Source organism: Nocardia sp. BMG111209, from assembly GCF_000381925.1.
Lineage (GTDB): Bacteria > Actinomycetota > Actinomycetes > Mycobacteriales > Mycobacteriaceae > Nocardia.
In genome coordinates this window covers 173,015-229,923 of sequence record NZ_KB907307.1, presented here as the reverse complement: position 1 = coordinate 229,923, position 56,909 = coordinate 173,015, and the positions used below count along the sequence as shown (strand labels likewise).

The following is a 56,909-nucleotide window of genomic DNA, read 5'->3' as shown; positions in this document are numbered from 1 at the left end:
TGATGCGGCCCGGCACCTTTCGCGCCTTCCGTCAGGGCACCAGTGACTGGGTGCCGAGGACGGTGGCCAGGGCCAGTCGGTCCGCGTCCTCGGTACCGGGTTCGGCGGTGTAGACGGAGATGCGCAGATCGTCCAGGGCGACCAGCAGGGTGTCGCAGTCGAGGGTGATGCGGCCGACCGAGGGGTGGTCGACGGTCTTGTGGCGGGACGGATCGGCGAGTGGCGGTGGGGCCTCGGCATGCCAGAGTTCCGCGAAACGCGGACTGCCGGAGGTGAGTTCGGCGATCAGGCGGCGCAGGGTGCGGTCGGCGGGATAGCGCGAGGCCGTCACGCGCAGGTCGGCCACGAGCCGGGCCTCGTGGCCGGCCTGTTCGGCCGGGGTGTGCACGACCCGGGTGGGCAGGCCGGCGAGGTTGCGCCACACGGCATTCCGCTCCAGGCCGCGCCAGCGGGTGGTATCGCCCATCAGGGCATCGAACGGCGCGTTGGCGAGGACCAGGGTCCAGCTCGCGTCGTACACGACGACCGGGGTGTGCGACAGGCGGTCCAGCAGGCGCTGCACGCTCGCGGGCACCCGGGACGGCACGACGTCGGGGCCGGGGGTCGCATGCCCGGCGAGGCGGTACAGCTGATCGCGTTCGGCGTCGGAGACGCGCAACGCGCGGGCCAGCGACTCCACCACCTGCGCCGAGGGCGCGGTCGCGCGGCCCTGTTCGAGGCGGGTGAGGTAGTCGGCCGAGATACCGGCCAAGGCGGCCAGTTCCTCGCGGCGCAATCCGGTGGCCCGGCGCCTGCGGCCCACCGGCACACCCAGGGTCTCGGGCGGCACGCGGTCGCGCCAGCGGCGCACCGTCGGACCGAACTCCCACGATTCCATACCCCCAGTCTGCCCGGGTGCGCGCCGGGTTGTCCTGGCCCCGGCAGTCCTACGAAAACCGGACGCCTGTTCGCGACACGCCCGGCCGCGCAGGCTGGACCCATGACCGAATCCGGAACTGTTCTGATCACCGGGCCGACCCGCAATCTGGGTCGGTACGCCGCCCTGGCCATGGCCGATCGTCCTGCCGGGCAGCGGCCCGATCTCGTACTGGTCGGCCGCGCCGGGCCGGATCTGACCGCCGTGGCGGACGAGGCGCGGGCGCGGGGTGCTCGCGTCCACGAGATCGGCTGCGATCTGGCGAGTCTGGCCGAGGTCCGCGCGGCCGCGGTCGCGGTGCGCGACCTGCTCGACGCCGGGACGGTACGGCCGTTGCGCGCGCTGGTCGCCAATGCCGGTCTGTCCTCGGCGGACACCCGGCGGGCCTCGGCAGACGGCTACGAGCTGACCTTCGCCGTCAACCATCTCGCCCATGCGCAGCTGATCGGCGATCTGCTCGGCTCGTTCACCGCTCCGGCGCGGATCGTGCTGGTCGGTTCGAATACCTATCACGCCAACTTCTGGCGCAGGCTGTTGCAGGTGCCGGAGGCGCAGTGGGCCGATCCGGTCGAACTCGCCCGGCCCGCCACCGGTGCGCGGGTTCCGGGTACGACCGCCTCCGGGATCGCCTATTCGAACGCGAAGCTGGCGATTCTGTACTACGCCCACGAACTGCAGCGGCGCGCCGGTGCGGGGGTCGCCGTATCGGTGTTCGAGCCGGGCTGGATGCCCGGTACCGCGCTGGGCCGGGGTGCACCCGCGGCACTGCAGGCCGTCGGCCGGTTCCTGGGCCGGCTCCCCGGGGTGTCGACGCCGCAACGCTCGGGCCCGCTGCTGGCCGCGCTGGCCCTCGACGATCGGTGGGGGCACCTGCGCGACGGCGCGTTCGTGGTGAAGACCGCGGTGACCGAGGTGCAGCCGGTGGCCCGCGACCGCGATCGGGAGCAGCGGCTGTGGGAGGCGACCACCGAACTGCTGGACCGCGCGGCCGCGGCGCACTGACGAGAGCTGTTGGCCCGCGACCGGTTCGCGGGGATACGCGGCGAGTTTTTCATCCGGGCCGTGCGGGGCCGCGCGCGGCGTCCGGGGGTGCCGTCTCGGCGATCCGGTCGGCGAGGAAGTTCCGTTCCGGTTCGGTTCGTGCGAGTTCCAGCGCCGTGCGGTAGGCGTCGTGGGCCTCGCCGGTCCGGCCCGCGCGGCGCAGGAGTTCGGCTCGGGTGGAATGGAAATAGCGGTAGTGGGCGAGGTCGAGGCGGTCGGGGATGGCGAGACCGGCTGCGGGACCGTCGATCTCGGCGATCGCGACGGCGAGGTTCAGCTCGGCGAGCGGGGAACGGGTGAGGGCGGCGAGGGTTCGGTACAGTGCGGCGATCTGCGGCCAGTCGCGGGGTACGTGCAGGTGCAGGTCGGCGATGGCCGCCTGGATCAGGTAGGGTCCGCGGCGTCCTCGAATCATCGCTTGCCGCAACACTTCCCGGCCCTCCTCGAGCTCCCGGGTAGCCCAGAGGGTGCGATCCTGGTCGTCCAGGAGGACGATCCGGCCGTCGCGCAGCCGGGCGGCCCGGCGGGCGTCGTGCAGCAGCATCAGGGCCAGCAGACCGAGGACCTCGGGTTCGTCCGGCATCAGCTCCGCGAGCGCACGGCCCAGGCGGATCGCCTCCGCGGCGAGATCGACCCGGCCACCGCCCCAGCCCTGGGTGAAGATGAGATAGAGGACGGCCAGGACGGCCGAGAGCCGGTCCGGCAGTTGATGATCCGGCGGCACCGCGAACGGGATGCGCGCATCGCGGATCTTGCGTTTGGCCCTGGTCAGCCGTTTGCTCATGGTGTCGAAGGGGACGAGGAAGGCCGCAGCGATCTCGTCGGTGGTGAGGCCGCCGAGGGTGCGCAGGGTCAGCGCCACCTGTGTGTCGCGGGCCAGCGCCGGATGGCAGCAGGTGAAGATCAGTTCCAGCCGCTCGTCCGGGATGGTCGCGGCGTCCGGGCCGGCCGCGGCGGCACTCTGCCCGAGCTCGAGGTCGCGGGCGAGCAGGGTGGTCTTACCGGCCAGCACCTGCCGTCGGCGCAGCTGGTCGATCGCGCGGTTACGCGCGGTGGTCACGAGCCAGCCGGTCGGGTTGGCCGGTTCACCGTCGCGCGGCCAGCGTTCGGCCGCCACGGCGAACGCGTCGGCGGCCGCCTCCTCGGCGAGTTCGATATCGCCGAGGATCCCGACGAGGGTCGACAGCACACGACCCCACTGGTCGCGGAAGACGACCTCGAGCGTCAACGGAAGCGTCCCGCGAGAATCGGCCGCACCTCGATCGCGGTGCCGGGCCGGGTGTGCCGCAACAGATCCCCGGCCACGGCGAGCGCGCCGTCGAGGTCGTCGGCCTCGATCACGAACAATCCGGCCAGGTATTCCCGGGTGTCGATGAACGGGCCGTCGACCAGCAACGGCGGTTCCTCGGCCCGGACCGTCGTCGCGGTCTCGGCGGCGTGCAGGCGCGCCCAGCCGGTGATGTCCGGCCGGTCGAGCCGGTCGGCGAGCGGATCGGGGATCGGCCGGGTCGTCCGGTCGGTGTCCTCCGGCGGCGTGTAGGCCAGCAACGCGTACTGCACGAGGTCCTCCTGTAGGGGTCGAGTATCGAACGAACGGCGACGCCGCGGACGGACAACGGCCGCGGAAAAATCTTCGCGGCGCTACTGTCCGTCGACCGCCCGGCCGTTCGTCACTGCGGTGAATCCATCCGTCACCGGCCGTAAGGACCCGCCATGCCCGACATCCTGCACCGCCTCACCATCGACGCCGCGCCGCAGCGCGTCCACGAACTCGTCACCGATACCGACGGCATCGCCCGCTGGTGGACCGGACGACCGGTGACCGGCGAGCACGCCGTGGGCTCGACTTTCGGCGTGTACTTCGGCGCCGCCGAGCGGCCCGCCGCCGTCATGCGGGTGCTCACCGACACTCCCGACGAGGTGGTGTGGCTGGTCACCGACGGCCCCGGCACCTGGCTCGACACCCGGATCACGTTCACCTTCCGCCCGCACGGCGAGGACGGCACCACCCTGCTGTTCGTCCATGCCGGCTGGCGCGAGGCCTGCGAATTCATGAGCGGGTGCAGCACCAACTGGGGTTCGTACCTCACCAGCCTGAAGACCGGCGTCGAAAGCGGTGCGTTCGCAGCACATCCCGCCGGCGAGATCAGCCGCTGGAGCTGACACCGACCATGATCGAGGAGAATCCGATGACCACCGAACACCGTCCGCACACCGATGCCACGCGGCTCGAGCGCAGCTTCGACGCACCGCCGGAACTGTTGTGGGAGTTGCTGACCACGGCCGCGGGCCTCGAACAGTGGTGGGCGCCCGACGGATTCGAGACCCGGGTGCGCGCACTCGCCCTCGTGCCCGGCGGGCTGCTGGAGTACACCATGACCGCCGTCGCACCGGATCAGGTTGCGTTCCTGCGGGACATCGGGCAGCCGGTCGCGACCGACCTGCACAAGACCTTCACCGAGGTCGTGCGGCCGACCCGGCTCGCCTATCTGTCGCCGATCGATTTCGTGCCCGATCACGAGCCCTACGACCATCTCACGACCGTCGACCTCGAAGCGGCCGGGGACGGGACGCGCATGATCGTGACGCTCGATCCGCTGCACGACGCGGCCTGGACCGCACAGCATCACGCGCATCGCGGCAGCGAACTCGACACTCTCGCGGCGGTGGTCCGGCGGTGGTCCGGCGGGGCTCGCGCCGCGGGCCGGACGAACTTGGCAATCAGCTGTGAGGCAGCCGATCCGGAGTTTGCGGACCGGTGGCCCGGGAAGGCGGGCTGTGTAGGTTCGGACAATCCGGAACGGAGATCGTGAATGACAGCACAGAGCACATCCACCCGATCGGGCCAGGCGCGGACCTCGCTGGCGCGCGCGGCACTGGTCGGCGCGTTGTTGATCGCGCCCGTGGCCGCCGCCCCGGCCATCGCGAGTGCCGCACCGCAGGGACAGCCCGAGCTCGTTCAGGGCCCCGGTCCCGGTGGACCGGGTCAGTGGCCCGACGGGCCCGGCGATCGGTACCCGGGCGGGCCGGGTCAGGGCGGGCCGGGTCAGGGTGATCGGGATCGGGATCGGCACGGCTATCACGTCCCGCCGGGTTTCCGGGACGATCCGCGCGCACCGGGGTGGCCGCTGGGCGGCGAGCCGCCGTCGGTGTGGTGGTCGCTGTTACAGGCACTCGGCCTCGCCTGATCGCGGCATTCGACGGCCGCCGCCGGAACTTCCGGCGGCGGCCGTCGCCGCGTCCGGGCCCGGCCGGCGGTAGGGTCGGCGCGTGAGTGTTTCGCGGGAGCGAGCGTCCGAGGCGGCCGACGATTCCCGTCCCGACGGAATTCCGGTGCACGGCACAGGAATTCCCGATCACGCTGCAGACGTGCGGCGCGTCGTCGCCGTGGGCCTGCCCGGGTATCGGATCGAGTCGGTGACACTGCTCGGTGCGGGGCAGGACAATATCGCCTACGAGGTCAACGGCGAACTCATCGTGCGGTTCGGCCGGGAATCCGATCCGCAGGCGCGGGCCGCGCGCATCGATGGCGAGGCGCGTCTGCTGGCGGCCGTCGCCGAGATCTCGCCGATTCCGGTGCCGGAGCCGAGTTTCGTTCTCCCCGAGCCGGGTTGTCTGGCGTACCGCAAGGTCCCGGGTCTGCCGCTGCTCGACCTGCCCGCCGCACGCCGCTCGGTACACGCGCATTCGATCGCCGCGACGCTCGGGCACTTCCTCGGCGCGCTGCATGCCGTACCCGTCGAGCGATTCGCCGGTCTGGTGGAGCCGGATCACCAGCCGACGGCGTTGTGGCACAAAGAGGCCACGCAGATCTACCAGTCGATCGCCGACGAGATCCCGCGCGCGCACCGCCCGGCCGTGGAACGGTTCCTGGCCGCCCCGCCACCGGACGGCGGCCGGGTACCCGTGTTCTCCCACAACGATCTCGGCATCGAACATGTTCTGGTGGAACCGGATTCGGGCACCGTCACCGGCATCATCGACTGGAGCGACGCCGCGATCACCGACGCCGCCTACGACTTCGGCCTCATCCACCGCGATCTGGGTCCGGCCGCCCTCGACACCGCGCTGCGCCACTACGGCACCGGCGACCCGCGAACTCTGCGCACCCGCGCCGTCTTCTACGCCGGATGCACTGTCCTGGAGGACATCGCCTACGGGCTCGAAACCGGGGACCAACGATATCTCGACGCCGGCCGCGCCGCACTCACCTGGCTCCATCCGGCCACGAACGATCGCGACACCTGATTCGACTCCCGCTGTCCGTGTCCTGTTCACCCGATGTGGCAATGCCGGAACCCGGTCGGCAACCGGCGGCGCGATGGAACTCATCTCGTTCCAGCAACATCGAGGCTCAGTGTCGGATTCGGATGGCGGACAGCGTCGGAGCACCTCATAATGCTTGCGTCAGCAGGCTCCTGAAACCGAAAGTTAGAACCATGACAACTCCCCAGCCCCCCGTCAACCCGCCGCCGTCCGCCGGCTTGGACAAAAAGACCAGTGCGATCCTGTCTTACGTGTTGGGGTGGCTCACCGGAATCATCTTCCTTTTCGTGGGGAAGAACGATCCCGATGTGAAATTCCATGCCTCGCAGTCGATCATCTTCTTCGGGGCGGTATCGGTTGTCAATATCGTGCTGAGCGTCCTCGGTTCGGTGCTCGGCGTGGTGGGGATCCTCTTCAGCCTCGTCGGCCTGGCCGTGGCGATCTTCGCCGTCGTCGTCTGGGTCATGGCGATGATCCAGGCCAACAACACCGGTGGCGTCCGCGCGGAGCTGCCGATCGTCGGAAAGTGGGTCGCCCCCTACGCCGATCAGTTGGCCAATTCGGTCAACTGAGTGCGGGTTCCGGCGTTCCCGGTGCGGATCGCCGGATTTCGTGATCGATGATGCCGCCGGTCAGCGGGTCGGACTGTAGCCTTTCATCGTGCAATTCTCGCGCGTTAGTTCGTCGAACGAATGAATCTCGCGGCGCCCGTGGGTTACCGGCCGACACCTGATCGGTGGCAACCAATTCCCGTCCGGCCGGACAGCCGGACTCGCAGCGAATTCCGCGGGGGAAATCCGGCTCCCGGCAAATTCCACCGGCGATGCGGTCACCCGGTTCCGCCGGCTCCGTCCGCATCCGCGGCAACCCCCGGCGGCGGATCCCGGCCCTGCTGAACACGTTCGGTGAGATATCACATGCGGCGGCGGCGAAATGCACGCCGGCCCATGATTCCGCTGATCACCGGCCGGTCGTTTCGTGCTCCACCACAACAGATCTCGGCCGTGCGCGCGGGAATCGGCGGTACGGCCTTGCCGGGACCGGGGCAGCAGCGCATGATGGCACCCGGGCCGTAGCCGGCTCGCAATTGCCAATCGTTCAGCAAGGAATGTCACGATGTCTGCCAAAGTCGTACAAGTATCCGCCGCCGCTGCGATCGTGCTCTCACTCGGTCTGATCGCCGCTCCCGCCGCCTCGGCCGCCTCGGTTCCGGCCTCGGCCGGTACGTCCGCCACCGCCGTCGACGGTTCGGTGACGGCATGCCTCAACATCCCGGTCCCGCCGGTCAGCATCAGCATCTGCCTCTGATCCACCCGCCGTTGTTGCGGTGTGGCGGAATCGAATCCGGGTGATCGTAATCGGCGGTGACCGGCGGCTCGGCGGTTAACGTCGAGAGAATGGGAACCGGGCGACGGACGCTGAAAATCGTTGCGGGAGTCAGCGGGTCACCGAAGATCTACGGGGCCGCGATCGATCCGGAGCGGTCCACCCTGGCGGATGCGCTGGAGATCGCGAAGCTCGCCGAACAGCATCGGTTCGACGCGTTGTTCGCGGCGGACCTGCTGAGTTTCGGGGCGCAGGGTGCGATCGGCGCCCAGGAGCCGCTGATCTTCCTCGCCGCCCTGAGCGCGGTGACCAGCCGGGTCGGCCTGATCGCGACCGTCACCACCACGTTCCACCACCCGTACAACCTGGCCCGGCTGTTCGGCACCCTCGACCACGTCAGCAACGGCCGGGCAGCCTGGAATGCGGTCACCTCGTCGGTGGGTGAGGAGAACTACGGCGCAGGCGATCTGCCCAGTCCGGAGGAGCGCTACGCCCGCGCCGGCGAGGTGCTCGAGGTGACCAACGCGCTGTTCGACAGCTGGTTGCCCGGTGCTCTCACCCCCGACGGTCACGGCGACGCGGTGCTCGATCCGGAGCGGGTACGGCGGATCGACCATGCCGGAACGTATTTCACCGTGCGCGGACCGCTCAACATCCCGCCGCTGCCGCAGCGCCGGCCGGTGCAGTTCCAGGCCGGGCAGTCCGCGGGCGGTGTCGAACTCGGCGCCCGCTACGCCGAGGTGGTGTTCACCTCGCTGTCCACCCTGGAAGATGCGGTGACCTACACCAAGCGGATCCGGACCCGTGCCGCCGAACTCGGCCGCGCCGAGGGACTTCCGCTGATCTTCAGTTCGCTGCACGCCACCTACGGCTCCTCGGCGGACGAGGTGCGCCGCCTCGTGCGGGAGCGCGCGGAAGCCACCGACTTCGAGGCCGGGCGGAAAGGCCTGGCGGACATGCTCGGTGGCGAGATCGACCTGTCGGACCTGCCACTGGACCGGCCCCTGCCGGAATCGCTGCTGCCGGAACTGGAGTCGGTCAACCGCCGCCGTGGCCGGGTGGAGATCTTCAACCGCTTCGCGCGCTCGGGAAAGACGCTGCGCGAGTTGATCATCGCGGCCAAGGACACCGGGCACTGGGCCGCGGCAGGCACACCCGAGCAACTCGCCGACGCGATCGAGGAGCGATACAGCGCCGGTGTGCTCGATCTGATCGGCCTCGGCGGGCTCGGCGATCCGCGCAACCAGGATTTCCTGCTGGCAGGCCTTTTGCCGGAACTGCGCCGCCGAGGCATCGTCGGCCACGACCGGACCGGCGCCACCTTCCGCGAGAATCTGGAACTGCCGCCGCTGCCGCCGATCGGCGAGTGACCATCCGGCCACTGCTCCACCCCCGCGGCGAGCCCGGATCGTGACCGGCGGCCGGTCCCCGGGAACATCCTCGTGGCGATCGAGTCACCTTCACGTCACATCCCCCGCAGGGCAGCCCGGAGGCGTTTGCCGATGGGATGCTGTTAGCGAACTCATCGTCCGCGTGACCGGCAATCGGCAGGTGAAAGGCGGGTTATGAAGATTGTAGTCATCGGCGGTACCGGCCGGATCGGCTCGCAGGTGGTCCGGAAATTGACCGCAGCGGGCCACGAGGCCGCACCCGCCGCGCGATCCACCGGGGTGGATCTGCTCACCGGTGCGGGGCTGGACGAGGCGCTGGCGGGCGCCGACGTCGTGGTGAACGTGGCCAACTCGCCGACCTTCGACGAGGCCTCCCCGGACTTCTTCCGCACCACGATGGGCAACCTGCTGACCGCGGGTGAGCGCGCCGGTGTCCGGCACCAGGTGGTGCTGTCCATCGTCGGCGTGGACCGGGTGCCCCAACTGGCGTACTACCAGGCCAAGACGTTGCAGGAGCAGTTGCTGCGGGAGGGGCCGACGCCGTATTCGATCGTGCGGGCCACCCAGTTCTTCGAATTCGTCGACTCGATCATGTCGTGGAGCGCCGACGGCGACACCGTCCACCTGCCCGCCACCCGGCTCCAGCCGATGGCCGGCGCGGATGTCGTGGACGCGGTGACCGAGGCCTCGATCGGCGCACCGCTGCAAGGGATTCGCAATGTCGCCGGACCGGAGGTCTTCACGCTCGACGAACTCGGCCGGATCACCCTCGCGGAACGGCACGACGACCGCACCGTCGTCATCGACGACAAGGCCGGGATGTTCGCCGTCGTCACCGGCGACGAACTCATCGCCGGCGCCGATGCTCGCCTGGCGCCCACCCATTTTCGTGACTGGTTACGTCAAGAGGCCTGAACAGAATGCGCGGTGACACGGCCCCGAAACGACCACCGGGAAGCACCCGAGCTTCGCAGCATGCGGGCACTTCCCGGTGGTTTCGGTCAGTGACCGATCAGAGATCGAGGAGATCCGCCATGAGGCTGGTCAACTCGTTCTTGTAGGTCGAGACGACGCCGGCCAGCGAATCCGACTGGGATTCCTGGGTTTTCACGATGGTTTCCAGCACCGCCACCTTCCGGCGGAGCTTCGCGATGAGCTGCGCCTGATCACGGATGATCGCCGTCGCCTCGTCACCGGTGGACACATTCGCGGTCGCGAGGACGACCGAGCTCGGGTAGCTCACCAGATCCCCGGAACCGGCGGGCACGAGACCCGCTTCGATATCCGGCTCACCGGCCGAGATCTCCTCGGCCACACCCGCTTCGGCAGCGGCCGGATGCTCGTCCTCGAGGGCTTCGCCCTCGAAGATCTCCTCGCTGTCCGCGACGGGGGCATCCTCGACCTCGGTCGCTTCGGCGACCTCGAGCGCCTCCGCCACGGTCTCGTCCGACTCACTGTCGGCGACCTCCGCCTCGGCATCCTCCGCCGACGCCTCCACCTCGTCGGCAACCTCCGACTCCGCTTCGGACACTTCGCCTTCGGTGACCGCCGGATCGGCCTCGGAGACTTCGCCTTCGGCCACTACCGACTCTGCCTCGGGCACTTCGCCTTCGGCGACCGCCGACTCCTCGTCGGCGATCTCGGCCGGCTCGCCCTCATCGACCAGGGACTCCGCCACCGCGATCTCTTCGACCTCGGCCTCCGCAGCCTCCGCCGATGCCGCACCGTCGGCAGACTCCTCGGCTTCGGCGGCCTCGAGTTCGACGGCCACCAATTCGGACTCGCCATCCTCGGCGACCGCATCGCCGTCCGCCGCGACATCGTCGGCAGCGCTGGCGATTTCGGCAACCTCGTCGGACTCGGCCGATTCCTCGGCCACCTCGGCCGATTCGTCATCGACAGCTGCCGATTCCTCGGCGACCACCGATGCGGTCTCGGCGGTCTCGTCGTCCGCTACGACCGAATCGGCTTCGGCGATCGGCTCCTGCACGGCATCCGCTTCGGCGACCGGCTCGTCCGCCACAACGGAATCCGCTTCGGCAGCTTGCTCGGTATCCGCCACGAAGGACTCGGCCTCGGCGATCTCCTCGGCCTCGGCCACAACCTCACCGTCAGCCGACTCCTCGGCTTCGGCAGCCTCAACCTCGGCTACCTCATCCGACTCGACAGCCTGCACCGCGTCCTCGGCGGAAATTTCCGCGTCGGCAACAGCTTCGGGCTCGCCGTCCACAGCGGCTTCCTCGACACCGGCCACCGCGACCTCGGAATCCACAACGGACTCGGCCGCCGCTTCCTCCGCAGCAGCTTCGACATCCGCGTCGGCCGCCGGTGCCTCCACCTCGTCGGCGGCAACCTCCGACTCCGCCTCGGACACTTCGCCTTCCGCAACCGCCGACTCCTCGTCGGCGACCGACTCGGCCTCCGCGACCGGCTCAGCCTCAAGCGCGAGGGCCTCGGCCGGCTCCTCGACCTCGGCAGACTCGGCCGTCACCGTATCGTCGGCGGAAGCATCCGCGTCGGCAACAGCTTCCGGCTCGCCCTCCACTGCGGCATCCTCGACATCGGCAATCACGCCGGTCTCGGAATCCACAGCCGTTTCGGCCGTCGCTTCCGCGACAGGGGCTTCGCTCGACTCGGCCTCGGCGAGTTCGGCTTCCGCAACCGCGGACTCCTCGTCGGCCACCGACTCGGCCTCGGCGACCGGCTCGGCCTCGCCGTCCTCCACGAGTTCCTCGACAGAGATATCCGCGTCGGCGACGGCTTCGGACTCGCCCTCCGCCACCGGCTCCTCATCGGAAACACCCGACTCGGCAACAGCTTCGGACGCCACCTCCGCGTCGTCGGCAGCTCCCTCGACCTCGGTTGCCTCGGCTTCGGACGCCTCGGTGACCGCTTCCTCAACCGGTTCGCCCTCGGCGACCACGGACTCCGCATCAGCTTCGGCGACCTGCTCCGCCTCGGCTTCTTCCACGTCGGCGGCCGCGGAATCCGTCGAATCCTCGCTGTCGACAACCGCTTCCGACTCAGCAGCCTCGACTGCTACGTCCGCCGCAACACCCTCCGCCGCATCAGCCGTATCGGCTTCGGCGACCGGCTCGTCAGCAACCGCCGACTCGCCCTCCGCGGCCTGCTCACTCTCGGCAGCGGTCTCATCGACTACAGCAGACTCCGCACCTTCAGCGACCTCAGTCTCCGCAACCGCGTCCTCCGCGACCGCGTCCCCGGCAACCTCAGTCTCAGCCACCGCATCCTCGGCAACCGCGTCTTCCGCCACCGCTTCATCAGCGGCCTCACCCGAATCGACCGTCTCGGCTTCTGCCACTTCGCTTTCCGCGACGGGCTGCTCATCGAGCGCCTGCTCGGCCTCGGCCTCGGCAGCGGGCGACTCCGCAACCTCATCCGCTTCGACCTCGGTCGCCACAGACTCGACCGGCTCGTCTCCCGCGGCTTCGGCGCCTTCCGCCTCCACGTCCTCGGCGGCCGCAACAGCCTCCTCCTCGGCGACGGCCTCCGCCGATGCACCGGACTCGGACTCGACCGAATCCCCTTCGGCCGCAGGCTGCTCGTCGACTACCTGCTCAGCCTCGGCCACCTCGCCTTCAGCAGCGGGCGACTCCGCAACCTCATCCGCTTCGACCTCGGTCGTCACAGACTCGACCGGCTCGTCCGCCGCGGCTTCGGCGCCTTCCGCCTCCACGTCCTCGGCGGCCGCAACAGCCTCTTCCTCGGCGACAGCGTCGACCGACTCAGCGGACTCGACCGAATCTCCCTCAGCCGTAGGCTGCTCGTCGAGCACCTGCTCGGCCTCGGCCACCTCGCCTTCGGCTTCGGGCGACTCGGCAACCTCTGCCTCATCGGCTTCGGCCGTCTCGCTCTCGGCGGCTTCCGCGACCGCATCCTCAGCGGTATCGGCAGTTTCGACCTCGGCGGAAGGCTCGGCGATCGCCGACTCACCTTCGACCTCGTCGGCCTCACTCGACTCGGCGGTCACGCTCTCGTCGGCTTCGGCGATCTCCTCGGCCGCGACATCGGCTTCGCCTTCGGCAACCTCCGACGCGCCTTCGGTCTCGGGCTCGGCAACTTCTGTCGCCGAATCCGCCGCCGTGGCCTCGTCTTCCGTGGTCTCGACCTCGGCAGTCGCTTCGTCGGCGACGGCGTCCGCGCTCACCTCGGGCTCGGCAGCTTCGGTCTCGGCCGACTCTGCTTCTGCGACCGGCTCATCGGCTTCGAGGGTTGCTTCGCCGTCGGCGGCGTCGACCGTCTCGGCCTCGGCGGATGCCTCAGCCTCGACCGGCTCGACGGCCTCGTCAGCGGGTTCCGCCTTGGATTCGGCGCTCTCGCCGGTGGTTTCCGCCTCGGCGACGGGCTCGGACTCTTCGTCCTCCGTGGCGACCTCGGCCGCAGCGGTTTCCGCCTCGGGCTCGGCTGCGTCGGTGGCTACTTCGTCCTCGGTGACAGCCTCCTCCGACTCGGCGGCGCTCTCGACCTCGGCGGATTCGCCTTCGGTCGTCACCGCCGCGTCGGTTTCGGTGGCAGCCTCGGCAGTCGGCTCGACCGCTTCTGCCTCGGCAGACTCGTCTTCGACCGTCGAAATGCTTTCGTCCGCAACGGTTTCCGCGTCGGACGAATTCTCGGCACCGGCGTTCTCCCCCTCGGAAGCCACGTCGGTGTCGGCGGATTCCGGCGCGACGGCCGTTTCGGCATCTGCTGCGGCGGCCTCGGCGGCAACTGCCTCGGCCTCGGCGACGACCGCTTGCGCCTGTTCGTCGATGGAGACCGGCTCGGCGGGGGTGTCCGAATCGCTTTCGGTCACGGCCTCCGCGTCGGCTGCGGCCGAATCACTTTCGACGGCTTCGCTGTCCTCCGCGGTCTCGGCGACGGCTGCACCGTCGGCGGCCTCGGTTTCTGCCTCGTCGGCGGCATTCTCGGTGATGTCCGCTACCGCCGAATCGCTCTGCGACGCATCGTCTTCGCTGGTCGGAGTGGCATCGGCCGCCTCCTGCTCGGCGGTGCCCACCTCCGTTCCGGTGGTCGCGTCGATCGCGGTTTCGCCCGTGGCGACCGGGGATTCGGTCGCCTCGGTTTCGGCCGCGACCGCGTCCGCCGCTTCGCTCTCAGCAACCGTCGTATCGGCGGTGGCCGCCGGCTCGCCCTCGGCGGTCACCACATCGTCGGTCGCGACGCGCTCCTCGACAGCGGTTGCGGTGGTTGCCCCCTCGGCTACCGCCTCCTCGCTACCGGTAGCTGTCGTCTCCTCGGCGGCGGTCGCGTCGTCGGTGATCGTCGCCCGGTCGTCGGGAGTTGTCATATTTGCCTGGCCTTTCGAAAAGCTCTGATCGATCCCCGGCTCGACATCCGGGGGACTACACTTTCGCACGTTATCGGGGTTGTCGCTGTCCGAAACCTGTGGTCCCGGTGTGGAATTCGGCGGGGACGCGTCGACGTTCGTCGGTGCCCTGGCGCCCTCGTCGTCAGCTGTCGGTTCTTCCCCCTCGGGCTCCTCGGCTCGCGGCACTCCCCGGAGTCGCTGCGCCGCCCATCCTGTGAGACTCCGCAACCCGAACCCACTGCCGAGCACACGCCTGCCCGACGAAATAATCGCTGCCACACCACATCCCAAGATCTTCAACCAGCCCGAACGTCGGTACTGTAGCGCTCGCGCTCGCGGTCGGCGAGCCAAATTGCCAACCTTCAGACAGCCGTGACCTGGTCGATATCCGAAGCATCTGCGCACGCCACCAAGGCCCTGTCAAGTCCCCGACACCCCTCGCCGGCGGTGCGGTACGGCGGTAACCGACCGCGGGGTCGCCCAGCTGAGTGTGCTGAAAAGTTGCCGGGCTCGCAGCGGGTCCCCCGCGGGTGGATTCGGAGCCCCGCGATCGCCCGGCGCCCGCCGCCGCCTCGCACGGTCCCGGCCGCCCCGGGAATACGGCCCCCGCGTTCCCGGCCGCTCCGAGATCGGCAATCGGTCAGCAATCCAGATACCCGAGCAGCCGTCGAAGCGATATCGCCTGCAAAAGGTAGAACTGCGCTCCACAATGTAGAGAACACGACTACCATCCCTGACGTACCGCGGAACGTGTGGAGATTTCCGCGGCGCAGCGTTCGAAGGAGAGCGATGACGGAAACCGAGGTCGGCCTGGGACGCCGGATCCGCGAGCTGGGCGCCGGACACGCCGACGAGATCGCCTACCGGCACATCGGATCGGACGGCTCCGAACCTGCCGTCACCTGGGGCGAATTGGACGACCGGTCCACCCGCCTCGCCGGAGCCCTGGCGAAACGTGGTGTGGGACAAGACGATCTGGTCGGTATCGGACTGCGCAACGGACCGCGCTTCGTCCTGAGCACCTTCGCCGCCTGGAAACTCGGGGCGGTGCCGGTCCCGGTGCGATGGGATGTCCCGGACTGGGAACTCGAGCGGCTGCGCGAGGTGATCCGGCCCCGGATCTACCTCGGCGATCCGGACCTGACCTGGATCGACGAGGCCCGGGAACTCGAGGCGCCGACCCTGCCCGACGCCGTCGCCCCGTACTCGCACGGAATCTGCAGCAGCGGTTCGACGGGTACGCCGAAGGTGATCCTGGCGGGTACGCCGTCGGTCTACAACCCGGCGGCCGGGATCCCGATGATGAGCCGCTGGCGTCCGATCCCCACCCCGCAGACCGTGCTGGTGCTGGCGCCGATGTACCACGTGAACGCCTTCTCGGCGCTGTATCCGATGCTGGCCGGCGACCGCCTCGTGGTGATGGAGAAATTCGACGCCGCGCGCGTGGTCGACGTGATCGAGCGGTATCGGATCACGAATTTCACTGCCACACCGACGATGTTGCAACGGATCGCGGATCTGCCCGGTATCGACGAGCGCGACCTGTCGAGCATCGAATGGTTCACCCAGGGCGCCGCACCCATGCCGCCGTCATTGGTCGACCGATGGTCCGCCCTGATCGGCGCGCACCGAATCCTCATGGCGTACGGCATGACCGAGGGCCTGGGCCTGGCCGCACTCACCGGCGAGGAATGGTCCACCCGCCGCGGCAGTGTCGGACGGGGCGTGCGGGGCACGGAGATTCGGATCCTCGGCCCGTCCGGCGAGCAATTACCGCCCGGCGAGATCGGCGACATCTATCTGCGCACACCGGGTGCGCCGAGCGCCCCTTACCTCGGCGACGTACCCCAACCGGCCTCCACCGCAGACGGTTTCGTCACCGTCGGCGATCTCGGACATCTGGACGAGGAGGGTTTCCTGTATCTCGCCGATCGGCGGGTGGACGTGATCATCTCCGGCGGCGCGAATATCTTTCCCGCCGAAGTGGAAACAGCGCTGATCGATCACCCGGACGTGGCCGATGTGGTCGTGATCGGAGTACGCGATCCGGAATGGGGCCGCCGCGTCCACGCCGTGATCGAACCCGCCGATCCGGCGAATCCCCCGAGCCTCGAAGAAATCAGAGTGTTCGCGAAATCCCGCCTCGCCCCCTACAAAGTGCCCAAGAGCATCGAAACGGTCGACGCCATTCCCCGCAGCGAGGCCACCAAGGTCAACCGCGGCCGCCTCCTCGAAACGCGCGGCGGCTGAATTCCGGCAAACTCGGTGAGTCGCCGTCACCACCCCCGGTAACCCGGACCCGGCCGGGCGCGCCGCCCGGTTTCGGGCGGGGCGCCCGGCCGAAGTCGTGCCGACATCTTGTGATGACAGCCACGGTGTGGTCTCATCATGATACTGAGATACAAAGAGCGTATCTCTATATCTGTGACTCGACGAAGAGGAACAGTGGCATGGACGCAGCACCGCCCGGCGGTCCGGGTGACCGCAGGATGTCGTCGACTCAGCGACTTGTGAGCGATCACGCAGCCCTGTTCTCAGACGAGCCCCGTAGACATGGTCCGGGCGAGTCGTTTTCGGCGGGTCGTCCGGGAGAGGACGGTTCACATGAAGCAGAGCACGAGCCTGTCACGCGTTCGCCGCAGTGCGACCGGAGTCTTCGTGGCCGCGACCATCGCCGCCGGCGGGATCACGGTCGCGCTGGCGGTCGACGGCAACCACGCCGGGGCCACCGCGCAGACCGAGGTCGCACCGGCGGATTCCGCGCGCACCGCGCAGCCGGTCGACGATTCGCCCGCGCCCGGCGACACCGACGACGGCTGGTCACCGACCACACCGGTGACCACCACGCCCGCCGCGCCACACGAACACACGACCGGGTCATGACAGCGGCACCCGGCACGGCCACCGCGTCCGCCCGGTTCGCCGCGATCGGGACCACGGTCGGTGTGGTGTGCACCGAGGCGGGCGAACTCGCGAGCGCGGCCGCGGTGCTGCGTACCCGGCTCGGCGAACTCGACCGCGCCGCTTCGCGTTTCCGTGCCGACAGTGAACTCGCGGTGATCAACGCCCGCAGTACCGCACTGGCCCGCACGAAACCCGATGCGCGACTTCGGGTCACGGTCGGCCCGATGCTCGGCGCCTGCCTGCGGGCGGCACTGCGCGCCGAACGGATGACCGGCGGGCTGGTCTCGCCCGCGGTGGGCGCCGCACTGGTGGCCTGCGGGTACGACGACGACCTGGACGCGGTCCGCGAGCGGAACCGTCTGCCCGGCGGCGAGCCCACGCCGCCACGACCGGCACCGGTGGGCCGAGTGTTATTGGTGGAGAACGAGTCCCGGCGCGAACGACCCGCGGGCACCCTACTCGATCCACCCCCAGGCACCCTGCTGGATCCGCCCGCAGGCCCACTACTCGATCTACCCGCGGGCACCCTGCTCGATCTGGGCGCCTGCGCCAAGGCGTGGGCTGCGGACGCGATCGCGGCCGAACTGGCCGCGACCCATACCGGTGGCTTCCTGGTGAATCTGGGTGGCGATATCGCAGTGGCCGGAGTCCTGCCGCCGGAGGGCTGGGCGATCGGGGTCCGGAACTGGACCGGCGAAGTGGCCCAAGTGGTTCGCTCGACCGGACAGGCGTTCGCGACCTCGTCCACCCGGTTGCGGACCTGGACCGATCACGGAATCCGGCGGCACCACATCATCGATCCGCGCACCGGCGGATCCGCGCGCACCCGGTGGGCACAGGTCACCTGCGCGGGACCCGATGCGGTGCAAGCGAATACGGCGTCGACCGCGGCGATCGTGCTGGACGATCGGGCACCGCGCTGGCTGGCCGCGCGCGGCGTGCCCGCGCGGCTGACCACCGGGGACGGCGATGTCGTCACGACCCCGGGCTGGCCCGCCGCGACGGAGGGGCAACACGTGTCATGAGTACGCCCTGGTTGTGGTACATCTCGCGGGCCTCGGGAGTGGTCACCCTGGTGCTGCTGACGCTCGTGGTGCTGCTCGGCCTGCTGACCGCCGCCCACCTCCGGCCACGCGGCACGGTCCCGGTCCTGGCGGTGGGCCTGCACCGGACGCTGGCCCTCGGCACGACCGTGTTCCTGGCCGCGCACATCCTGACCGCGGTGACCGACTCCTATGTCCATCTCGGCTGGTTGTCGCCGGTCGTGCCGTTCGTCTCCGGCTACCGGCGACTGCCGGTCGGCCTGGGCGCGTGGGCCTTCGACATCTTCGTGGCGCTGATCGTGACCTCGCTGCTGCGGCACCGGCTACCGGACCGCGCGTGGCGGGTGGTGCATCGGCTCGCCTACGCGCTGGCGCCGATCGCGGAGGTACACGCACTGCTGATGGCGACCACGAGCGAACCGATCCTGTTGTCCCTCACCGTCTCCTGCGGCCTCGCGATGACCGCCGCGGCCGGATGGCGATGGTGGCATCTCGACGCCAACAGCCGCCGCCGCGCCGAGATCGCCTCCCAGGAATGGTCATGAGCACCCTGTCGGATCTGCTGCTGGCCGCGGGCCTCACCGGCCGCGGCGGCGCGGCCTTCCCAACCGGCGCGAAAGTCGCACTGGCCGAACGTCACGACGCCGACCTGATCGTCAACGCCTGCGACGGTGAACTCCACGCGCGCAAGGACGGCTGGGTCGTGGCCCACCATCTCCCCGAAATGCTCGCTGCCACCGAACATCTCACCCGGCGGCGGGTCCGGGTGGCCGCACATCGGGACTCCCCCACGCTGGCCGCGCTGCGCGCCGCCGGCGCCGACACCCTGGCGGTGCCACGGCGTTACGTCTCGTCGGAGGAGTCGGCGCTGACCCGGCTCGCGCACGGCGGTCCGGCACGGCCGGTCATGCGGTACCGGCCGATCGCGGCGGGCGGACGCGATCCGGGCGGGCGCAGGCTGCCGCCGACGCTGGTGCTCAACGCCGAAACCGTCTGGCGGATACAGCAGATCGCCGAGCACGGCGTGCGCTGGTTCCGCTCGTTCGGCACCGCCGACGAGCCCGGACCGCGCTTGGTCACCGTCGTCGACGGGGTGGCGAAGCCCGGGGTGTACGACGCCGAGGCGGGGCTGCCGCTGTCCGAGATCCTGTGCCGCGCAGGCGGTCCCATCGTACCGGTGCGCGCACTGTGGCTGAGCGGGCTCAGCGGCGGATTCCTGCGCGCGGCCGACGCGGACACCGCCTGGTCCCGAATCGGGTTGGCGCCCTTCGGTATCGCGCCCGGCGCGGGCACGGTACGCGTCCTGGACGCCCGCGCCGATCCGTGGCACGACGTCCTCGCCGCCCTGAGCTACGCCGCCGGGGAGAGCGCCGGGCAGTGCGGCCCCTGCATGTTCGGCCTGCCCGCCCTGCGCGACCGGCTCACCGAACTGGTGCGGCACCCGACTCCCGGCGCCGCCGACCGGCTCACCCGCACGCTCGGCCAGGTGCCCGGCCGGGGCGCCTGCCGCCACCCCGACGGCACGGCGCGGTTCGTCGCCTCCGCGCTCGACGTATTCGGCACGGCCCCGGCACTTCTCGACGAACCCTCGTCCGCCGGCCTCGGCCCGCAGGAGTAGCCGTGTCCCTCGTCCACCGCATCCTCGGCATCGCGCCCGCCGCGCCGGGCAGCGCGCTGGTCGTGGACCGGATCGCCTGCACCGGCCACGGCGCCTGCGCGCAGATCCTCGGCGACGCGATAATTCTCGACGACTGGGGTTACCCCATCCTGCACGAGGGCGCCCCGGACCCGGATCTCGCGGCCGAGGCGATCAAGCTCTGCCCGGCTCGCGCGCTGCGCCGGCGCGACCGGCCGCGCGGGTGAAGGCCCTCGCCCCGCCGGGCTGCAAGCGCTATTCTCATCGCCGAGAACACCATTCCACCAAAGGGGTCACTATGTCCGAGACGCGGATCGAAGCGCGGCGGGAAATCGCCGCACCGCCGGAGAAGGTGTTCGATGTCCTGCGCGATCCGCGCGGCCACGTCACGATCGACAGTTCCGGCATGCTGCAATCCGCCGAGGGCGACCCGGTCAACGGGGTCGGCGACACCTTCGTCGTCCATATGGACCGCGAGGCGCTGGGTGATATGCCGCTGGGCAAATACGACGTCACGGTGACCATCACCGAGTACGAGGCCGGCAAGCACATCGAGTGGACGGTCGCCGCTCAGATCGACCACCGGTACGGCTATGTCCTCGAGCCCACCGAGACCGGGACCGGCGTGACGTCGTACTGCGACTGGAGCCGGACCGGCGAGCGGTATCTCAACGCCGTGACCTTCCCGGTCGTCCCGCAGACGGCGTTGCGTGCCACGCTCGGAATCCTCGCGCGCACTGTGGAGTGATCTCCGCCCCGAGGTTCCGCGGGTAGGCTATCTTTCAGCAAACATACTGTTCGCGCGGCCTGCGCGCAGTGTGCCGAAAGGACACGCCGATGTTCCGGACGATCGCATTCATCGGTAGCGGATTGATCGGGAGTGCCCTGGCCCGGCTCAGCGTCGAGGCCGGGCTCGACGTGATCGTGAGCAATTCCCGGGGCCCGGACAGCCTCCGCGGACTGGTCACCGAACTCGGCCGGCACGCCTGCGCCGCCACCAGCACCGAGGCCGCGGTCACCGGCGATCTGGTGGTGGTGACGATTCCGTTCGGCGCGCACCGGGTGCTGCCCGTCGACATCCTGGCGGGCCGGATCGTCGTCGACACCATGAACTACTACCCCGAGCGGGACGAGCGGGTGCCCGAACTGGACGCCGGCGAGGTGACCTCCAGCGAGCTGCTGCAGCGGTGTCTCGTCGACGCGCACGTGGTCAAGGCGGTGAACAACGTCGACCACATCCGCGTGACCACCGCGGCCCGTCCGCCCGGCGCACCCGACCGCAGCGCGCTGCCGATCGCCGGGGACGATCCCGACGCCAAGGCGGTGGTCGCCGAATATCTGTCGGCCATCGGCTACGACGCCGTGGACATCGGTGCGCTGGTGGACAGTTGGCGCAGCGAGCCGGGCACCCCGATCTATCTCGACGCCTACCTGCCCCGGGCCCCGCACGGCATGGACGAGGACCGGGCCCGGCGCTGGTTCCGGACCGCGCCGAACGTGCCGGTCTCGGCCACGCGGGTGCGCGAACTCGTGGCCGACGCGGTCCGCGCCGGCGCCCGCCGCGGCACCTTCACCGGTCTCCCGCCGGGATTCGTCGCCACCATCGAGGGCACCGAGTTCACGGTTCTCTAGAATTCGCCGACGACCCGATCGGCTTCGGTGGAAAGGTTCCATGAATCGCACGCACCGGCGACGCTGGACCCTTCGCACTCGACTGCTGGTGACGGTGCTGGTCATCACCGCCGCCGGGTTGGTGATCTTCGGAACGCTGAGCACCGTACTGCTGGGTCGTTCCCAGCTGGCGCGCATCGACGATCAGATCGACCACGTCGCGGTCGGCCTGGCCGCCGCGGATCGGCCACCGCCGCCACCACCGAACGCCGACGACACCCTGCTGCGGCCGAGTTCGCGGCTGCTGTTCTTCGACCTCACCGGATTTCCCACCGACACCACCGGCACCTCCTTGGCGTTGCCGCCGATGGACGCGGCCGCCGTGCGCGCCCGCGGCAGCGCGCCGTTCACGGTCGGCGAGCGGGACGGGTCCGGCCGGTGGCGGGTGGCCACGGTGGTCCAGCCGCCGGACCGGTTCGAGCCCGACGGTGGCACGGCCGCCGTGGTGATGTCGCTGGACGACTACTACGCCACCATCAGCGAGTTGCGCACGATCGAACTGCTCACGGGTGCGGTCCTGCTCGGCCTGCTCGGGGTGGTGGCGGCGCTGCTGGTCCGGGCGGGGCTGTCGCCGCTCACCCGGATCGAGCGCACCGCCGCCGCGATCACCGCCGGCGATCTCGGCCGGCGCGTCGACAGCGTCGACGACCACACCGAGGTCGGGCGGCTCGGACAGGCGTTCAACGTGATGCTCAACCGGCTGTCCACGACCATGCGGCAACTGGCCGATTCGGAGGCCCGGCTGCGGACGTTCGTCGCCGATGCCTCGCACGAACTGCGGACGCCGCTGACCTCCATCCGCGGCTATGCCGAGCTGTACCGGCACGGCACCCCCGGGGCCGCCGACGTCGCCCGGATGATGCACCGGATCGAGGGCGAGGCCGTCCGGATGGCGGGCCTGGTCGACGATCTGCTGCTATTGGCCCAGCTGGACGAGGAACGCCCCCTGGACCTGACCGAGGTGGACCTGAACCTCCTGGCGGCCGACGTCGCCAACGACGCCCGCATCCGGAAGCCGGAACGCGCTGTGACACTACGGATTTCGACCGATCCACAGCGAACCCTCGGCGACGAGCACCGGCTGCGGCAGGTACTCACCAATGTGGTCGACAACGCGCTGACCCACACGCCGGCCGACGCCGTCGTCGACATCGTCGTCGAGCGGGTGACCGGCCCGCCGGCCGATTCGATCGCCACCGCCGGGGCCGCATCGGTCCCGGCCGACGGCGACGGTCTCATCGCGGTCCGGGTCCGCGACAACGGGCCCGGAATTCCGTCCGATCAGGCGGCGCACATCTTCGATCGGTTCTATCGCGCCGACCGATCCCGATCGCGCACAGGCGGTTCGGGCCTCGGGCTGGCGATCACGACCGCGATCCTCGCGGCGCACGGCGCGCGGATCGATCTGTCGGCCGCGCCCGGCGGCGGGGCGGAATTCGCGATCCTGTTCCCACCGGTGCCGCACGAACCGGACCCGGCGTAGCGGTCACGACGGCGACACCATCGCAACCCCGAGCGGAACCGGGGTCGGCCGGGAGATGCGCGCGAGCCCGTGGCGGTCGTCGAGCGCTCGGGGACGCGGCGGGGCAGGATGGACTGCCGAGCGTTCCGGGGGACGACGGAGGGTGATGATGGCACGCAAGGCTGTGATCGGAGCGGGGTCGGTCGACGAGATCACCGATGCGCTACTGGCCGCGTCCCGGCAGCTGGTGGCGGTGTCGGCCCGCTCGATCGCGCACGTCGACGAGACGATCACGATCACGCAGTTCCGGACCCTGGTGATCCTGTCCACCCGCGGCCCGTCCAAGGTGGCGGCGCTGGCGGCGGATCTGGAGGTGCAGCCGTCGACGGCGGGCCGGATGGTGGAGCGGCTCATCGCCGCGCGGCTGGTCGATCGCAATCCCAATCCGGAGTCGCGCCGGGAACTGATCATCGAGCTGACCGGACGGGGCCGCGATGTCGTGGACGCGGTGACCGCGCGGCGGCGGCAGGAGATCGCGGCGATCGTGCGGCGGATGCCGGACGGCGACCGCTCGGGGCTGGTGCGTGCGCTGAGCGCGTTCAGCGCCGCCGGATCCCCGGTGACCGGTGGCGAACCCGACGGCTACCGGTGGTGACCGGTCCGGTCGGCCGGCCGGAACCGGTACCAGGGCAGGCGAACGCCGCATCGGCATCTGGTCGGTGTGGCGGGTTCCCGCCGGAAACATCCACGGCGAGAAGGGTTCCCGGAGTTATTCGGGCCCGACCGGATCGGTGAGGATGTCGTCGATCTGCGCGCGAATCCGTTCCCGCGCCGCCGGATCGTCGTCGGCGAGGGTCACCAGCGCCTTCCACAGTGCCCAGCCGCGCGCGCGGGCCCAGGTGGCCGCGTCGGCGTCGACGATGCGGCGGAAGGCCGCTCGGCCGGGACCGGACAGCACGGTCCAGGCCGGGGTGAGATCACAGGCCGGATCGCCGACCCCGCAGATGCCGAAATCGATCACGGCAGTGAGCTTTCCGCCGTCGACGAGGAGGTTGCCCGCGGCGAGGTCGCCGTGGAACCAGACCGGCGTGCCGCGGCGGCGGGCGGCCAGGGCCGATTCCCACACGGTGGTGGCGGCGTCGACGTCGACGAGATCGGCGAATCGGGCGAGACATTCGCGGACCTGGGTGTCGTAGTGCGCCGGCGGGCCGCCGCGATGGAAACTGTGTTCCCCGGCCGCCGGTGCGCCCGCGGTATCGCAGTGTTGCAGGGCCCGGACGAATTCCGCCAGCGCACAAGCGAATTCGGTCCGGTCCGCGATCTCGGCGCGGTCCGAGGGCTCGCCCGGGATCCAGGTGCGCACCGACCAGGGATACGGGTAGCCGAATCCGGGTGTGCCGAGGGCGACGACGGTCGGGACCGGCAGCGGCAGGTCGGGGGCCAGCCAGGACAACCATCGGCCCTCCTTACGGACCGCAGGCGCGTACTCGGCCGCGGTCGGCAGCCGCACGGCCAGCTCGTCACCGAGCCGGTAGGTGCGATTGTCGTGGCCGTCGTATTCGACCGGTGTCACCGCCAGCCCGTTCCACTGCGGGAACTGCACCGAGATCAGGCGTTCCACGAGCTCCACCCGGATTCCGCCACACCCGTCCACGAACCCGCCCTGTCTCTCGTCCTCGCTCCGGTGTTCCGGACCGCTCGCCGCGTGGAGCGGCGATCGTGTCAGCGTATCCCGCACTTCGCGGCGAGGTCGCCGCCGAAACCAGCGATTAACAGATGCCGGTCCCGTGAGCGATATACCGGACAGCGGTCGCCGAGATCGCCTGCCGGAGCGAATCTCCGGCTCGAGAGTCCCGAGATGAGGAAATCATGTCGATGTTTCGCGCGACGCGCTACCTGATCGCCGCCGCCGCGGTGACCCTGCCGGTGCTGGTCGCCGGCCCGGCCCTGGCCGCCCCCGGAACCCACGAAGTGGTGTACGAGGTGTGGTCCGATACGTCGGCGCAGGCCAAGACGGTCAACTTCTACGGCGAGGAGAGCGTGCCGCAGTCGCCCGCCGATGTGCCGCTGCCCTTCAAGGTCACGGTGCACACCTCGGCCGCGACCCCGATCTACGCTCTCTCCGCGGAGAATTCGGACCTGGGCGCCATCTCCTGCCGCATCACCATCGACGGCGTCGTCCGCGACGAGCAGACCGCGAACGGCATGCACGCCGGCGTCGGTTGCACCGCGGCCAGCTGAGTGACGCCGCCCCCGGCGGCGGGGCAGTCGCCGCCGGGGGCAGCGCGCCGGAAACCGTTCCCGCGCAACGACTACGGAGTCAGCACGATCCGGCCGAACACCTCGCCGTCGTCCATCTTCCGGTGGGCCGACGCGGCGGCGGCCAGGGGCAGGACCTCGTGGATCACGGTGTGCAGTTCGCCGCGCACGGCCGCCTCGAACTGCGCGATGCGCACCGCGTCGCGCTCCGCGGGCGGGACGGTGTCGGTGCTGAATGTGGCGAACGACAACGACTTCCGGAAATCCCGCAGCAGTGCCGTGCCGAAATCGGCGGGTGGCAGGCCGCCGACCGCGCCGACGACCACCATGCGGCCGTTCGGCGCCAGCCGGTCCAGGAAGGCCGGCAGATCCGGGCCACCGATCACGTCGAGCACGATGTCGTAGGAATCCGGGCCGGCACCGGCCCCGGAGCGGTCGAGCACATGGGTGGCGCCGAGGGCACGCAGGCGGTCGCCGCGCGCGGGCGACGAGGTCGTGACCGCCACCACGGCGGCCCCGGCGCGGGCCGCGAGTTCGACCGCCGCGATGCCGATACTGCCCGCCGCACCGCGCACCAACACCGATTCACCGGGCGCGAGACTAGCGCGGGCCAGGCCGAAATGGGCCACCACACCGGAACTTCCGAGGGTGACCGCGTCGGCCCCGGACAGGTCCGCGGGCAGCGGCACGACATCCGTGACGGCGGCGACGGCCTGCTCGGCGTAGCCGCCACCCAGGCCGGTGAAGGCCCACACCCGGCGGCCGAGCCAGGCCGGATCGACGCCGTCCCCGGCCCCGGACACGAGACCCGCGACCTCACTGCCGGGGACCAGTCCCGGCTCGAAACCGTAGCCGCCGAGGGTGCCGCGCCGGATGACGGCGTCCACACCGCCGACACCGATCGCCTCGATATCGATCAGAACCTGCCCGCGCGCCGCAACCGGGGCCGGGAGGTCGACGACCGCCAGGCCGTCGGGGCTTCCGAAGGCTCGGATCGTGACTGCCTTCACCGTGACTCCTCCTCGTTCACACGTTGTCGTGGCCTGCGACGCTAACCGCCGGCACACCGCGGATGGCTAATGTGAGAGTGGTGACCGAGCGTTTGCCTCAATTCCTGCGTTCCGACGCGCAGGACAATCGCGAGCGGATCCTGGACGCGGCGCGGGAGTTGCTGGTCGCCGAGGGTCTGGACGTGCCGATGCGGGAGATCGCCCGGCACGCCGGTGTCGCCCCGGCCACGCTCTACCGCCGCTTCCCGACCAGGGAGGCGCTGATCACCGCGGCGCTCACGGACCGGATGCGGTGGTGCCGCGCGATCGCCGACGAGGGTCTCGCCGAACCCGATCCGTGGCAGGGCTTCCGCGTGGTAATCGAACGTCTGTGCGAACTACATGCCCAGCAGCAGGGCTTCACCGCCGCGTTCATGTCGGCGTTCCCGCACGCGCTGGATTTCGCCGCCGAGCGCGAGTACACGCTGAAATCGCTCGCCGAACTGACCCGCCGCGCCAAACAGGCCGGACACCTGCGCCCGGACTTCGTCCTCGAGGATCTGATCCTGGTGCTGATGGCCAATCGCGGCATCCAGGCGGCCACCCCCGCCGCGCGGACCGCGGCCTCCCGCCGCTTCGCCGCCCTGATCATCCAGGCGGCCCAGACCGATCCCGGCCGCACCCCGCTGCCGCCGGTGGCGCGGCTGCTGCCCTGACGCACGGCCACTCACCCGACGAGATCCTCGTGCGCGCGCTCCGCGTCGCGCAGCGACCAGGCCGCGTGCAACCGGGCATAGCGGCCGTCGCCCGCGGCGAGTTCGGTGTGGGTACCGTCCTCCACCACCACACCGTCGTGGAAAACCAGTATCCGGTCCGCGATCTCGGCACTGTGCAGGCGGTGCGCGATGGTGATCGTGGTGCGGCCCACGGTGATACGCAGCAGCGCGCGCTGCAGTCGCACATCGGTGGCGGCGTCCACACCGCTGGTCGCCTCGTCGAGGACCAGCAGATCCGGATCGGTCAGCGCGGTGCGGGCCAGGGCCACCAGTTGCCGCTCCCCCGCCGACAACGCCTCGCCCCGGCGGCCCACCGGGGTGTCCAGCCCGGCGGGCAATCCGTCGATCCACTCGGTGAGTTCGAGCCGGTGCAGTACCTCGCGCACCGCCTGCCGGGAGGCGCCGGCCCGGCCCAGCGCGATGTTCTCCTCGATGGTCCGGTCGAACAGGAAGGCGTCCTGTGGCACGATCGCCACCCGCCGGGCGAGCGTGTCGTCGCCGATCTCCGCCGTGCTCGCGCCCCACACCGTGACCCGGCCCCGGTCCGGAATCAGTTGCCGGGTGATCAATTTCGCGAATGTGCTCTTGCCGCAACCGGTCTCGCCGACGACGGCGACATGCTGCCCGGCCGGGATCCGCAATTCGACGGGACCGAGCACGGTACGCCCCGGCACATAGGCGAATTCCACCCCGGTCAGCGCGATCGGCGCCGGACCGGCGGGCAGCGTGACCTCCGCCGCCGGACCCGATCCGACCGGGAGGTCGAGAACCGCTGCGACGCGGCGCAATCCGGCCTCCGCGTTGCGGGCGTCGGCGAGGCTGGTCACGGCGAACTGCATCGGGCGGACGAAAAAGGTGACCAGGAACAGGAATGCGACGATATCGCCCGCGCTGGCGTGCAACGGGCCGATCCCCGCGGCGGTCCCCGCGACCACCACGGCGGTGGTGATCAGGCCGCTGGCCACCTCGCCGACCGAGACGTTGAAACCGACCGCCCACAGGGTGCCGCGCTGTGCGGCGAGCACCTCCTCGATGCGGTCTCCGGTGCCGGCGCGCATCCGTTCCTCGACACCGTAGCCGCGGATGGTGTCGATCCCGGTCAGCACCTCCAGCAGGCTGGTGTACAGCCGGCCGTTGCGATGGCGGACGACGTCGTAGCGGCCCGCGACGACGCGCTGCAACCGGCGACCGGCGACCGGGACGCCGGTGCCGACGATCAGCACGAGCAGCGCCAGCGGCCAGGAGTAGACCGTCATGACGGCCAGCGCCAGCATCATCTGGCAGATGTTCTGGATCAGGGTGACACCGCCGGACTGCGTGTACCGGGTGACCATGTCCAGGTCGTTGGTGACGCGCGCGACGAGGTCGCCGCCGGGCGCGATCGGCGGATCGGCGGGGCTGCGGCGCAGGATCCGGGTGAACGCGGCCACCCGCAGATGCCACACCGTCCGCTCGACGATGCCGATGACCAGGCGGTTCATGATCGAGGAACTCAGCATCGCCGCCGATACGGCGATCGTCCCCACGACGACCGCGCCGATCGCGATGCGCGCCCGCTCATCCGAGGTCACCGAGGCCGACAGCGCGTGATCCAGCGCGTACTGGATGGTGACGGGGATGACGATGCGCCCGCCGCCGGCGATCACGACCAGCGCCAGAGCCGACACCACGGCACGACGGGAGATCGGTGCGTGGCCGGAGATCCGCCGCAGCAACGCCGGCGTCCCGTACCGCACGGGCGCGGTGCTCATCGGGCGGATTCCGCGGTGTCGTACGCCCCCACCAGATCTCGGTATTCGGGTACGGTCCGCAGCAGTTCCGCGTGCGGGCCGTGGCCGAGCACCCGACCGGCGTCCAGGTGAACGACGGTGTCGGCCAGCGTGATCGTCGCCGCGCGATGCCCGACGAGGATCACCGTGGTGCGGCGGTCCGAGCCGCCGTAGCGCCGCCGCAGCCGATCGATCACGGTGCGCTCGACCAGCGGGTCCAGCGCGGAGGTGGCGTCGTCGAGCAGCAGCAGGCGCGGGTTGCGGAAAATCGCGCGCGCCAAGGCGATTCGCTGCCGCTGACCGCCGGACAGCTGGACCGTCTCGGACAACACGGTATCCAGGCGATCCGGCAGCGCGGCCACGAATTCGTCCGCGGCCGCGAGATACAGGGCCGCGTGCACCTCCTCGTCGGTGCCCGGCGCGCCGAGGGTCACGTTGGCGCGCACGGTATCACCGAACAGGAAAGCACTCTGCGTGACCAGTGCGGTCCGCGCGCGCAGCGCGGCGGGCGCGTACCGGCGAGTGTCGGCGCCGTCGACGCGGACGGAACCCCGGTCGGCCGCCAGCAGATGCGCGATGATCGTCAACAGCGTCGTCTTACCGGATCCGGTCGGGCCGACCACGGCGACAATGGCTCCCGGCGGAACCCGCAGGGAGATATCGCGAATCACGGCCGCCTCGGCGTAACCGAATCCGACACCGGCCAATTCGACGGTGGCGCCGGGGAAATCCACCGGCGGATCACACTGCCCGTACCCGGGCGCCTCGGTCTCGGCGGCGGTCTCCCGCAGCCGCTGATATCCGGCCACCCCCGTCGGCAGCGCGCCGAGGAAGCGCGCGATCACGTTCAACGGAATCGCGGTGGTGATCAGCAGATAGATGATCTCGACCAGCACGCCGACGTCGAGCCGTCCGGTCTCGATGCGCGCGACCCCCACGGCCAGGATCACCAGCGACGCCAGCGGCGGCATCAGCTCGATCGCCGGATCGAAGATCGCGCTCGCGGCACCGGCCCGCAGATTCGCGGCGCGCAGCGTATCGGCGGCCACCCGGAACCGGGCGATCTCGGCCTCGGTGATGCCCAGCGTGGTGATCACCTGCCGGCCCTCGATCGCCTCGTGCGCGAAGGCGCTCAGTTCGGCCCGGCGTTGTTGCGCCTGTTGCGCTCTCGGGGTCAGAATCCGCTGATAGGCGAGATTCGCCGCGAACACCAGCGGTACGACCACCACCGCGATCGCGGCGAGCCAGAGGTCCGCGGCGAGCACGTCGATCATGACCAGGATCAGCATCCCGGTCATGCCCACCGCGAACGGGAAGTGCTGCATCGGATCCCAGGTCATCTCGGTGTCGGAGACCGCGTGCGACACCAGATAGCCGGCCCGCCGCCGTCGATGCCAGCCGACGCCGAGCCGGAGATATTGCGCGACAACGGCTTTGCGGGCATCGGCGACGGAACCGTATTGGATCACCCCGGTCCCGACGGTCCGCCCGACGATGGTGGCGACCCGCAACAGCGACACACCCAGGACGAAGGCCGCGCCGATACCGCCCGTGGCCCAGGCGAATCGGCCCTCGGCGAACCCGGCCACCACGACATGCTGGGTACACCAGCCGATCGCCTTGGCGCCGAGCACCATACAGGCGCCGTTGACGATGGCGCAGCCGAGGGCGATCGTGGCGGCCCACGGATGCCGCCGGCATCCCGCCGCCATGACCATCAGCCCGCTGCGCAGAGCCGGTGCGCGCCCGCCTGCCGTATCGGCCGGGAGACCACTGCCAACGCGGGCCACCGCACCTCCTCACCTGTCCGATCCGTCCCACTTTCCCGAGTTCTGTTACCCGAGGCAACGAAATCGATCGCCGTGATCGGAATTACCGTCACTCCGATCGTGAAGTTCCGGTTTACGAAATCTGCACGAATAAAACATTGTTCGCGCCACCACCGGCTCGCATCCTGATCCGAGCAACAGGAAACGGAGCCACCCATGCCGCCGACCGAAACGATCACACCCATCGCCGATCCCGCGGCCGCCGCCACGGGTCCCGCACCCACCGACGAGGAGCTGCTGGCGCGCTATCGCCCGCTGTTCGCCGAGATCGCCGCGGGCGCCGTCGCACGCGAGGCGGCCCGCACCCTGCCGATCGAGGAGATCGACCGGCTGCGCACCGCCGGATTCGGCGCGCTGCGCGTCCCCCGGCAACTCGGCGGCGCCGGCGTCTCCCTGCGCCAGCTGTACCTGCTGCTCGCCGAATTGGGCGCGGCCGATTCGAATCTGGTGCAGGCGCTGCGCGTGCACTTCCGCTTCACCGAGGACCGGCTGGCCGACCGGGACCGTGAGCGCGGCCGGAAGTGGTTGCGGCGCATCGGATCCGGTGTACTGATCGGCAACGCCAGCAGCGAGCGCGCCGGCAACGTCCGCGGCCGCACCAACACCACGCTGCGGCCCGACGGCGACCGGTTGCTGCTGAACGGGACCAAATACTACAGCACCGGCAGCCTGTACTCCGATTACATCTCGGTGGCCGTATCCGATGCCGACGGCACCCGGATCAGCGCACTGGTCCGCAACGACACCCCGGGCATCGAATTGTTCGACGACTATTCGGGTTTCGGCCAGTATGCCAGCGCCAGCGGCACGACCGTGTTCACCGATGTCGAGGTCGACCCGGACGACGTCATCACCGGGGAATTCCACATCGCGGGCCGGCAGGCCGTCCTGCAACTGACCCATCTGGCGGCGCTGGCAGGGATCGCCCGGCGCGCGGTGGACGACATCGCCGACTTCGTGCGTCGCCGGCGGCGGTCCTACGGGCATTCCACCGCGGACCTGCCACGGGACGAGGCCGTCGTGCAACAGATCGTCGGCAAGGCCGACGCCGCCGCGCACGCCGCCCTCGACGTGGTGCTCAGCGTCGCCGACCGTCTGGACCGCGTCGTCGACCGCCGCCACGCCTACCGGGACCTGCCGGCGGATCGGCGAAACGCGGAGACCGACAAGGCCGTTCGCGAGGCGGAAGTGGCCGTCGAACTCGATGTGTATCGCGCGCAGTCGATCGTGATCGAGCTGGTGCTGCGCACGACGACCGAGATCTTCGAGGTCGGTGGCGCCTCCGCGCTGGACGCCGGCCTGCGGCTGGATCGGCACTGGCGCAACGCCCGAACCCTGGCCTCGCACAATCCACTCGTCTACCGGCAGCGGCAGATCGGTGATCATCTGCTCAACGGCACGGTGCCGGACAACATCCCGTCCGTCGGCGAGGCGCCGGGCCTCGCCGCGGATCCGGCCGGGGAGCAGTGATCATGTCGCGACCCCGCTTGCTGCTCAACGCTTTCACGATGAACACCGTCACGCACGTCTCCTACGGCTCCTGGCGGCGCACCGACACCCGGCAGACGGAGTTCCACACCCTCGATCCGTGGCTCGAACTGGTCGGCATCCTCGAGCGCGGCACCTTCGACTCGATCTTCTTCGCCGATGTGGTCGGACTCTACGACGATTTCGACGGCGGCTGGGACACCCATGTGGTGGAGGGCCTGCAGATCCCGAATCATGATCCGTCCGCACTGGTTTCGGCGCTGGCGGCGGCCACCGAACATCTGGGGATCGTGATCACCAGTTCGGTGTTGCAGGATCACCCGTTCTCCTTCGCGCGCAAGATCTCCACCCTCGATCACCTCTCGGGTGGCCGGATCGGCTGGAACGTCGTCACCAGCGCGCTGCGCAATTCGGCGCGCAACTTCGACCTGCCGGACCGGGTCGCCCACGACGACCGCTACGCCTGGGCCGAGGAGTACACCGAGGTCGTCTACAAGTTGTGGGAGGGCTCCTGGGACGACGACGCGCTGGTCCAGGACCGTGAGCGCGGGATCCACGCCGACCCGCGCAAGATCCACAAGATCGACCACCGCAGCGCCCGGTACGCCGTGGAGGGCCCGCATCTGTCCGCGCCGTCGCCGCAGCGCACGCCGGTGCTGTTCCAGGCGGGCACCTCCGGGACCGGTCGCGCCTTCGCGGCCCGGCACGCCGAGGGTGTGTTCATCAATCAGGGCTCCCCGCAGGCCGCTCGCGAGGTGATCGACGCGACCCGCGACCTGGCCGCCGCGGCCGGGCGTGCCCGCGACGACATCAAATTCTTCCAGGGGCTGAGCGTGGTCGTCGGCTCCACCGAGGAGGAGGCCGCGCGCAAGGCCGCCGATCTGGACGAGTCGTTCAGTGTGAACGGACTGCTGGCCCATCGCAGCGGCGGTATCGGCATCGACTTCGGCGGCCTGCCCACCGATACCCCGATCGGCGAACTCGCCGAGCGGGTGGAGGGCACGCGCAGTTCCATCGAGGGCCTGATCCGGGCCGCGGGCGGGCGCACCGATGTCACGATCGCCGATTTCGTCCGGCACAAACAGGACGACACCCGCATCGTCGGCACCCCCGAGCTGATCGCGGACGAGTTGGAGCGCTGGCAGGATGCCGGCGTCGACGGCGTCAATCTCCAATATCTGGTCACGCCGGGCAGTTTCGCGGATTTCGCCGACCACGTGGTCCCCGAACTGCGCAAGCGCGGTCTGGCACAGCACGAGTACACGCCGGGCACGTTGCGGCACAAGCTGTCCGGGGCCGGCGACACCCTGCCCGGCTCCCATCCGGCCCGGCGCTGGCGCGGGGCGTTCGGGTAGTCCCGGGCGAGGCGGTGCGCCGCAAGGACTTCCATCGCCTCGCGGCGGACCCGGCGGTCATCCGTACCGAGCGCACCGGTATCCACATGTGAACGGCCCGGGGGCGGGCGGTGAAGTTTTCGCTCGGATCGGCGTCCGGAGCGGGCACCGCGGGAAAACGGGTTCTAGGCTGTGTCCGGCAGAATTTCCGGCGCGGACGGGAGGTACGGGTGATCGGAAACGACACCCGTCCCCGTCGTTCCGGTGGCGTGACGGTACTGGAGGCCGGCTGATGGAGTTACCCGAGCTGCTGGCCCGGATCCTGGCGTGGTTACGCGCGGGATATCCGCACGGCGTGGGGAACCACGACTATTTCCCGGTGCTGGCCGTACTCGGCAGGCGGCTGACCGACGACGAGGTGAACCAGGTCGTCGACGAACTCGTCACCGGCGGCAAACTCCCCGCGGACCGGATCGACGCCGGCGCGGCGATCGCCCGGCTGACGCTGGATCTGCCCCGCGAATCCGATCTGGCGCGCGTCCGGGACCGGTTGCTGGCCCTCGGACTGGCGATCGACGAGGGCTGGCAATCGGCCCGAACCGGACCCGCCGAGAGCGTCGGGCCTGGTCCCGCGGGGCGGGATGAGTTTGAATGGGGTGTGCGGACCCAATACCACGAGAATCTGCAGGAGCTCGCGCAGCTGCTGCACGCGATGTGTATCCGCGACCGCGATATCGTCGCGGCCGCGACCGCCGCACTGCTCGGCACCGATCTGCCGGCGGCCGAAACCGCCATCGACCTGGGCAACGAGGTCGACCTCATGCATCAGGAGGCGGAGCGGGAGGCGATGCGCCTGCTCACCCTGCAATCGCCGGTTGCCGGCGAATTGCGGCAGGTGGTCACCGCGGTACAGCTCACCGGCAACCTGAAGCGCATGGCCGCGCTCGCCACCCATATCGCCGCGATCGCCCGCCGGCGCCACCCCGAACCGGTCGTCCCGGACTCCGCGCGTCAGGTGATCGCGGGCATGGGCGCCGCGGCGGTCGCCATCGCCACCGGCGCGGCCGCGGTCCTCGCCTCCGGCGACCCGACGGCGGCCGCCGCGCTCGACGAGCAGGACGACACGATGGACGAGCTGCACGAACATCTGCTCGCCACCGTCCTCGCCCCGGAGTGGCCGCACGGCATCACCGCCGCGGTCGACCTCACGCTGCTGGGCCGCTACTACGAGCGCTTCGCCGACAACGCGGTCGAGGTCGGCCGCCGCACGATCTTCCTCACCACCGGGGAAACCGCCGAATCCTGGGCCGCGAGCGGCGACGCCGAGTCGTGAGGCTCCCGATCACCGCGTGACGCGCGGCCGGAACGAGTCGGCGTCGGCCGCGGCCCAGTCGGCCGCCCAGGTGCTCGGCGGTTCGGCCACCAGCTCGCCCGGGGACAGCCACTCGTAGAGGTCGGCGTACGAGCGCTGCTCGGTCGCCGAGACGCGCTTGCGCAGCTGATGCGGCGTGAGCTGCGCCGGATCCGAGACACCCATCGAGGCCATGATCTGCACGGCCTGTGCGACGGTGGCCTCGTGGTAGCGGTGGACGCGCTCGCTCTTGTCGGCCACGTCCAGGGCGCGGGCGCGGCGGGGATCCTGGGTGGCGACGCCGACCGGGCACAGGTTGGTGTGACACCGCTGCGCCTGGATACAGCCGATCGCCATCATCATGGCCCGCGCGGAGTTGGTGTAGTCGGCCCCCTGGATCAGCCGCTTCACGATGTCGTTGCCGACCGCGACCTTCCCGCTGGCCCCGATCCGGATCCGGTCCCGCAGCCCGGACCCGACCAGCGCGTTGTGCACCGTCATCAGGCCGTCGGTCAGCGGCAGGCCGACATGGTCCTCGTATTCCAGCGGCGCGGCCGCGGTACCGCCCTCGGCGCCGTCCACGATGACGAAATCGGGTGCGGTCCCCTCCGCGAGCATCGCCTTGCAGATCGCCAGCACCTCGATCCGCGACCCGACGCACAGTTTGAAGCCCACCGGCCTGCCGTCGGCGAGTTCCCGCAGCCGGGCGAGGAAGCGGATCAATTCGCGCGGCGTCGAGAATGCGGAATGCGCGGCCGGGCTGATGCATTTCTCGTGGGCCGGGACATCGCGGAAACGCGCGATCTCGGCGCTGACCTTCGCGGCCGGCAGCACACCGCCGAGCCCGGGTTTCGCACCCTGGCTGAGTTTCAGCGAGATCAGCTTGATCTGCTCGTGGGCCGCCTGATCGACGAATTTCTCGGGATCGAAATGCCCATCGCGGGTACGGGTTCCGAAGTATCCGGAGCCGATCTCCCAGATCAGATCCCCGCCGCCGTCGAGGTGGTACGGAGTGAGGCCGCCCTCGCCGGTGTCGTGCGCGAAATTCCCCAGTGCCGCACCATGATTCAGCGCACGCAGCGCGTTGCCGGACAGCGCGCCGAAACTCATCGACGAAACGTTGAGCAGCGACATCGAATACGGCCGGGTGCAGTCCGGCCCGCCGATCGGCACCCGCGGCGGCTGCGCCGGTTCGGGCACCGGCACGGTGGAATGGATCAGATGTTCGTACCCGATCTCCTCGATATCGCGTTCGGTGCCGAAGGACAGTTCACCGTGAATCCCCTTGGCCCGCTCGTAGATCATGGTCCGGACATCGCGGTCGAACGGGCGGCCGTCGAAATTGCGCTCGATGAAGTACTGCTGCAATTCCGGCCGCAGGCTCTCCAGCAGATAGCGCAGATGTCCGAGGACCGGATAATTCCGCAGTACCGCGTGCCGCCGCTGCACCAGATCGTAGCCACCGACGCCGACCAGAAATATCAGCAGCGCGACCAGCACCCACCAGGCCCAGGAGCCGATCGAGGCCACCACCCCCACCGCGACCGCGGCCACCACGAGAAATCCTACGAAGAAGAACCGGAACATGAGCCCGTTCTACCCCTCGACCGGCCGGGGCATGCCCGCCGGGGCCGGGCGCCGGTCACCCCGCCGGGCCGGGCCCGCGGGTTGCCCGGCCCGAGCCCGGGTAACACCGCTGAAAAGCGGGAGGCGACATGCAGATTCGGCATCGACCGCCGTACGCGATCGGGATGGGCACGGGGGCGGTGTGCGTCTCCGCCACGGCCGTCTTCCTGGCGCTGGCCGGCACCACCGCACCGACCGCCTCGGTGTATCGCTGTGCGCTGGCCGTTCCGGTCGTCGCGATCGCGGCGCTGTTCGAGCGGCGCCGCCACACGAGCCGGCAGCGACCGGCGGATATCGCCCGGTCCGTGCTGGCGGGCATCCTCTTCGCGGTCGACGTGCTGTACTGGACGGCCGCGATACCGGAGGTGGGCGCCGGCCTCTCGACGGTCCTCGTGAACGCGCAGATCGTCCTCGTGCCGGTGCTGGCGCGGATTTTCGGCGGTGAGCGGATCCCCGACCGGTTCCTCCTGATGCTGCCGCTGGTCCTGGCCGGGGTCGCGCTCACCGGCGGCGTCCTCGAATCCGGCGGTACCGGCGACGCGCCCGTACGCGGCACGGTGCACGCGCTGCTCGCGGCGCTCGGATATTCGGGATTCCTCTATCTGCTGCGCCGGGGCGGGTCGGCGGGCCGGCCGATCGGCACCTACCTGGTGGTGCTCACGACGGCGGCGATCACCTCCGCGATCGTGGGCCTGCTGCAACACGATCTGGTCCTCGCACCCGGCCGGTCCGCGATGTTCTGGCTGGTCCTGGTGACGGTCTGCGGCCAGTTGTCGGGCTGGTTCCTCGTGGCCCTGTGCAGTCCGCACCTGCCCGCCGACGCGGGAGCCGCGTTGTTGCTGCTCACGCCCGTCGGAGCGCTGATCCTGGGTGCGGTGATCCTCGGTCAGCGGCCGGGCGCCTGGCAGATCGGCGGGAGCGTCCTGATGCTCGCCGCGGCCTATGCGGGAACTCGGCGCGGCGCCGCCGAGCCGGGCCTCACGCCCGATTCACCGCGGCCCGATGCGCGCGAATCTCGTCCTGATGATCGGACGCCCAGGCGATCAGCGCGTTGACGATGTCGAGCAGGCTGCGGCCCAGTGGGGTGAGGTCGTACTCGACGCGGGGCGGCACCTCCGCATAGGCGGTTCTGGTCGCCAGCCCGTCCTGGCACAGCTGCTGCAGGGTGCGGGTGAGCATGCGCTGTGAGATACCGGGTATGTCGCGCTGCAGCTCGGTGTACCGCAGCGGACCGGAATCCAGTACGGCGATCACCAGCGTGCTCCACTTGTCCCCCACCCGGTCGAGGATCTGGCGCATGTACTCCAGTTGATCGACGGGGATGCCGGCACACGGCCCGTGGTCGGGCGGCGAGCCCGATCCGGCTGTGACGTGCATGGCGCACATTCCTCTCCGGCACGGACATCGGTGTGCCTTTTGTACGTCCCTCCATACTGGCCCAGAATGGCGCTACGCACAAATAGTAGGAATCGACCCGGAAAGGGCTTTTCATGTCGTATCTGCTGCACATCGACTCCTCCGCACTCGGCGACGCCTCGATCTCCCGTCAGGTCGCCCGGTCCTTCCGGGACACCTGGCAGGGCGCGGTGGTCCATCGCGATCTGGCCGTCACGCCCGTGCCGCATCTGGACGCCGCGGGCATCCACGCCCGCACGGTCGCCCCCGCCGACCGCACCCCGGAGCAGGCCGCGGCGGCCGCGATCCAGGAGGAACTGATCGAGGAATTCCTCGGCGCCGGCGCGTATCTGTTCACGGTGCCGCTGTACAACCTGACGATGCCGTCGGTGTTCAAGGCGTGGCTGGACCAGATCATGGTGGTCGGCCGCACCATCGATCCGGCCGGCGTGGCGCCGACCGCGGGGCGCCCGGCGGTGCTGATCTCCGCCCGCGGCGGTGGTTACGGTCCCGGAACACCCAGGCACGGTATGGATTACGTGGTTCCCGTCCTGGAGACGATCCTCGGCCCGGGTGTGCTGGGCCTGGACGTGACCGCGCTGACGCCGGAACTGACCATGGCGCCGCATGTTCCGGAGCTGGCCGCGCTGCTTCCGCTGCACGAGTCGTCGCTGGCCGAGGCCCATGCCCGCGCCCGACAGCTGGCCGAGACGCTCGAGATCCCTTCCGCCGCCTGAACTCCGGATCGGCCCGGCAGCCACCGGGGGTGGATCGTCGCCGTCACCCGGCTGCCGGATCCCATCCGAAACGATCGGCGAGGGCCGCGAGAACGGCACGGACGGAACCGAAGTCGAACAGGGCCGTGGTCCCGCCGGCGATCTCCGTGCGCAGCGGCGCCAGAGCGTCGCTCGCCCGCGCGGCCAGCGCTTCGTCCCCGAGCCGAATCGCGGTGTGCGCGTTGACGGTCCACAGCGCGTCGTAGAGATGGTCGGCGCGCGGCTCGGGCAGAGCGGCGGCCGCGCGGCGCGCGGCGGCGGGGTCGTCCTGGGCCAGGTGCAGCAACGGTTGTACCCACACCCGATAGGGACCCCAGTCGAGAGCGGGATCGGTAGGGGCGGGGCGATCGTGGCGCAGGCGCAGCGACAGCAGCGCCAGCGGCAGGTAGCCCGCCGCCACCCCCGGCATCCCACTGTCGATTAATTCACTTGCCACGCAACGATATTCCTTCTCGGCTGCCGCCGCGTCCACGATCAGGGTCGCCCGATATCCGGCGGTGAGAACGGGCACGACGGGATTCTCCTGACCGGTCGCCAGGCGTTCGGAGGCCGCCGCGTGCCGGTCGGCGGCGGCCCGCTCGCCGCGCGCCGCGGCGGCCTGCAAGCCGATCAGCTGACCCAGAATCGCGAAGGCGGGCAGGTCGTGACGGTCCGCGAGGGTGATCAGTTCGCCGGCGATCGCGGCGCGTTCCGCGGTCCCGCCCGGCGCCTGGAAGGACTGGACGAACCGCGCATTCAGGGCCAGGGCCAGCGCGCCGGGGTCGCGCAACTCGCGGGCCAGCCGTTCGGCCTCGGCCGCCGCCTCGGCCGCCCAGCGGTCGCGGGAGCCGCGATGCTCCATGGCGATAGTCGCCAGCAGGCGGGAGCGCAGCACGGGCGAGGCGGCCGGACCGATCCGGTGCAGCGTCCGCCGGGTGGTCTCGACCAGGGCCTCGGCGCGGGCCGGGTCGTCGCTGCGGGTCCAGATCGTCGGGACGTCGTAGGCGGCGATCACCCGGGCCGTGAGTCCGGGATCGCCGGTGCGTTCGGCCTCCGCGACCGCGGCCGCGCGCTGATCCTGGGCGAGAACGAGATTCACGCCGCCGGTCAGCGCCGCGGCCCCGGCGACGGTACTCATCGCCCGCAGCCGGGTGTAGGGTCCGGCGGCCTCGGTCCGGATCAGCAGGGCCCGCCGGTCCCCGGACCGCGACGGGCTCAGATGCGGGGCGTGCCGCAGGACGTCCCGCTCGAGCTCGTCGAATCCGGTGGCAGGTGTCATCCCGAACTGCTCGAGCAGTTCCGCGCGCGCTCGCCGCAGCACCGCTAGCGCGTCGACCTGGCGATCCGCCTGATACAGGGCGTGTGACAACAGGATCCACGCCTGTTCCCGCCACGGATGCGCCGCCGCGAACTGCTCGAGCGGCGACACCAGCGACGCACCGGCTCCCCGCGCGAGTTCGGCGCGAGCGTGGAGTTCCGTCGCCTGGTGATGCAGTTCCAGCAACCGGTCCCGCTCCCGCGTCACCCAGGCCGAGTCGCCGAGATCGGCGAACGGTTCGCCGCCCCACCAGGACAGTGCCACGGCCAAGCGGTCGGCGTCGGGATCGGACCGCGCCGCGCGCACGGCGTCCTCGAAACGGTACGCGTCGACGCGCTCCCGGCCGATGCGCAGCGCATATCCGGTGCCGACGGTCTCGATGAGCCGCGACGGCGCTCGCGGGGGCCGATCCGGTTCCAGCGCCGCCCGCAGTTCGGAGACGAAGGTGCGGACGGTACCCACCGCGGCGGCCGGCGGATCCTCCCACAGGTCGCCGACCAGCGTGGCGAGCGGGACCGCCCGGCCACCGGCCGCGACCAACCGGCCCAGCACCTCGCGGCGACGGCGGCTGCCGACCTCGACGACGCGGCCGTCACCGGTGACCCGCACCGGACCCAGCACCCCGATCAGCACCTCCACGGGACCCCATTCTCGTCGCCGTCGCCGCGGCGGCGCTGATCCGCTGCTGATCCGAGCCCACGATGCTGTCCCTCGACACCAGCGAGCGGAGGAACCATGCACATTCCGGGATTCGACACGACCACGATCGGCGTCGCCGACGGTATCGAACTGACCACGGCCATGGGCGGTACGGGATCACCGGTGGTGCTGCTGCACGGATTCCCGCAGACCCATCTGATGTGGCGGCACGTCGCCCCGATCCTGGCCGAGCGGCACACCGTGATCTGCCCCGACCTCCGCGGCTACGGCGCCAGCAGTAAACCGCCCGCGACCGGCCCCGACACCTATGCCAAGCGCACGATGGCCGCCGACATCACGGCCCTGGCCGACGTGCTGGGCCTCGGCCGTTTCGCGCTGGTCGGTCACGACCGCGGCGCCCACGTCGCCTTCCGGGCGGGATTGGATTTTCCGGACCGCATCGACCGGCTCGGCATCCTCGATATCGTCCCCACCCTGGACACCTGGAACGTCCTGCACGGTGTCGACGCCGCGGTGGCATTCCACCTGTATCTCATGGCCCAGCCGCCCGGTCTGCCCGAGCGGATGATCGCGGCGAGCGCCGACGAATTCTTCGGCCATTTCCTCGATATCTGGTCGGCCTCTCCCGCCGCGATCCCCCCGGATGTGCGTGCGGAGTATCTGCGGGCCTGCCGCGACGCCGTCCCCTCGATCGTCGCCGACTACCGCGCCACTGCCACCGTCGATATCGACCACGACCGCGCCGACCTGGCCGCGGGCCGCCGCCTCACCATGCCCGTGACGGTCCTCCAGCAGGACTGGGGCAGCGCCCTCGGCTTCGACGCGGCCGCCGTCTGGCGGCCCTGGGCCCCGGACCTTCACCACTCCCTCACGCGCGCAGGCCATTTCATGGCCGAGGAAGCCCCCGCCGACACCGCCGCCGCGATCCTGGACCTGCTGGATCGCTGACGCCGGTCTCGGCGCGCGCTCGGAACACCGATGGCCGCGCGGAACGGTCCGTTCCGCTACCCGGAGGTGGCGGAACCGCCGCCGCGCGGCTGTCCGAGCGGGCCGGGGTCAGTAATAGTGCCGTCGGCCGCCGATGGGCCGGCCCACCGCACCCAACAGCATCAGGATCGCGCCCACGACCAGCAGGATGATGCCGATCGTCGTCAGGATCGGGATACCGGCCACGATCCCCACGATCAGCAGGATGATGCCCAGAATGATCATTGTGTTTCCTCCTCGTGGAACCGCAGGCGGAAGGCCGCCATGACCTGCGGCTACCCCGGCGAGGACGGATCATGCATCGGGATCGGCCCGGGGTGTATTCCGCCCGGCGCGGACCGCGTGCCCGCGCAGCCGTCGAATTCGGCGATCGCCCGGCGCGCCGAGCGCAGCGCGGTGGCGAATTCGGCGGGCTCGGCGCAACGGTCCGGAACCGGGCTCAGAGCAACCGTTTCGGATGCATGCCGTCGACCGCCCCCATGAACGGCGGATGGATGCTGTAGCCGAGCATCCGCCGGATGTCCTCGGAGACGATGCGCGCGGTATCGCGGCTGGTGGACAACGTGTACGCCTCCTGCGGGCGCAACCACGGCTCGCAGTACTGCGCGGTCAGGGCCAGTCGCGCGGCGCCGGTCCGGTTGGCGCCGCCGCCGTGCCAGAGTGTGCCGAGGTAGAACACGCAGGAACCGGCGGACATCCGGGTGCCGATCCGGGGGTCGCCGGGGGCTGGTGAGCGCGAATCCCAGCGATGGCTGCCGGGCAGCACGACGGTGCCGCCGTTGTCCGCGGTGAACGGATCGATCGCCCACATCGTCGCGGCGCTGAGCGCCGGGCGGGGACGCGGCACCGGATAGAAACCGTCGTCGTGATGCAACAACTGGGCCTGCTCCCCCGGCAGGATGTTGATCACCTGGAGTTGGGAGAGCAGATAATTCGGCAGGAACAGCCGGTCGAGCAGGGCGAGCACGCGCGGATGGTCGACGAGCCGATCGCAGGCGCGGGTCTTCTCCAGGAGCGTGTACACCCGCTGGGTTCGCTTGCCCTCGAACGTGTTCCGGCCCGCGTGGCCGAGCAGCGGGACGAGTTCGGCACGCAGGTCCGCACATTCGGCGGCGGTGAGCAGATCCGGCAGGACGACATACCCGTCCCGGTCCAGCGCGGCGAGGTCGGCCTCGACGAGCGCCGGATCGGCGGCCGCGCCGGCACTCGCGGTGGCCCGGTAGTGGCCGGCCAGATCGACCCGCAGTTCGTCCAGGCCGGTGATGACGTCGCCGGACCGCGGCTCGCCCGCGCCGGTCACGGCCGGGTCCCGGTCGCCGCGGTATCCGGCATGCGCCGCAACAGGATTCGGTAGAGCACGAGATGCTCGCGGTCGAACTGCCGGACGGAGGCGGCCAGATACTGTTCGTAGGCCTCGGTCACCCGGGCCCCGGAGATCCGTTCCGCCTCGGCATGTCGTTCCCGCAGCCGGCGTAACCACTCGGCACACGTCCGCGCGTAGTGCTCGCGATGATTCACCACGGAACGGATCTCGAACAGTTTCTCCGCGGCGTGCGCGAGTTCGGCCAGCCGCGGCGGTTCGGATTCCGGGAATATCTCGTTCGCGAGGAATTGCACCTCGGCGAGGGCGGCGGCGTCCAGTGGCCGGTTGCCCTTACCGATGGTCTGCACCACCAGCGCGCCGCCGGGGCGCAGAATGTCGTGGCAGTGCGCGAAGAATGCCCGATAGGCGGCGGTCCGTTGCGGCCGGGACAGGCCGAACCGCACGAAATGTTCGAGTGCGCCGACGCAGAATATCGCGTCGTACGGTTCGTCCGGCCGATGCGCGTTCCAGTGTTCGAGGCGGACCTCGATGCGATCGAGCGGACGGGCGCGGACCACCTCGTACTGATCGCGGCTGAGGGTCAGCCCGGTGAGATGTGCCTGCGGGAACCGGTCGGCCACCCGCCGCATGAGACTGCCCCAGCCACAACCGATGTCGAGGATGCGGTGCGCCCCGGCGAGCTCCGCGCCGTCGATCAGATGATCGAGCTTGCGTTGCTGCGCGCGATCGAGCCCGTCGCCCTCGGCCCACAGCGCGCAGGAGTAGGTCATCTCGGAATCGAGCCACAATCGGTAGAATTCGCTGCCGATGTCGTAATGCCGGCGGACCGCATCCGCCGACGCACCCTGATGTTCACCGATATCGGATACCATCTTCGATCTCCGTCGCTCCGATACCCGCGCACGACCGCGACCGCGCGGGAAAACCACACCCTTGCAATGAATTACCGTGAGAGTAGAAACAGGAATTCGGCGGCCGAGCGCGAATTCGGCCGGATGAACAGCGGAAGGACAACGCCCACAACGGTTTACCTACCCATTCTAACCAATCGGGACCGGCCCCGGCAAGCGCACGGCCCCGATCGGCAACCCTCCGGCGGCCGGGTCACGGTGCGCCGGAAAGGCTTCCGCCGCGACCGGAAGCCGGTCGCGGCGGAGGCGGGAGAACACGCGAAATCAGCCCTCGGCGAACCGCGCGCGCAGTTCCGCCTTACGGATCTTGCCGCTCACCGTCTTCGGCAGTTCGTCGACGAAGTGGACCTCCCGCGGCTGCTTGTAGGAGGCCAGCCGGTCCTTGCAGGCGGCGACGATCCGCTCCGGCGACACCGTCGTCCCCGCGCGGGTCACCACGACGGCGGTCACCCGCTCACCCCACACCGGATCCGGTGTCCCGATCACCGCCGCCTCGGCCACCTCCGCGACCGTGTAGATCGCGTTCTCGACCTCGCTCGGGTAGATGTTCTCGCCGCCGGAGATGATCATGTCCTTCGTGCGGTCCACGATGTAGACGAAGCCCTCCGCGTCGCGGCGGGCGAGGTCACCGGTGTGGAACCAGCCGCCCTCGAACGCCTGCTCGGTGGCCTCCGGATTGCCGAAATATCCGGCCATCACCTGATTTCCGCGGATCACCATCTCGCCGACCTCACCCACGGCGCATTCCCGTCCCGCGGTGTCGGCGATCCTGACATCGACCAGCGCCATCGGTTTCCCGGCCGCGTCGAGCAGATGGTCCTCCCCGTTCGCGGCGCGGATGTGCGCCTGCCGATCGAGGGTCAGGATGTTGCCGCCGAGTTCGGTCATGCCCATGCCGGCGTAGACGATCGGGCCGAAGTGCTCGAGCGTGCGCCGCAGCACCTCCACCGGAATCTTCGACGCCCCGTAGCCCATCCACCGCAGGCTGGACAGGTCGTAGTTCGGCAGCTCGGGATGGTTGAGCAGCATCGCCATCATGGTCGGCGCGAAACCACCGCTGGTGACGGCGTTGTCCTGGACGGTCCGCATCCAGCGCTCCGGATCCCAGCCCGCGGTCATCAGCACCCGGCCACCCTCGAACAGGTTGGCGGGCACCAGATATCCGGCGACATGGCACAGCGGCATGGCGTTCAGATAGACGGTCTCCGCCGACGGTTCGTACTCCAGCGCCGATTGCACCACCGCGGTCACCAGATTGCGATGGGTCAGCTGGGCGCCCTTGGGGAATCCGGTGGTGCCACTGGTGTACAGCAGCCAGGCGATGTCGTTCTCGGTGGTGTCCTCCGCCGGAACCACGGATTGCCCTGTGCCGACGAAACTCTCGTAGTCCGGCACCCCCTCGGCCGTACCGCCGACGACGACGATGTCGGTGACGGTCTCGAGCTGATCCCGGTACGCCGCGATCGCCGCGTGGTACGGCGCGGCGACCAGCAGCACCCGGGCTCGGGCATTGTTGAGGATCCACACCCATTCCTTCGGGTGCAGCCGGTAATTGAGCATGGTCAACGTCAGTCCGGCGGCCGGAATGCCGTAGTACGCCTCGACGTATTCGAGGCTGTTCTCCGACAGGATCGCGATCCGGTCCCCGCGGTCGGCCAGGGTACGGATCCCGTTCCCCAGCCGGATCGCGCGCTCGTAGAGCTCGCGGTAGGTGCGCGTGACTCCGGAGTCGATGTCCTGCAGGGCGACACGGTCGGGTGTGCGAGTCGCGATGCGCCGCAGCAAGTCGTGGAAAAGCATGGGGTGGTCCTTCACGATGCGGGGAGAGGTCGGCGTCCCTATTTGATGGCCAGCGGGTTGATCGGCGACCCCACGCCACGGGTGAACTTCAACGGCGGTCCCGCATAGAAGAATTCGTGGACGCCGTCCGCGGCGCAGTCCGCGGCCAGCTCCTCGAAGTCCAGCAGTTCCGCGAGCGTCATGCCCATATCCCGGATCAGCACCATGTGCAGTTCGAACAGCGCGCCCTCGTGCTCGCCCGGGAGGACCTCGATGGCCCAGTTGTCCGAGCCCACGACGGCCACGTCACGCTCCTTGAACCAGCGCGCGGTCGCCAGCCCGAGGCCCGGCTCGCCGGCCATGAACGACTGCGGATCCTGCTCGGCCACGAACTTCGCCCGCCAGCCGGTGCGGATCAACACGATGTCGCCGGGGCCGACCCGCACGCCCGCCGCCCGCTCGGCGGCGTCGAGATCGTCCGGGGTGATGACCTCGCCCGCGGCCAGCCAGTCCACTCCGCGCAGCCGGGCGATGTCCAGCAGCACGCCGCGACCGGCGATGCCCTTCGACTGGTTCTCGATACCCAGCTTCTGCGCGCCCTTGACGGTGACGCCGTCCCCGTCGTGGCCGTTGTACAGCTGCCCGTCGTAGTGGACGTGGGCCAGCCCGTCGTACTGCGAGGCCGATTGCAACGGCATGAACACGTAGTCGTCGGCCCATTTGAAGCCACCCGGCAGAACCTGTTCCTGGCCGTTCTCCGCCATCAGCCGGATCGGGTTGATCCGGTTGCCACCCGGCTGCGGGCCGTCGCCGTCGAGCGGGATACCCAGGTCGAAGACCTTGCCGGTCCGCACCAGCCGGGCCGCGGCGACGAGCGCCTCCGGCGTGATCAGGTTGGTCGTGCCGCGTTCGTCGTCGGCTCCCCATCGACCCCAGTTTCGCAGTTCCGCGCCCAGTTCGCGCATGTCCGGCGCAACTTCGCTCACCAGGACCTCCTCGTCCGTTCGTGCGGTGCCACGTAGTGACGTGACAGTCATGTCATGTTTCGGCGACAGCAGCGAGTATGTCCGGGATCACAGTTCCTGTCAATAACCCCGCGAATGCTCGAATCCGCCACACCACCGGCCGCCGGACGCGACACGCATTTCTGCTACTTTGGACCAAAGATTGGTGTCATCACCAGGCGGCCCGGGTGGCTGGGTCGAGAGGTGTGGAGGTGCCGTGGCACGGGGTCGGGTGAACAGCGCGCGACACGCCGTCGCGGACACGGCGCCGGTCGCGGTGACCTACGCCGACGACGGTACGCGCCGCACCCAGATCCTGCAGACCGCCGCCTCCCTCATCGCGTCCACGGGCTTGCGCACGTCGCTGCAGGAGATCGCCGACGCCTGCGGCATCCTGCCCGGCAGCCTGTACCACCATTTCGAATCCAAGGAGGCCATCCTCGCGGAGCTGCTCCAGCGCTACCACGCCGGCCTGGACCGGGTCGCCGCACAATCCCAGGAAGCGCTGCGCCGCAACGATTTCCGATCTCCGCTGGATCCGGTCACCGAGCTGGCGACGGCGATCGCCCGCTGCGCGGTGGCCCATCGCGCCGCGTTGCAGATGTCGTTCTACGAAGGGCCCAGCGCCAATCCGGCCCTGGTCGAGCTCACCCGGCGCCGCCCGGCGGCCACCCTGGAGGCGATGGCGCAGGCCCTGCTCGCGGCCCGCGCCGCCGGCGCCCTCGCGGCCGGGGCCGATGTCACGCTGCTGGCCGACCGGATCACCCAGACCATGTTGTACGTCGGTCTCGACATCATCCGGCACAACGCCCCGCCGGATCAGGTGGCGCAGGTGTTCTGCCGAATCCTGTTGCGGGGGTTGACCACCGGCCCGCATCCGGACGCGGAACTGGATCGGTCCCGGGCCTTCCTGGCCGCCGACGCGGTCATCGGGACCTGGCCGGGCGACGGCGACGAGGACCCCCGGACGGCCCACATCCGCGCGGTCGCCCGCGCCGAATTCGGCCGTCGCGGATACGAGAGCACGACCGTGCGCGACATCGCCGCGGCGGCCGGGCTCGGCACCGGCTCGGTCTACCGGCTGATCGGTTCGAAGGAGCAGCTGCTCTCGTCGATCATGCGGTCCTTCGGCGAGAAGGTGGCCCTCGGCTGGACCGAGGTGCTCCGCAGCGACGCCTCGGCGGTGGAGAAGCTCGACGCGCTCAGCTGGATCAACACCAACATGCTCGTCCGCTTCGGCGACGAGTTCCGCATCCAACTGGCCTGGATGCGGCAGTCGCCGCCGGACACGCCGAATCCGGGCTGGCACTTCACCAAACGCATCCGGCAGATGAAAGCGTTACTGGCGCAAGGTATCCGGTCCGGCGAGATCGCGATCGAGCATCCGTCGCAGGAGATGCTGGCGCGCTGCGTGATCTCCGGGGCCTGGATCCCGGAGAACATCCTGCGCGACATCGGCCCGCGCGCCTCGCTGATCCAGTTGCGCGACACCACATTACGTGGTGTCGTCACCGACCGTTCTTGATCAGGCCGTCCGGACCGGCAGTTTCGCCCATCCGCGCACACTGGAGGTGTGCGCCCGGACCGCCCGGGTGTAGTCGACCTCCCAGTCGGGCCACCGATTCAGGATCTCGTCGAGGGCGACCCGGGCCTCCATCCGCGCGAGCGAGGCGCCGAGGCAGAAGTGCAGCCCCTGCCCGAAGCCGAGATGTCCGGCCTGCCGGTCGATGTCGAAGCGGTCCGCGTCGGGGTAGCGGCGTTCGTCGCGATTGGCGGACCCGTTGAGCAGCAACATCACCGAACCCTCCGGCACCGTGCGACCGTAGTATTCGGCGTCGGCGGCGACGTAGCGGGCCTGCACCGGCGAGGGCGCCTCGTAGCGCAGCACCTCCTCCACCGTGTTCGGGATGAGCGAGCGGTCCGCGGCGATGCGCCGGCGTTGATCGGGATGGTCGGACAGCAGCTGACCGATGAAACCGATGAGGCGCGTGGTGGTTTCGCTCCCGGCGCCCATGATCATGCTGATATAGGTGAGCACCTCGGTGCGCGACAGCGGCCTGCGGGTACCGTCCTCGTCCTCCACCTCGGCGTTGATCAGATCCGACATCAGGTCGCCGGTCGGATGCTGGGCTCGCCAATCCACGTACTCGGCGATCAGTTCGAGGTTCGGCGGCACGAATTCCTTGATCGCGCCGTGCCGGTCCGGCGCTCCGGGACGCAGCGCGATGGCCTTGTCGGTGTTGTCGCGCATGATCTCCTGGTCCTGCTCGGGAATGCCGAGCAGGGCGCCGATCGTGCGCATCGGCATCCAGGCGCCGAGATTCTCGATGAAGTCGAAGGCGCCGCCGTCGCGCAGCGGATCCAGCGCGTCCGCGGTGAAACTCCGCGCGATCGGCTCGATGGCCGCCATGCGGCGCGGGGTGAACACCTTCGACAACAGCCGCCGGTGCTGGTCGTGCAGCGGCGGATCCTCCCACAGCACCAGGCCCGACGGGATCGGCACTCCACTCGAGATGACGTCGAGCACCGTGCCCCGCCCGGACCGGTACGTCCGCCAGTCCATGATCCCTTCCGCCACATCGGCATACCGGCTCAGCGCGTAGAAGTTGTACTTCTCGTTGTGGTAGAGCGGAGCCTCGTCGCGCAGTCGCTGCCAGACCGGATAGGGATCGTCGTCGATGGCGAAATCGTAGGGATCGTAGTAGGCGTCCGGCTTCGTGGTCGCATCCATCCGCTGTGGCCTCCCTGCCGCGCGGTGGTGAGCTCGAACCGTCTCGTCCGCGCGGCCACCACCAAAGATTTGTTCAGAGGGTAGCGGGACTACGGCGCGTCGGTCAATCGCCCTCGTAGGAGGCGGTTTCCGGGTGTGTAACCGGATCGGGAGCAATACGAGCGGAAGGCCGCACCCACCCCCACCTGCCGACACCTACCTCCCCTTGTAAACCTAATATTCGTTCCGTATCGTGACACTCCGGCGCCGCACCCGAGGCCGGGAACCACGCGGCGCGTCCGGACCGCTTGCGCGACCGGGCTTTTCGAATTCCGCATCGAAGGAGGTGCGAATATGGGCGCAATCGTCATGCTGGGCACCCTGTTCGGCCTGATCGTCCTCATCACCGCGGCGGTGTACCGCTTCGACCGGGAGGCCCGTACCACCGCGCGCCGGGATCGGCCGGCCCGATGAACACGGAACTCACCGGCCTGCTGAAGGTGTCCATCGGCTTCGCCTACGTCGGCGGGGTCGCGTTCGTCGCCGCGGGCATCTATCTGAGCGTGCGCGCGCGCCGCCTGCATCCGCTACTGCTGCTGTGCATTTCGGCGATCTCGTTCTCCTGGATCGAGGCGCCCTACGACTGGGCGGTCTACGCACAGTTCGCCCCCGCGATCCCGCGGATGCCGTCCTGGTGGCCGCTGAACATGACCTGGCACGGACTGCCCGCCTCGGTCCCCCCGGGCTACATCGCCTACTTCGTACTGCCCGCCGTCGCCGCCACCGCGATCGGACGCGCCCTGAGCACCCGATTCCGTTGGCGCAGACCGTTCGTGCTGCTCGCGACCGGCCTGATCGTCGGCTGCCTCTGGGCATTCCTGTTCAACGCGATCCTCGGCGCGCGCCTGGGAGTCTTCCACTACGGCTACGTGATTCCCGGCCTCGCGCTCTGGCAGGGGACGGCCCATCAGTACCCGCTCTACGACGCCCTGGCGATGGGGGTGCAGATGATGGTCTTCACCTATCTGCTGGGCCGCACGGACTCCGGCGGCCGCACGATCATCGACCGCTGGGCGGAATCGGCGACGGCGAACCGCGTCGGCTCCGCGATCCTGTCGATCGTGGCGATCATCCTGCTCGGAAATGCGCTCTACGGCGCGGTTTTCGCGCCGCACCTGATCGCGAAGCAGGCCGGCTGGGTCACCGCGGGCCCGACCGCCGAGCTGTTCCCCGGGGTACCGAACCAGCCCCGCTGAGCGCTCCCCCGAGCGCATCCTCGCCCGCGCTGCGCCCCGGCCGTGCGGGCGAGACCCACGTCACGCTTCGACGATCACGCCTCCGGCGCGGAGACACACATCCGACCGGCCCGCTGACGAGCGACCTCGAGCAGCAGTCCGGTGAGTTCGGTCGGCATGGTGATCATGCAGTCGTGCCCGCTGGGCAACTCCCACACCTGCGCGGGAGAACCGTTGGGCTGTCTCGCGGGGACGGGCCGGCGGACGATGCCGGCGGGTTCGGCGCCGACACAGTGGATATGGGTGCGCGGGACCTCGGCGAGCGCCGGATTGTCCAGCCGCGCCGGTTGCTGGAGACAACGCACCGGCTGATCCGAGAGCATCGTGCGCAACCAGGCGATATCCGCGGGATCGGTGACCCCGAACAGCCCGAGCGGCGCCGGCCACTCCGGCATCGGCGGAATCCGCCAGCTGTCACCGGATCCGGCGGCGAGATCGATCAGCTGCTGCGTCAACGGCTGGACATCGACAGCGGTCTCACCGTCCTCGGGGACCATCGCGTCCAGATACACCAGATGCGCAATCCGTTCCGGCACCCGATTCGCCGCCGAGGAGATGACCAGCCCCGCATAACTGTGCCCCACGAGCACGACATCGGCGAGATCTTCCTTCTCGATCAATTCGACGATATCGGCAACATGCGTATCGAGTCCCACCTCGGGCCCGAGCAGATGCGCCTTGTCGCCATAACCGGTCAGCGACGGCGCGTACACCCGATGACCGGCCGATTCCAGCAGCGGCACCACCCGCTGCCAGCACGATCCGTTGTGCCAAGCGCCGTGGACCAGCAGAAATGTAGACATGATCGTCCTTCGTGAGAGGAGGTGGTACACCGGACAAGATGGTTACTTTTCATATCCCGGTATACTTTCGGAACCACAAATGATTCTGGTGCGCACAGGACGGATCAGGCAATAAGGCACATTCCAGTGCCCCGGTTCCCAGGAGGTAACCATGGCCGGCGCAACAGCCGATCCGGCACAAGGCCCCGACGAGGGATGCCGCACCCGCGAAGTGCTGGACATCGTCGGCGACAAATGGTCCCTACTGGTGGTACGCCACCTCAGCGAAGGCCCACGCCGATTCAGCGAACTGAAACGCGAGATAGACGGCATCAGCCAGCGCATGCTCACCGTCACCCTGCGCGCGCTGGAACGCGACGGCATCCTCACCCGCACCGTCCGCAACATCATGCCGGCCCACGTCAGCTACGAACTGACCCCGATGGGCGCAAGCCTCCGCGCCGCAACCCTCCCCCTCCTGGAGTGGAGCATCACCCACCTGGCCCACATCGACGCCGCCCGAGGCGAATACGACACCCGCCCCCAAACCCCCACCCCCTGACCAGAATCCCCACCACCCGCACCGAATTCGATTGCGCCACATGATCCGAGGCGATCCGGGCAGGGCAGTCGGACACACCGGCGCCCGTACCGCCATCACTCGATGGCGTGGTCTTCCCATAGGCCGGGGGTAGACCGGCAGGTCGCCGGACAGGAATCGGAGAGGGTCGAGAGGCTCTGGTCCTACATCTGGCTTCCGGTGCAAACCCCGCCGCGCCCGGGAAGGGCGGTTCCCCGAACTGGCCCAGATCAGCCGTCTGGCCTCGACATCGGCATCCAAGAACCGCGCCATCGTAAGCCGGCCGAGATCGCCCTCGCGGTGGCCGGCGACCGAGGATTCGCCCTCGCCGGCGGTTACGCCATTACGGTCGAGCACTTCCCCGCGATTTCCTCGACATTCAGGCGGCCGTTTCGAGACCGTCGGCGGTGGCCAGGGAGGTCCCGAAGAATTCGGTCAGCTTCGCCACGGCCGCGGTGACGTGCGGGTCCTTGTCGTACAGGTCCACGTGGGTGGCGCCGTCGATCCAGTGCAGTTCCTTCGGGCCCGCTGCCCGCTGGAAGGCTGTCACGCTCATCCATGAGGTCACCGCCGCGCGGCCGGCGATCAGGAGGATCGGGCGCGGTGCGATGAGGTTTACGGCGTGGAACGCGTCGAAGGCGGCGATCCGCGCGATGCTGCTCCAGGTCAGCGTGCGGGCCGAGCGGGGGTGTGCGCCGCGCGGGGTGCAGTAGTACTCCCAGCCCTCGTATCCGTGCGGGCCGAGCGCGCGGGCCTGGTCCGCGGTTTCGGGGAACAGCGGGAAGGACGGGACGTCTGCTGTGGCCGCCGCGTCGAGCAATTGCTGCAACACCGCCGGGTCCTGGACGCCGTCGGCGCCGTAGCGGAACTGTCGCGCGATGTCCACGGCGCTGACTCCGGCGACCGCGCGGATCCGATGGTCGGTCGCCGCCGCGGCGAGCGCGTAACCGCCCGACGCGCAGATGCCGAGCACGCCGATACGACCGGGATCGACCTCGGGCCGCCCCGCCAGATACGACACCGCGGCCCGAATGTCCTCGGTCCGCTGCGCGGGATCCTCGAGCCCGCGGGGTTCGCCCGCGCTCTCCCCCTGGTAGGCGGCGTCGAAGGCCAGGGTCACGAAACCCTGTTCGGCCAGCCGCCGGGCATATCCGCCGGCGGCCTGTTCCTTCACGCCGCTGCCGGGATGTCCGACGACGATCGCCGGCCGGGGCCCGGCGACGGGTGCGCCGGGCAGATACAGGTTGCCGGCCAGGGTGAGGCCGGTGCTGTCGAAGGTCACGCCGATCGTGGTCATGTCGAATCTCCGTTCGCTGTCGCGGTAAGTACCCCTCCACGGTGGTCCCGGCGAGACGGCGGCAAAAGGGACCGGAATTTGACTGGTCATGATCTTGGCCCTCTTGCCCGCGATCCGATCTGAGCAGAATGGACCGTATGTCCCCCGCATCCGACTCCGCCGAACTGGGCGATTTCCTGAAAGCGCGCCGAGCCCAGTTGACCCCTCGCGACGTCGGCCTGAACGAGACCGACTCCCGGCGCAAGGTCGCGGGACTGCGCCGCGCCGAGGTCGCCCGGCTGGCGGCGATCAGCGTCGAGTACTACACGCGGCTCGAGCAGGGACGGGTGCGGGCCTCGGCGTCGGTGCTCGAGACCCTCGCCCGCGCGCTGCGGCTGGACGAGGATCAGCAGACCTATCTGTACCGGATCGCGGGCCGAAGCGATGCCCGGCCGCGGCGGCGGCGCGGTGCGCAGCAGGCCCGGCCCGCGGTGCGGCGGCTGCTCGACCAGCTCACCGAGACTCCCGCGCTGGTCCTGGGCAAACGCCTGGACATCCTGGCGTGGAACGCCGGCGCGGTGGCGCTGTACACCGATTTCGCGCGCATCCCGCCGGGCCGGCGGAACTATCTGCGCATGGTGTTCACCGATGCGGCGGTACGTCGTATGCACGTGAACTGGGCACATGATGCTCGCGAGGCGGTCGCGGCGCTGCGGATGGATGTCGCGAACGATCCCGACGACCCGGAACTGGCCCGGCTGGTCGGTGACCTCTCGGTACACGACGCGGATTTCCGCACCTGGTGGGCCGAACACTGGGTCAACGACGCGGGCTACGGCACCAAGCAGTACCACCATCCGCTGGTCGGCCCGCTGGTCCTGGACTGCGACACCTGGGCCAGTCCGGACGGCTCCGGTCAGCGACTGATCGTGCTCACCGCCGAGCCGGGCACCCCGGCACACGACAGCCTGCGCATACTCACCACGTGGCGACCCGAAATCGTTGCGGCAGAAGAGGATCGGTGACCAGGCGTCAGCCGATCATGTGTTCGAGTTCGGTGATCGACCAGGGTGGCCGATCGGTGTGATCGCGGTAGCCGAGGGGCACCATGGCGGGGCGGGCGAAGCGGCCGACGAAACCCCCTGCGGCGATGAAGATTTCGCCGGTGACGGCGGTGGCGGCGTCGGAAGCCAGGTAGAGGTACAGTGCGGCAGCGTATTCGGGGGGTGGGGCGTCGAGGGAGCCCTGCATGGTCAACTCGTCGAGCAGGCCCCGGCGGTGCAGTGCGCGGATGTGTTCCTCGTAGTCGGGTCCGGTGGACAGGCGGGTCTTCGCACCGGGACAGACGACGTTGACGCGGACGCCGGATTCCTTCAGCTCGGCGGCCATGGCGAGGGTGAGGCTCGCCACCGCGCCCTTGCCCGCGGGGTAGCCGGTGCCGCCGTAATCGCCGAGGTAGGCGAAGGATCCGGTGTTGATGATCGCGCCGCCGCCGCGGGCTGCCATCAGCGGGGCGACCCGGCGGCAGGTGGTGAAGGTGGTGGTCAGGTGCGAGTCGAGCAGATCCCGCCACTGCGCGGTGGTCACCGACAGGATCGAGGATCCGCGGGGTTCGGCGACGCCCGCGCAGTTCACCAGGACATCGACTGTGCCGTAAGCGGATTCGCAGGTCTCGACCAGGCGGTCGGCGACCTCCTCGGCGGCGGCGGAGCCCGCGACACCCACGGCCCGGCCACCGCCGCCGGTGATCGTGCGCACGGCACTGTCCACCGCTTCCGCACTGCGCGAATTGATCACCACACCCGCGCCGCGGGCGGCCAGCGCGGTGGCGACAGCCAGGCCGACCCCGCTGCCGCCGCCCACCACGATCACGCCGCGATCGGCGAACACCTTCTCCTCGGACATCCGGGTCCTGCCTCGATTCGGGATCGCACGTTCGGAACGGTTGTGGCGCAGCGTGATTCCTCGCCTCGGAGGACTCCGCGGCTCAGGCGGGGGTCGCGATCAGTTTCGTCTCGAGGTACTCCTCGAATCCCGCCACACCCATCTCGCGGCCGATGCCGGACTGCTTGTAGCCACCGAACGGTGCGTCCGCGTGGTACCACAGGCCGCCGTTGACACTGAGCGTGCCGGTACGCACCCCGGCGATCACGCGCTCGATCCGCTCCGGATCGGTGCCCCACACCGAACCCGAAAGGCCGTACGGGGATTCGTTCGCCAGCCGGATCGCGTCCGCGTCGCCGTCGTAGGCGATCACGACGAGTACCGGGCCGAAGATCTCCTCCTGGGCCACGGTGGCCGTATTGCCCAGGCCGGTGATGAGGGTCGGCTCGATGTAGAAACCCGTGGGGCGGTTCGCCGGACGGCCGCCGCCGACCTCGATGGTGCCGCCCTCGGCGCGCGCGATCTCGAGATAGCGCTCGACCCGGTCCCGCTGCCGCGCGGAAATCAAAGGGCCGCAGATGGTCCGGGGTTTCGTCGGGTCGCCGGCCCGGATACCGGACAGCGCGCCCGCGGCGGCGGCGACCGCCTCGTCGTACCGGGCGCGCGGCACCAGCATGCGGGTGGTCAGCGCGCAGCCCTGACCGGCGTGCACGGCGACCGAGAAGGCGGTGTAGGCCGCGGCGGTGCCGATATCGGCGTCGTCGAGCACGACGGCCGCCGACTTGCCACCCAGTTCGAGGAAGGTGCGCTTGAGATTCGTTGCGGCGCCGGTCATCACCGAGCGGCCGGTGGCCGTCGAGCCGGTGAAGGTGATCATGTCCACGCGCGGATCCTGCACCAGGCGCGCGCCGAGGCCGTGGTCGGTGGAGGTGACGATGTTCAGCACCCCGGCCGGGATATCGGTGTGCTCGGTGACCAGCGAGCCGAGAGCCGCTGCGCACCAAGGGGTATCGGGCGCGGGTTTGAGCACCACGGTGTTGCCGGCGGCCAGCGCCGGGCCGAGCTTCGCCAGGTTGATCTGGTGCGGGAAATTCCACGGCGTGATCGCCCCGACGACACCCGTTGCCTCGCGGCGGATCACCCGGCGGCTGCTGATACCCATCTGCTCCGCGACACCGAGATCGGTTTCCCAGACATAACTTTCGGCCAGATCGGCGGCGAAGCCCAGATCACCGACCGGTCCCTCCAGCTGCGGCCCGCTGGTGAGCGAGACCGGCGCGCCGACCTCGGCGACGGTGATCTCCCGCAGTTCCTCGATGTGTTCGCGCATGGCGTCGCGCAACTGGCGCAGGCAGTGCGCGCGGAAGGCGGGGTCGCGCGACCACTCGGACTCGTCGAAGGCCGTCCGGGCCGCGGACACGGCGGCGTCCATATCCTCGGCGGCGGCGTCGGCGGCGTGGCCGAGCACCTCCTCGGTGGCGGGATTGATCGTGGCGAAGACGCCCGAGCCGCCGGGGACCAGCTTGCCGCCGATCAGCAGGGGTGTGCCTTCGGGAGGGACGAGGCCGTTCATGTGCAGGCTCCGATGCATGTCTGGACAGGTGTTCGGAATATAGTTCGAATCATTGATCGAACGCAAGGATGCCGGACCGTTGTGGCGGGCAAGCGTCGGTGATACCGTCCAGACACATGTCCAGCTGTGTGTCTTTCCGGAGGGGGACGTCATGACCCAGGCCTCACTGGAGCCGTTCACGTTCGACCCCTACGACTATCGGTTCCACGACGATCCGTATCCGCTCTACCGGCGCCTGCGCACCGAGGCACCGCTGTACCACAACCCGGA

At 69.8% G+C, this 56,909-nt stretch carries 54 protein-coding genes (2 of these 54 running past the window's edge); 33 read left to right on the top strand and 21 right to left on the bottom strand.

The annotated features are described in order from the left end of the window. Nucleotides 1–3: the end of a TetR family transcriptional regulator gene (locus tag G361_RS0101040; RefSeq protein ID WP_019925181.1), read on the top strand. 855 nt of this gene lie to the left of the window's left edge; 3 of the gene's 858 nt are visible here — the last part of the coding sequence; its start codon lies beyond the left edge, outside the window; its stop codon occupies nt 1–3. 28 nt (nt 4–31) lie between these two features. On the opposite strand, the gene G361_RS0101035 is transcribed toward G361_RS0101040, so the two are convergent. Then, nucleotides 32–877 carry a helix-turn-helix transcriptional regulator gene (locus G361_RS0101035; protein ID WP_019925180.1) on the bottom strand — a complete coding sequence of 282 codons (846 nt, stop codon included), beginning with the start codon at nt 875–877 and terminating at the stop codon, nt 32–34. A 102-nt stretch (nt 878–979) separates the two neighbouring features. Here G361_RS0101035 and G361_RS0101030 point away from each other — a divergent pair, with 102 nt between their 5' ends. Further along, nucleotides 980–1,918 (top strand): SDR family NAD(P)-dependent oxidoreductase, encoded by a 939-nt coding sequence (locus G361_RS0101030; protein WP_019925179.1) that lies wholly within the window; start codon nt 980–982, stop codon nt 1,916–1,918. A gap of 49 nt (nt 1,919–1,967) precedes the next feature. On the opposite strand, the gene G361_RS41745 is transcribed toward G361_RS0101030, so the two are convergent. Beyond that, complete coding sequence (locus G361_RS41745) at nt 1,968–3,185, bottom strand: RNA polymerase sigma factor (protein ID WP_019925178.1); 1,218 nt, start codon at nt 3,183–3,185, stop codon at nt 1,968–1,970. Beyond that, on the bottom strand, nt 3,182–3,517 hold the full coding sequence (locus G361_RS0101020; RefSeq protein ID WP_019925177.1) for a YciI family protein: 336 nt from the start codon (nt 3,515–3,517) through the stop codon (nt 3,182–3,184). Before G361_RS0101020 ends, G361_RS41745 begins: the two co-directional genes overlap by 4 nt. A gap of 153 nt (nt 3,518–3,670) precedes the next feature. Between G361_RS0101020 and G361_RS0101015 the strand changes: the two genes are divergently transcribed. The 8 genes from G361_RS0101015 to G361_RS0100980 all read left to right on the top strand — a co-directional run bounded on the left by G361_RS0101015 (nt 3,671) and on the right by G361_RS0100980 (nt 9,855). Beyond that, nucleotides 3,671–4,120: an SRPBCC domain-containing protein gene (locus tag G361_RS0101015; protein WP_019925176.1), complete on the top strand. Its 450-nt coding sequence runs from the start codon at nt 3,671–3,673 to the stop codon at nt 4,118–4,120. 26 nt (nt 4,121–4,146) lie between these two features. Then, on the top strand, nt 4,147–4,770 hold the full coding sequence (locus tag G361_RS41740; protein ID WP_081635465.1) for an SRPBCC domain-containing protein: 624 nt from the start codon (nt 4,147–4,149) through the stop codon (nt 4,768–4,770). Further along, complete coding sequence (locus G361_RS46545; protein WP_019925174.1) at nt 4,771–5,145, top strand: hypothetical protein; 375 nt, start codon at nt 4,771–4,773, stop codon at nt 5,143–5,145. It abuts the gene before it with no gap. A gap of 82 nt (nt 5,146–5,227) precedes the next feature. Next, complete coding sequence (locus G361_RS0101000) at nt 5,228–6,205, top strand: phosphotransferase family protein (protein ID WP_196814383.1); 978 nt, start codon at nt 5,228–5,230, stop codon at nt 6,203–6,205. Nucleotides 6,206–6,396: 191 nt separating this feature from the next. Then, nucleotides 6,397–6,795 (top strand): DUF4870 domain-containing protein, encoded by a 399-nt coding sequence (locus G361_RS0100995; protein ID WP_019925172.1) that lies wholly within the window; start codon nt 6,397–6,399, stop codon nt 6,793–6,795. Between the two features lie 544 nt (nt 6,796–7,339). After that, nucleotides 7,340–7,531, top strand: a complete 192-nt coding sequence (locus G361_RS0100990) for a hypothetical protein (RefSeq protein ID WP_019925171.1) — start codon at nt 7,340–7,342, stop codon at nt 7,529–7,531. Nucleotides 7,532–7,620: 89 nt separating this feature from the next. Next, on the top strand, nt 7,621–8,919 hold the full coding sequence (locus tag G361_RS0100985; protein WP_019925170.1) for an NtaA/DmoA family FMN-dependent monooxygenase: 1,299 nt from the start codon (nt 7,621–7,623) through the stop codon (nt 8,917–8,919). A gap of 195 nt (nt 8,920–9,114) precedes the next feature. Next, a complete protein-coding gene (locus G361_RS0100980; RefSeq protein WP_019925169.1) occupies nt 9,115–9,855 on the top strand; it encodes an SDR family oxidoreductase in 741 nt (246 codons plus the stop codon). Nucleotides 9,856–9,952: 97 nt separating this feature from the next. Here the strand turns inward: G361_RS0100980 and G361_RS46540 are convergent, their stop codons facing one another. Next, nucleotides 9,953–14,248, bottom strand: a complete 4,296-nt coding sequence (locus G361_RS46540; RefSeq protein ID WP_019925168.1) for a hypothetical protein — start codon at nt 14,246–14,248, stop codon at nt 9,953–9,955. An 810-nt stretch (nt 14,249–15,058) separates the two neighbouring features. Between G361_RS46540 and G361_RS0100970 the strand changes: the two genes are divergently transcribed. The 10 genes from G361_RS0100970 to G361_RS0100925 all read left to right on the top strand — a co-directional run bounded on the left by G361_RS0100970 (nt 15,059) and on the right by G361_RS0100925 (nt 23,640). Further along, nucleotides 15,059–16,519 (top strand): class I adenylate-forming enzyme family protein, encoded by a 1,461-nt coding sequence (locus tag G361_RS0100970; protein WP_019925167.1) that lies wholly within the window; start codon nt 15,059–15,061, stop codon nt 16,517–16,519. A 354-nt stretch (nt 16,520–16,873) separates the two neighbouring features. Continuing rightward, entirely contained in the window at nt 16,874–17,152 is a 279-nt protein-coding gene (locus G361_RS0100965) for a hypothetical protein (RefSeq protein ID WP_019925166.1), read from the top strand. Beyond that, nucleotides 17,149–18,198 (top strand): FAD:protein FMN transferase, encoded by a 1,050-nt coding sequence (locus G361_RS0100960; protein WP_019925165.1) that lies wholly within the window; start codon nt 17,149–17,151, stop codon nt 18,196–18,198. Before G361_RS0100965 ends, G361_RS0100960 begins: the two co-directional genes overlap by 4 nt. Then, nucleotides 18,195–18,761, top strand: coding sequence for a ferric reductase-like transmembrane domain-containing protein (locus G361_RS0100955; RefSeq protein ID WP_019925164.1), 567 nt, complete (start codon nt 18,195–18,197; stop codon nt 18,759–18,761). Before G361_RS0100960 ends, G361_RS0100955 begins: the two co-directional genes overlap by 4 nt. After that, nucleotides 18,758–19,834, top strand: a complete 1,077-nt coding sequence (locus G361_RS0100950; RefSeq protein ID WP_019925163.1) for an NADH-ubiquinone oxidoreductase-F iron-sulfur binding region domain-containing protein — start codon at nt 18,758–18,760, stop codon at nt 19,832–19,834. The genes G361_RS0100955 and G361_RS0100950 overlap by 4 nt, the downstream gene beginning before the upstream one ends. A 2-nt stretch (nt 19,835–19,836) precedes the next feature. Further along, the gene (locus tag G361_RS0100945; RefSeq protein WP_019925162.1) at nt 19,837–20,079 is read left to right on the top strand and encodes a ferredoxin; all 243 of its coding nucleotides are present in this window, start codon (nt 19,837–19,839) and stop codon (nt 20,077–20,079) included. A gap of 71 nt (nt 20,080–20,150) precedes the next feature. Further along, entirely contained in the window at nt 20,151–20,600 is a 450-nt protein-coding gene (locus tag G361_RS0100940) for an SRPBCC family protein (protein WP_019925161.1), read from the top strand. Between the two features lie 89 nt (nt 20,601–20,689). Then, complete coding sequence (locus G361_RS0100935; RefSeq protein ID WP_019925160.1) at nt 20,690–21,484, top strand: NADPH-dependent F420 reductase; 795 nt, start codon at nt 20,690–20,692, stop codon at nt 21,482–21,484. Between the two features lie 40 nt (nt 21,485–21,524). After that, nucleotides 21,525–23,006: a cell wall metabolism sensor histidine kinase WalK gene (locus G361_RS0100930; protein ID WP_019925159.1), complete on the top strand. Its 1,482-nt coding sequence runs from the start codon at nt 21,525–21,527 to the stop codon at nt 23,004–23,006. 145 nt (nt 23,007–23,151) lie between these two features. Next, nucleotides 23,152–23,640 (top strand): MarR family transcriptional regulator, encoded by a 489-nt coding sequence (locus G361_RS0100925; protein WP_019925158.1) that lies wholly within the window; start codon nt 23,152–23,154, stop codon nt 23,638–23,640. 114 nt (nt 23,641–23,754) lie between these two features. Here the strand turns inward: G361_RS0100925 and G361_RS0100920 are convergent, their stop codons facing one another. Next, nucleotides 23,755–24,615, bottom strand: a complete 861-nt coding sequence (locus G361_RS0100920; RefSeq protein WP_196814382.1) for an aminoglycoside phosphotransferase family protein — start codon at nt 24,613–24,615, stop codon at nt 23,755–23,757. A gap of 239 nt (nt 24,616–24,854) precedes the next feature. Here G361_RS0100920 and G361_RS41720 point away from each other — a divergent pair, with 239 nt between their 5' ends. Continuing rightward, nucleotides 24,855–25,226 (top strand): MmpS family transport accessory protein, encoded by a 372-nt coding sequence (locus G361_RS41720; protein WP_019925156.1) that lies wholly within the window; start codon nt 24,855–24,857, stop codon nt 25,224–25,226. Nucleotides 25,227–25,297: 71 nt separating this feature from the next. Here G361_RS41720 and G361_RS0100910 read toward each other — a convergent pair whose 3' ends face one another. Next, complete coding sequence (locus tag G361_RS0100910; protein ID WP_019925155.1) at nt 25,298–26,254, bottom strand: zinc-binding dehydrogenase; 957 nt, start codon at nt 26,252–26,254, stop codon at nt 25,298–25,300. A gap of 80 nt (nt 26,255–26,334) precedes the next feature. Here G361_RS0100910 and G361_RS0100905 point away from each other — a divergent pair, with 80 nt between their 5' ends. Then, nucleotides 26,335–26,949, top strand: a complete 615-nt coding sequence (locus G361_RS0100905) for a TetR/AcrR family transcriptional regulator (protein ID WP_026342569.1) — start codon at nt 26,335–26,337, stop codon at nt 26,947–26,949. A gap of 11 nt (nt 26,950–26,960) precedes the next feature. Here the strand turns inward: G361_RS0100905 and G361_RS0100900 are convergent, their stop codons facing one another. Together G361_RS0100900 and G361_RS0100895 are read right to left on the bottom strand one after the other, a co-directional pair. Beyond that, the gene (locus tag G361_RS0100900; protein WP_019925153.1) at nt 26,961–28,760 is read right to left on the bottom strand and encodes an ABC transporter ATP-binding protein; all 1,800 of its coding nucleotides are present in this window, start codon (nt 28,758–28,760) and stop codon (nt 26,961–26,963) included. Continuing rightward, nucleotides 28,757–30,568, bottom strand: a complete 1,812-nt coding sequence (locus G361_RS0100895; protein WP_155981229.1) for an ABC transporter ATP-binding protein — start codon at nt 30,566–30,568, stop codon at nt 28,757–28,759. Before G361_RS0100895 ends, G361_RS0100900 begins: the two co-directional genes overlap by 4 nt. 195 nt (nt 30,569–30,763) lie before the next feature. On the opposite strand from G361_RS0100895, the gene G361_RS0100890 reads away from it, so the two are divergent. From G361_RS0100890 to phoU, 3 genes are all read left to right on the top strand, one after another. After that, nucleotides 30,764–32,077: an acyl-CoA dehydrogenase family protein gene (locus tag G361_RS0100890; RefSeq protein WP_019925151.1), complete on the top strand. Its 1,314-nt coding sequence runs from the start codon at nt 30,764–30,766 to the stop codon at nt 32,075–32,077. Nucleotides 32,078–32,079: 2 nt separating this feature from the next. Further along, on the top strand, nt 32,080–33,450 hold the full coding sequence (locus G361_RS0100885; RefSeq protein WP_026342567.1) for an NtaA/DmoA family FMN-dependent monooxygenase: 1,371 nt from the start codon (nt 32,080–32,082) through the stop codon (nt 33,448–33,450). Between the two features lie 271 nt (nt 33,451–33,721). Beyond that, nucleotides 33,722–34,762, top strand: coding sequence for a phosphate signaling complex protein PhoU (gene phoU, locus G361_RS47960; protein ID WP_019925149.1), 1,041 nt, complete (start codon nt 33,722–33,724; stop codon nt 34,760–34,762). 9 nt (nt 34,763–34,771) lie between these two features. Here phoU and G361_RS0100875 read toward each other — a convergent pair whose 3' ends face one another. Continuing rightward, the gene (locus G361_RS0100875) at nt 34,772–36,367 is read right to left on the bottom strand and encodes an FMN-binding glutamate synthase family protein (RefSeq protein WP_019925148.1); all 1,596 of its coding nucleotides are present in this window, start codon (nt 36,365–36,367) and stop codon (nt 34,772–34,774) included. A 128-nt stretch (nt 36,368–36,495) separates the two neighbouring features. Here G361_RS0100875 and G361_RS0100870 point away from each other — a divergent pair, with 128 nt between their 5' ends. Next, nucleotides 36,496–37,461 (top strand): DMT family transporter, encoded by a 966-nt coding sequence (locus G361_RS0100870; RefSeq protein WP_155981228.1) that lies wholly within the window; start codon nt 36,496–36,498, stop codon nt 37,459–37,461. Here G361_RS0100870 and G361_RS0100865 read toward each other — a convergent pair. Further along, nucleotides 37,385–37,783 (bottom strand): helix-turn-helix domain-containing protein, encoded by a 399-nt coding sequence (locus tag G361_RS0100865; RefSeq protein WP_019925146.1) that lies wholly within the window; start codon nt 37,781–37,783, stop codon nt 37,385–37,387. The genes G361_RS0100870 and G361_RS0100865 overlap by 77 nt on opposite strands. A 113-nt stretch (nt 37,784–37,896) precedes the next feature. Between G361_RS0100865 and G361_RS0100860 the strand changes: the two genes are divergently transcribed. After that, the gene (locus G361_RS0100860) at nt 37,897–38,538 is read left to right on the top strand and encodes an FMN-dependent NADH-azoreductase (RefSeq protein WP_019925145.1); all 642 of its coding nucleotides are present in this window, start codon (nt 37,897–37,899) and stop codon (nt 38,536–38,538) included. 43 nt (nt 38,539–38,581) lie between these two features. Here G361_RS0100860 and G361_RS41715 read toward each other — a convergent pair whose 3' ends face one another. Continuing rightward, nucleotides 38,582–40,513 (bottom strand): BTAD domain-containing putative transcriptional regulator, encoded by a 1,932-nt coding sequence (locus G361_RS41715; protein ID WP_019925144.1) that lies wholly within the window; start codon nt 40,511–40,513, stop codon nt 38,582–38,584. 96 nt (nt 40,514–40,609) lie between these two features. On the opposite strand from G361_RS41715, the gene G361_RS0100850 reads away from it, so the two are divergent. Further along, nucleotides 40,610–41,482, top strand: a complete 873-nt coding sequence (locus G361_RS0100850; RefSeq protein WP_019925143.1) for an alpha/beta fold hydrolase — start codon at nt 40,610–40,612, stop codon at nt 41,480–41,482. Between the two features lie 108 nt (nt 41,483–41,590). On the opposite strand, the gene G361_RS50075 is transcribed toward G361_RS0100850, so the two are convergent. The 5 genes from G361_RS50075 to G361_RS0100825 form a co-directional block, all read right to left on the bottom strand. Beyond that, a complete protein-coding gene (locus tag G361_RS50075) occupies nt 41,591–41,746 on the bottom strand; it encodes a DUF6131 family protein (RefSeq protein WP_019925142.1) in 156 nt (51 codons plus the stop codon). A gap of 214 nt (nt 41,747–41,960) precedes the next feature. Then, nucleotides 41,961–42,821 carry a phytanoyl-CoA dioxygenase family protein gene (locus tag G361_RS0100840; protein WP_019925141.1) on the bottom strand — a complete coding sequence of 287 codons (861 nt, stop codon included), beginning with the start codon at nt 42,819–42,821 and terminating at the stop codon, nt 41,961–41,963. Then, a complete protein-coding gene (locus tag G361_RS0100835; protein ID WP_019925140.1) occupies nt 42,818–43,717 on the bottom strand; it encodes a cyclopropane-fatty-acyl-phospholipid synthase family protein in 900 nt (299 codons plus the stop codon). Before G361_RS0100835 ends, G361_RS0100840 begins: the two co-directional genes overlap by 4 nt. A 303-nt stretch (nt 43,718–44,020) precedes the next feature. Further along, nucleotides 44,021–45,556 carry a class I adenylate-forming enzyme family protein gene (locus G361_RS0100830; protein WP_019925139.1) on the bottom strand — a complete coding sequence of 512 codons (1,536 nt, stop codon included), beginning with the start codon at nt 45,554–45,556 and terminating at the stop codon, nt 44,021–44,023. Between the two features lie 38 nt (nt 45,557–45,594). Further along, the gene (locus G361_RS0100825; protein WP_019925138.1) at nt 45,595–46,500 is read right to left on the bottom strand and encodes a cyclase family protein; all 906 of its coding nucleotides are present in this window, start codon (nt 46,498–46,500) and stop codon (nt 45,595–45,597) included. Between the two features lie 271 nt (nt 46,501–46,771). Between G361_RS0100825 and G361_RS0100820 the strand changes: the two genes are divergently transcribed. Next, nucleotides 46,772–48,064: a TetR/AcrR family transcriptional regulator gene (locus tag G361_RS0100820; protein ID WP_019925137.1), complete on the top strand. Its 1,293-nt coding sequence runs from the start codon at nt 46,772–46,774 to the stop codon at nt 48,062–48,064. Here the strand turns inward: G361_RS0100820 and G361_RS0100815 are convergent, their stop codons facing one another. Further along, nucleotides 48,065–49,270: a cytochrome P450 gene (locus tag G361_RS0100815; protein WP_019925136.1), complete on the bottom strand. Its 1,206-nt coding sequence runs from the start codon at nt 49,268–49,270 to the stop codon at nt 48,065–48,067. It abuts the gene before it with no gap. Between the two features lie 449 nt (nt 49,271–49,719). Here G361_RS0100815 and G361_RS0100805 point away from each other — a divergent pair, with 449 nt between their 5' ends. Continuing rightward, complete coding sequence (locus G361_RS0100805) at nt 49,720–50,505, top strand: spirocyclase AveC family protein (RefSeq protein WP_019925134.1); 786 nt, start codon at nt 49,720–49,722, stop codon at nt 50,503–50,505. Between the two features lie 74 nt (nt 50,506–50,579). On the opposite strand, the gene G361_RS0100800 is transcribed toward G361_RS0100805, so the two are convergent. Further along, on the bottom strand, nt 50,580–51,347 hold the full coding sequence (locus tag G361_RS0100800) for an alpha/beta hydrolase (RefSeq protein ID WP_026342562.1): 768 nt from the start codon (nt 51,345–51,347) through the stop codon (nt 50,580–50,582). A gap of 151 nt (nt 51,348–51,498) precedes the next feature. On the opposite strand from G361_RS0100800, the gene G361_RS0100795 reads away from it, so the two are divergent. Next, nucleotides 51,499–51,888 carry a helix-turn-helix domain-containing protein gene (locus G361_RS0100795; protein WP_019925132.1) on the top strand — a complete coding sequence of 130 codons (390 nt, stop codon included), beginning with the start codon at nt 51,499–51,501 and terminating at the stop codon, nt 51,886–51,888. Between the two features lie 397 nt (nt 51,889–52,285). Here G361_RS0100795 and G361_RS0100790 read toward each other — a convergent pair whose 3' ends face one another. After that, nucleotides 52,286–53,203, bottom strand: coding sequence for an alpha/beta hydrolase (locus G361_RS0100790; RefSeq protein ID WP_019925131.1), 918 nt, complete (start codon nt 53,201–53,203; stop codon nt 52,286–52,288). A gap of 137 nt (nt 53,204–53,340) precedes the next feature. Here G361_RS0100790 and G361_RS0100785 point away from each other — a divergent pair, with 137 nt between their 5' ends. Then, entirely contained in the window at nt 53,341–54,207 is an 867-nt protein-coding gene (locus G361_RS0100785) for a helix-turn-helix domain-containing protein (protein ID WP_026342561.1), read from the top strand. A 7-nt stretch (nt 54,208–54,214) separates the two neighbouring features. Here G361_RS0100785 and G361_RS0100780 read toward each other — a convergent pair whose 3' ends face one another. Both G361_RS0100780 and G361_RS0100775 read right to left on the bottom strand, forming a co-directional pair. Then, entirely contained in the window at nt 54,215–55,087 is an 873-nt protein-coding gene (locus tag G361_RS0100780; RefSeq protein ID WP_019925129.1) for an SDR family NAD(P)-dependent oxidoreductase, read from the bottom strand. Nucleotides 55,088–55,169: 82 nt separating this feature from the next. After that, a complete protein-coding gene (locus tag G361_RS0100775; protein ID WP_026342560.1) occupies nt 55,170–56,639 on the bottom strand; it encodes an aldehyde dehydrogenase in 1,470 nt (489 codons plus the stop codon). A 151-nt stretch (nt 56,640–56,790) separates the two neighbouring features. Between G361_RS0100775 and G361_RS0100770 the strand changes: the two genes are divergently transcribed. Beyond that, nucleotides 56,791–56,909, top strand: partial view of a cytochrome P450 gene (locus G361_RS0100770; protein ID WP_026342559.1) — the 5' portion only. 1,087 nt of this gene lie beyond the right edge of the window; only the first 119 of its 1,206 coding nucleotides appear in the window; it begins with the start codon at nt 56,791–56,793; its stop codon lies off the right edge, out of view.

Bases quoted from the DNA above. Each gene is read 5' to 3' on its own strand.
- G361_RS0101035 (WP_019925180.1), bottom strand. From the start codon at position 877: ATGGAATCGTGGGAGTTCGGTCCGACGGTGCGCCGCTGGCGCGACCGC.
- G361_RS0101030 (WP_019925179.1), top strand. From the start codon at position 980: ATGACCGAATCCGGAACTGTTCTGATCACCGGGCCGACCCGCAATCTG.
- G361_RS0101015 (WP_019925176.1), top strand. From the start codon at position 3,671: ATGCCCGACATCCTGCACCGCCTCACCATCGACGCCGCGCCGCAGCGC.
- G361_RS41740 (WP_081635465.1), top strand. From the start codon at position 4,147: ATGACCACCGAACACCGTCCGCACACCGATGCCACGCGGCTCGAGCGC.
- G361_RS46545 (WP_019925174.1), top strand. From the start codon at position 4,771: ATGACAGCACAGAGCACATCCACCCGATCGGGCCAGGCGCGGACCTCG.
- G361_RS0100995 (WP_019925172.1), top strand. From the start codon at position 6,397: ATGACAACTCCCCAGCCCCCCGTCAACCCGCCGCCGTCCGCCGGCTTG.
- G361_RS0100990 (WP_019925171.1), top strand. From the start codon at position 7,340: ATGTCTGCCAAAGTCGTACAAGTATCCGCCGCCGCTGCGATCGTGCTC.
- G361_RS0100985 (WP_019925170.1), top strand. From the start codon at position 7,621: ATGGGAACCGGGCGACGGACGCTGAAAATCGTTGCGGGAGTCAGCGGG.
- G361_RS0100980 (WP_019925169.1), top strand. From the start codon at position 9,115: ATGAAGATTGTAGTCATCGGCGGTACCGGCCGGATCGGCTCGCAGGTG.
- G361_RS46540 (WP_019925168.1), bottom strand. From the start codon at position 14,248: ATGACAACTCCCGACGACCGGGCGACGATCACCGACGACGCGACCGCC.
- G361_RS0100970 (WP_019925167.1), top strand. From the start codon at position 15,059: ATGACGGAAACCGAGGTCGGCCTGGGACGCCGGATCCGCGAGCTGGGC.
- G361_RS0100965 (WP_019925166.1), top strand. From the start codon at position 16,874: ATGAAGCAGAGCACGAGCCTGTCACGCGTTCGCCGCAGTGCGACCGGA.
- G361_RS0100960 (WP_019925165.1), top strand. From the start codon at position 17,149: ATGACAGCGGCACCCGGCACGGCCACCGCGTCCGCCCGGTTCGCCGCG.
- G361_RS0100955 (WP_019925164.1), top strand. From the start codon at position 18,195: ATGAGTACGCCCTGGTTGTGGTACATCTCGCGGGCCTCGGGAGTGGTC.
- G361_RS0100950 (WP_019925163.1), top strand. From the start codon at position 18,758: ATGAGCACCCTGTCGGATCTGCTGCTGGCCGCGGGCCTCACCGGCCGC.
- G361_RS0100940 (WP_019925161.1), top strand. From the start codon at position 20,151: ATGTCCGAGACGCGGATCGAAGCGCGGCGGGAAATCGCCGCACCGCCG.
- G361_RS0100935 (WP_019925160.1), top strand. From the start codon at position 20,690: ATGTTCCGGACGATCGCATTCATCGGTAGCGGATTGATCGGGAGTGCC.
- G361_RS0100930 (WP_019925159.1), top strand. From the start codon at position 21,525: ATGAATCGCACGCACCGGCGACGCTGGACCCTTCGCACTCGACTGCTG.
- G361_RS0100925 (WP_019925158.1), top strand. From the start codon at position 23,152: ATGATGGCACGCAAGGCTGTGATCGGAGCGGGGTCGGTCGACGAGATC.
- G361_RS41720 (WP_019925156.1), top strand. From the start codon at position 24,855: ATGTCGATGTTTCGCGCGACGCGCTACCTGATCGCCGCCGCCGCGGTG.
- G361_RS0100900 (WP_019925153.1), bottom strand. From the start codon at position 28,760: ATGAGCACCGCGCCCGTGCGGTACGGGACGCCGGCGTTGCTGCGGCGG.
- G361_RS0100890 (WP_019925151.1), top strand. From the start codon at position 30,764: ATGCCGCCGACCGAAACGATCACACCCATCGCCGATCCCGCGGCCGCC.
- G361_RS0100885 (WP_026342567.1), top strand. From the start codon at position 32,080: ATGTCGCGACCCCGCTTGCTGCTCAACGCTTTCACGATGAACACCGTC.
- phoU (WP_019925149.1), top strand. From the start codon at position 33,722: ATGGAGTTACCCGAGCTGCTGGCCCGGATCCTGGCGTGGTTACGCGCG.
- G361_RS0100875 (WP_019925148.1), bottom strand. From the start codon at position 36,367: ATGTTCCGGTTCTTCTTCGTAGGATTTCTCGTGGTGGCCGCGGTCGCG.
- G361_RS0100870 (WP_155981228.1), top strand. From the start codon at position 36,496: ATGCAGATTCGGCATCGACCGCCGTACGCGATCGGGATGGGCACGGGG.
- G361_RS0100865 (WP_019925146.1), bottom strand. From the start codon at position 37,783: ATGCACGTCACAGCCGGATCGGGCTCGCCGCCCGACCACGGGCCGTGT.
- G361_RS0100860 (WP_019925145.1), top strand. From the start codon at position 37,897: ATGTCGTATCTGCTGCACATCGACTCCTCCGCACTCGGCGACGCCTCG.
- G361_RS0100850 (WP_019925143.1), top strand. From the start codon at position 40,610: ATGCACATTCCGGGATTCGACACGACCACGATCGGCGTCGCCGACGGT.
- G361_RS50075 (WP_019925142.1), bottom strand. From the start codon at position 41,746: ATGATCATTCTGGGCATCATCCTGCTGATCGTGGGGATCGTGGCCGGT.
- G361_RS0100835 (WP_019925140.1), bottom strand. From the start codon at position 43,717: ATGGTATCCGATATCGGTGAACATCAGGGTGCGTCGGCGGATGCGGTC.
- G361_RS0100830 (WP_019925139.1), bottom strand. From the start codon at position 45,556: ATGCTTTTCCACGACTTGCTGCGGCGCATCGCGACTCGCACACCCGAC.
- G361_RS0100825 (WP_019925138.1), bottom strand. From the start codon at position 46,500: ATGCGCGAACTGGGCGCGGAACTGCGAAACTGGGGTCGATGGGGAGCC.
- G361_RS0100815 (WP_019925136.1), bottom strand. From the start codon at position 49,270: ATGGATGCGACCACGAAGCCGGACGCCTACTACGATCCCTACGATTTC.
- G361_RS0100805 (WP_019925134.1), top strand. From the start codon at position 49,720: ATGAACACGGAACTCACCGGCCTGCTGAAGGTGTCCATCGGCTTCGCC.
- G361_RS0100800 (WP_026342562.1), bottom strand. From the start codon at position 51,347: ATGTCTACATTTCTGCTGGTCCACGGCGCTTGGCACAACGGATCGTGC.
- G361_RS0100795 (WP_019925132.1), top strand. From the start codon at position 51,499: ATGGCCGGCGCAACAGCCGATCCGGCACAAGGCCCCGACGAGGGATGC.
- G361_RS0100790 (WP_019925131.1), bottom strand. From the start codon at position 53,203: ATGACCACGATCGGCGTGACCTTCGACAGCACCGGCCTCACCCTGGCC.
- G361_RS0100785 (WP_026342561.1), top strand. From the start codon at position 53,341: ATGTCCCCCGCATCCGACTCCGCCGAACTGGGCGATTTCCTGAAAGCG.
- G361_RS0100780 (WP_019925129.1), bottom strand. From the start codon at position 55,087: ATGTCCGAGGAGAAGGTGTTCGCCGATCGCGGCGTGATCGTGGTGGGC.
- G361_RS0100775 (WP_026342560.1), bottom strand. From the start codon at position 56,639: ATGAACGGCCTCGTCCCTCCCGAAGGCACACCCCTGCTGATCGGCGGC.